Source organism: Actinokineospora sp. NBRC 105648 (assembly GCF_030269645.1).
Classification (GTDB): Bacteria; Actinomycetota; Actinomycetes; order Mycobacteriales; family Pseudonocardiaceae; genus Actinokineospora.
This window is the reverse complement of sequence record NZ_BSTR01000003.1, coordinates 115,061-172,731: the sequence shown is the minus strand read 5'-3', so window position 1 is coordinate 172,731 and position 57,671 is coordinate 115,061. Positions and strand designations below refer to the sequence as shown.

Genomic DNA, 57,671 nt, shown 5'->3' with positions numbered 1-57,671 from the left:
CGCATCGACATCGTCGAGCACCCGCTTCCATCAGGCCACTGCGGAGTCGCCTTCCGATCGTCGAGCCGCGAGGTCGGGTGGGCAATCCCCGAGTCGGGTGCGCGCGTGACACGTTCGGGACGACTCGACTGGGCGTCGTCAATGCCCGTTGAGCCGGTCTCCGGCGGTCGGAGTTCGTGGCGGCGCGGGCGTCACGTCGAGCCGCAGCAGGTCTGGGCGGGCGTAGTGGCCGCTGACGTCGAGGTCGAGGTACGCGCCGTCCAACAGGTCCAGGTCGAGGTCCGTGGTCACGACCTCCGCGCGGTCGAAGACCGGGCCCGCCAGCAGCTCCCCGAACGGGTCGACCACGCAGCTCCCGCCGCGGATCACCGTTGGGCCCGGGACCGGGAAGTCAGGCGGGTAGTCCGCGGCGACGGCGTACTGGTTGGCCGAGAGCACGAAACACCGCCCCTCGACCGCGATGTGCCGCATGGTCGAGGTCCACACGTCCCGCGCGTCGACCGTCGGCGCGCAGTAGAGCTCCACTCCCCGCGCGTAGAGCGCGGCGCGGTAGAGCGGCATGTAGTTCTCCCAGCAGATCGCCAGACCGATCCGCCCGATGTCGGTCGGCACGACGGCGATGTCCGAGGCGTCGCCCTGCCCCCAGATGAGGCGCTCGGCGGCCGTGGGGACGAGCTTGCGGTGGTGCGCCAGCAGGGTCCCGTCCGGTCCGAACAGCAGCGCGGCGCAGTAGAGCGTGTGCCCGGACCGCTCGATCACGCCGACGACCACGTACCGGCCGGCTGCCGCGACCGCGGACCGCAGCCGCTCGAACGACTCGCCCGGCACCTCGATGGCGTTGCGCCGGTAGCGGGCGAACAGCGCGCGCCCCTCAGCCGACCGGTCCCCCACTGGCGCGCCGAAGGTCGCGCCCTTCGGGTACCCGCCGACGAACGCCTCGGGGAACACCACGAGATCGCTTCCCGAGGTCCGCTCGAGCAGGGACTCGAACAGCGCCAACCCCGCGTCCAGGTCGAACAGCGGTGGCGCGGCCTGCACCATCGCCACGTGAAGCATCCGCGTCGCCTATCGGGCGGGCAGGTTCTCGGTGCCGTCCCAGACCGCGCGCGAGCCCGCGTCGCCGACCCGGTAGACGTGGATGCCCGAGGCGACGCCCGCGCCGATGGTCAGCACCGCCAGCACGATCAGCGCCGAGTTCGTCCAGGTCGCGGTCGACCGGGCCGCCGCGGTGTGCACGAGCATCAGCGCCAGCACCACGACGAACAGCGGCAGCACGAACCAGATCAGCCGGTCCCCCAGCTCCTGGTGCGTCTCGATCAGCGGGTTCTGCGGCAGCCTGCGCTCGAGGTTCTCACCGCTCTCGGTCGCGATCGGCGTCAGCGCGGCGCCGACGCCCGCGGCCACCACGACCAGCCAGCCGAAGCGCCTGCGCGCCGCGGGCCACACCGCGATCAGGATGGCCCCCAGCACGGCGAGCGGGATCAGCACCACCACGGCGTGGACGACCAGGGCATGCAAGGGGAGTCCGTTGACGAACTCGGGCATGGGCACCTCCGTTTTCGCGCACAGCAAACCGCGATTGCCCCTACGCGGCCAGTCGACGCGCGGTTCAGCCGCGAAGTGCCGAGTTGATCAACCCGACCAGCCGAGGCAGCACCTGTGCGGCGCCCTCGAGCGGCAGCATGTGCCCGAGTCCGGGCAGCACGACCGCGGTCCCGTCGTCCGCCGAGCGGGCCAGCGCCTCGGCGTGCGCGGCGGGGACGAGCCGGTCGCGGTCGCCGACCACGGCTACCAGCGGCGTGCCCGCGGCGATGGTGAGCGCCGCCGCGCGGTCGTAGCGGTCGAGGCCGGGTCGGAACAGCGCCACGGTGTCCGGCCAGTGCGCGGCGATCATGTCCGCGACCAGCCGGACGTCGTCGGGTTCGGGGTCCTCGCCGAGCAGCAGCCAGCGCAGGCCGGTGGTCTTGGCCTTGTCCAGGCGCTCGGTGACGCGGTTGACGATCCGGCCGCCGAGGACGGCCTTGAGGTCTTGGACGAACCTGCCCACCGTGCTCGGCCAGGCGGTGGAGGTCTCGGCCAGCCAGCCCGCCGCGGTGCCGAGGAACGCGAGCCCGCCGACGCGTTCGGCGAAGAGGTCCTTGTGCCGCGCGGTCAGCGCCATCAGGGTCAGACCGCCCATGCCGTGCCCGACCAAGACCACCCGTCCGTGGGGCAACACCTGGGTGACGAGCTCGGCCAGGTCGTCACCCAGCCGCTCGACAGTGGCGGTGGCCCGGGTGGCGGGTGTGGACGCCCCGTGGCCGCGGTGGTCGTAGGCCAGGACCTGGATCGGGTGGTCGGTCGCTTCGGGGAGCAGGGCGCTGACCTTGTGCCAGACCCGGTGGTCCTGCGCGTAGCTGTGCGACAGGACCACCGTCACCTCGGCGTCGGGGTCTCCGCCCCTGGTCAGGGACAGCTCAGCCCCGTCGGCGAGGACGAGGCGTTCGGTCACCCGGCGATACTAGGGTCAGCTGTTGCGAAGGAACCGGTCGAGAACGCGGGTGCCGAACTTGAGCGCGTCGACCGGCACCCGCTCGTCGACACCGTGGAACAGCGCGGTGAAGTCGAGGTCGGCGGGCAGCCGCAGCGGCGCGAAGCCGAAGCAGCGGATGCCCAGCGTGTGGAAGGCCTTGGCGTCGGTGCCGCCGGAGAGCATGTAGGGCATGGTCTTGGCGCCCGGGTCCTCGGCGGTGATCGAGGCGGTCATGGCGTCGACCAGCGCGCCGTCGAAGGTGGTCTCCACCGGGGGCAGGGTGGAGATCCACTCCCGCTCGACGTCGGGGCCGAGCAGCTCGTCGAGCTCGCGCTCGAAGGCGGCCTGGCGGCCGGGCAGCACCCGGCAGTCGACGACGGCCTCGGCCACCGAGGGGATGACGTTGGCCTTGTACCCGGCGGTGAGCATGGTGGGGTTGGCGGTGTCGCGGATGGTCGCCCCGACCACCCGGGCGACGGCGCCGAGCTTGGCGACCGAGCCGTCGAGGTCCTCCTCGTCGAACTCCATCCCGGTCAGCTCGGTGATGGCGGCGAGGAATTCGCGCACGGAGTCGGTCAGGACCAGCGGGAACTTGTGCGTGCCGAGCTTGGCGACGGCCTGGGTGAGCTTGGTGACCGCGTTGTCCTCGTGCACCATCGAGCCGTGCCCGGCGCGCCCGCGCACCCGCAGCCGCATCCAGGCGATGCCCTTCTCGGCGGTCTCGATCATGTAGGCCCGCACCCCGTCCTTGACGGTGATCGAGAACCCGCCGACCTCGCTGATGGCCTCGGTCGCGCCCTCGAAGAGCTCGGGCCGGTTCTCCACCAGCCACTGCGAGCCGTAGGTCCCCGCGGCCTCCTCATCGGCCAGGAACGCGAAGATCAGGTCCCGCGGCGGCACGATCCCGTCCCGCTTGAACCGGCGGGCCGTCGCCAGGGTCATCCCGAGCATGTCCTTCATGTCGACCGCGCCGCGACCCCAGACGTAGTCGTCCTGCACGGCCCCGGAGAAGGGGTGCACCGACCACTCGGAGGGGTCGGCGGGAACCACGTCGAGGTGCCCGTGCACCAACAGCGCCCCCCGACTCGAGTCGGCCCCCTCGAGCCGGACGATGACGTTGCCCCGGCCCTTGGCCCCGGACTCGACATAGGTGATGTCATAGCCGACATCGGTCAGTTTCTCGGCCACGTACTCGGCGGCGACCCGCTCACCGACGACGGTCGCGGGGTCCCCGGTGTTGGTCGTGTCGATCCGGATCAGCTCACTGGTCAGCGAGACCGACTCCTCCTCGGCCAGACTGGTGTCGTGGGGCTGGTCTGCACTCTGCTGCTGCGTCACCCCGCCTTCCTACCACCCCCCTCGCCAGGCGAGCGCCCCGGTTTGGGACAGGCAGGCGCGGTCGGATAAGGTATGCCCACACCACGCGGGGCTCCCGCGAGTCCGGGTGGCGGAATGGCAGACGCGCTAGCTTGAGGTGCTAGTGCCCTTAACGGGCGTGGGGGTTCAAGTCCCCCCTCGGACACACGCACTAGCTACACGGGGGCAGGCCGTCACATCGATGGCCTGCTCTTCTGGTTTGTAGACCATGCTCAGGTCCAGTTCCCGGTACAGGCGGTTCAACCCTTCCGGCTTGGCGTCCTTGAGGGTGGCGCCGATGTCGCCGAGTGAGTCGATCATCGCGTAGATCTCCGCAGGGTCCAGCGCGCCACTTGCCGGGGCGTTGTCGATCTCGGCCTGCGCCGCCGCCCTCTCCGCTTGCGCCTGGTTGATCGCCTCGACCATCGCCGTCGGGTCCACTCCCGCCGCGATCGCGGCCTGGAACCGCCGCAAGCGACCCTCCGCGTCCGCCTTCCGAGCCTTCGCGTCCTCACGGCTCGCTCGGCCCGTCACGTCCGGTTGTGCGCCCAGCAGGGTCGCCACGGTGTGGTCGACGTTGTCCGGGTGGAACAGACCACCGATCCAGTCGTTGACCACATCCACCACCGCGTCCTCACGCAGGTTGACCGTCTTCGGATGTCCGGCCAACGCCGCCGAACCCGGCGCCATCGTGCGGGCGGTGCACCGGTAGTAGGCGCCCCTGCGGATCGTGGCGCCCTGCATCTTCCGGTGGCACACCCCGCACCGCACGATGCCCCGCAAGAGGTAGGTACGCGCCGCGGCGTTCGGGCCGCGTTCGGCCTTGCGGGCGGTGTCCAACCCGCCGGCCGACTTCGCCCGGCGCCTCAACTGGACCTCGGTGAACCTCTCCACCGACACGATCTCCGGGTGCGCCTGCTCCCGCGACCGCACGATCCGGTCCGGGCTGGCACGGCGGAACCGGGTCACGTGCCCCGCGGCCACATCGTCGGGGTCCATCAGCATCTCGTGTTTGGCCCACCGACCGAACACCGCGTAACCGGTGTAGCGCGGATTATCCAGAATCGCGCGCACAGTGCTGCCTTGCCAACCATCCGCGAGCCTGTGCCGATTCTGCTCCGGCCTATTCGCCGACGGACACGCCACACCTTCCCGATTCAACAAGGTCGCGATAGCCCGATCGCCATTGCCATCCAGGTACTCCGCGAAAATCCGGCGCACCACCTCGGCGCGTGGCTCATCCACGGTCAACACCCGCAGCCGGAACCCCTCCGCGGCCTTACGCGGGTTCGGGTGCGGCCCGGCGTCGACCACCAGGTAGCCATACGGAGCCCGCCCGCCCTGGTGACGCCCCTCGTTGACCACCTGAGCGTCCATCGCAGCCCGCACCCTGGCCTGGACATGCTGCCGCTCGGACTCGCTCATGCCCCCAAGCACGCTCATCAGCATCTTGTGCGAGGGATTGCGCGGGTCGAACTTCCCGCCGAGTTCCGGAACCCACAGGTCAACCCCATACGCCGCGAACCGGGGTGCGATCAGGGAGAACTGATTCCCGAACCAACACCGAGTGCCCTCACCCACCACCACACCCGTCCACGTCCGCCCCGGGTCCTTGAGCGCCGCCAGCAACCGCGCCCCAGCCTCCCGCCGCTCCCACGGCACCGACCGCGACTGCCCGATGTCGAAGAACTCGGCCACGATCCGCCCACCCAGCGGCCCCACGAACTTCGCCGCGTTGCCCTGCTGCCACCCCAACGACGTCTCCGGGTCCTGGTTGTCCTCGGTCGAGCACCGCCCGTAGAAGGCCAACGCCCCGACGCGCTCGTCCACGACGTGCGCCACGATCTCGATCCCCATGAGGTCATCGAGCGTCGCCCACGGGTTCAAGCTGATTTCACGAGTCACGGTCAACCTCTTCGTCCAGCAGTTCGACAGTGGTCAGCTCGACCAGTATGGCAAGAAGAGTTCGACTCGCGCGCTGATTGAGCACGGGAATTTCGGTGGGGAGTCGCACGGTGGTCTCCTCGGCCCTGCTCACGACTCGCTCGGTCCGGCGTCGACAGGAGCGCTGAAATCACCACGAGATGCCTGCTCGACCGCCGCGCGGATGTCGCTGGTGAGGTAGCCGCGTACCCGTCTGACCTCGCCGTCCTCCATAGGTGTCCGGTTGCGCAGCGGCTTGCACCCCAGCCCGACCATCTGCCGGGCGAACGCTGTCGGCTCGACCTCCAGCGCCTCCACCAACTCCGCGGTCGGCACGAACTCGCGCGCCTCCAGGTCATCACCCAGGTAAGCCACCACCGCCGCCAACGGCTCCGGCAACCCACCCGGCCACCACACCGGCCCACCAGCACCCGTACCGGCCCCGATCGCCTTCGCCGCCGCCGTGTGATCGAGGACCAGGGCCGTGTCCTGCCCAGCGGCCTGACCGGTCAGCGTCCCTTCGGCTTCCCGCAGCTCCCGGCCGCGAGCGCAGATGGTGCGCCAATCCTCATTCGGCATGTAGAACGTCCGCACCGTCACCGCCAGCACATCCGCCCCGGCCTGGGTCTCCCCGTCCGGCCGCAGGATGCCCACACCCTTGTGCGACGCCAACAGCCGACTGCTGTCATACCCACGGGTGTTCATCTGCTCCCCGAGCACGATGTTCGAGTCCCGCCAGTCCATCACCCGCAACGCGAACCGCGACCCCAACACCGCCCGCAACCCCGACGGAATCGTCTTCGAGTCCGGCCGCTGCGTCGCCAACACCAGCACGATCCCCGCCGCAGGACCCTTCTTCGCCAACCACGTCAGCAACTCCCCGACGTACTCACCGGCCGCCAGCCGCCGATCGTGCACCCGAACCGGCGTCCGGTCCTCCAACGGCACCTGCACCTCATCCACGAACAACGCCGTGATCGGCATGTCCCGCGACATCGCCGGAGTCACCTTCGACTCCGGACACACCACGTCGTCCAACGCACGCATCCGCCGGAACCGGCCCTGCACCTCGGACACCAGCTCGATCAACCAGCCCACCAGCGCCAACACGTGCTCCGGGTCATCCCCCGACATGAACCGGTGCGCCACCTGCCCAGCGGCGTCCCAGTCCTTCCCGGCCTTGAAATCCGCCACATACAGACGCGTGAACGGGTCCAGGATCAACCCCGCCGCAGCCAACCGAGCCGCGAACGTCTTGCCTTGCCTGGGAATCGCACCCACCAGAACGGACGTCCACACCAGCGGCAAGTCCACCCGCCGATCCCGCGCGTCCCGCCCGAACGGCACCGGCCGCCACGCGTCCCACCGCTCCACATCCAACAACGGCGTCCGCACCGGTGGTGTCGCGTACGGATCGGCATCGGCAACCCACATCGCCACCCGACCAGCGTGCCCACCGTTGCCGCGCACCCGCTCCACGCTGAGCTGTACCTCATCCACAGCCAGCGCCGACGCCAACGCCTCCCGGTTCTTGATCACATCGGTCGCCTTGCGCGTCGCCGGCAGGTCCACCGTGACCGCCCACCCAGCACCGGCCCGCGTCGCCCGCTCCACCAACCGCAGCGACTCGTCCTTGCCGATCAGCTTCGCGTCACGGAACGCATCGATGAGCACCTGCGGGTCCATCGTCCAGGTCAACGCCCGCGGCCCCGCCAACACCGCCCGCCGCCCCGGACTCCCCTCACGCCGCCGTCCCAGCACAGCCAAGACCACGGCCACCAGCCCCAGCACGACCCACAGCACCCCGTACAGCAGGTCCAGCACGGCCACGACCACCGCAGCGACCACCAGGACAGCCGCGGTCACCTTCCACCGGAACAGCGTCAACGCTCGGATCGTCTCGAACTTGTCCGCCAACTTCTCCGACTGCTCCGCGGCATCCCGGTAGTCCCGCACCGTCACCCACCGACGCCACCACCGCGCCACCATCACCAGCCCGCGCACCACAGCACCCAGCACCGCCCACGGCGCCCGCACCACGACCGCCACCAGATCCCGCCAGCTCTTCAGCCACACCGGCACCCACGGCGACCGCATCCACCACGACACCCTCGGCCGCACCGGCGCAGACTCCACCAGCTCCGCGTCCAGCGCGGCCCTCACCAGCTCCCCGCTCATCGCCGCCGCCGCGAGTTGTCCACCGTCGTCACCGTCAACGCCCGAGTGAGCGCATAGGCCGCGAACAGCGCTGGCAACCCGAGCACCGCCAGCAACAACCACGGGCCACCCTGATGCGTGATGACGACCCACTGAACGGCCACGATCAGCCCCGCGTTGAACAGCACCCGCCCCACCAGCGACACCAACCGCGCACCACCGCGCGCGGCCTCAGCCGCCGCCTTCGCCCGTCGAGCCCCAGCCCGCCAGACCAGGAACAACACCACCAGCCCGCCACCACCAGCGAGCACCTGCGTCACCGTCAGATTGATCATGCGAGTGGCCCCCGCTCGACCCGCTCACCACGACGCAACCAGAACGGGTACAGCGCGCGCCGGTCCTCATCCCCCAGCCCGCCCCACACGCCCACCGTGTCCGCCCCCGCGGTCCGCAACTCCAGCTCCAGGCACTCGTCCCGAACCGAGCACCCCGAGCACAGCTCCGCAGCCACCTCCCGATCGGTCCCCGACCAGTCCGGCGGGTCCGTCGTCCACTCGCCTTCCCGCCGCACGACCTCGTCCAACACCTCAGTCGGCACCCAGCGCAGCCGATCCAGCCGCCACGCGATCCCGATCAACCGCAGCTCAGTGCTCACGTCGCACCCCCGCGGCGTCGAGCCACCGCGATATCTCGCAACCGGGCACCACCAGGCGCCCATGCCGCCGCGCCGTCCGCAGCGACCCCCGCCGGATCGCCCGACGCACCCGCCACAGCGGAGCACCGAGAATCCAAGCCGTCTCGTGAATGGTGTGAAAGGCCGATCGCCCGGCCGTGGACATAGCGGTGCTCATGGTGGAAGTCCTCAGTACTGAGACGGGATGATTTCGTCCCGAGAAGTGGTCTGATCTGCCGGGGCGAATGCCCACACGGCAGCGGGTCAAGAACGGAACCGCTAATCTCAGCCCCGAAGGCGGAGCACGGAGGAATACGTGTCGGAAGACTGGTCGGCAGTCGCGAGCGTCATCAACGACCGCGTGACAGCGCTCGGCTGGCGCCAACGCGAACTTGCCGAACGCTCCCACGTCTCGCAGGCCATCGTCCGCGAACTGCAACACCACACCGTCGAACGCCGCCGCAGCGCCCGCACCCTCGAAGCCCTCTCGACCACACTCGGCCTGCACCCCGAACACCTCAGCGCCGTGCTCGAAGGCCGAATCCCGCCGCGCACTGATGAACGCGTCGACACCGAGAACCGTGTCCTGTCGCGTTTGGACTCGCTCGAACGGCGACTCACCGAGGTCACCGAACAGCTCAACACCATGCAACGCGACCTGAGCGACGTCGCCCGGCACGTCCGGCGCAAGCGGTGAGATCCAGGTGATTTCCATACCCATAATTCAAGGGCGATTCACCACGAATCCCCATGCACAAGCACCGCAGAACCACCGCACAAACGCCGCACAAACGGGAATCCGATGACCCGGGCTAGCGCCTGGACCGGCCGCACGGCGTGCGCTCTGCAGGACGCGCTACGCCTCAGTCAGGAAGCATTCGCCGCACACCTTGGCATATCCGCCCGCACCGTCGCCGCCTGGCACCAGAAACCCACGGCAAAACCGCAATCGGAAATGCAACAGCTCCTCGACACAGCGCTCGACCGGGCCACACCCGCCGCCAAAGCCCGCTTCACAGCCCTGACCACGACGGCCCCCAGCCCCACCCACGACCGACTCGCAGGCGACCCCAACATCGGCGCCGCCCTCGACTGGCTCGACCGCCACGCCGGATGGCAAGCCGGAACAGCCCGCCACCGCGTAGCCGCCCGCACCACCGAGCTGACCACCCACGACATCCAAGACCGCGGCCACCGCCGCGCCCAAGTCACCCAAGCCGACGTCGCCGCAGCCCTCACCGAGTACTACGGCGACCACGGCCTCTACCGCGCCCGATTCGGCGACCAGCACTTCGCCACCAGCATCCACACCCGCCCGACCTGGCTCGACCTCGCGTGCCCACTGCTCCCCCGCCACGACCGCCTACGCGCCACCACCAGCATCCCCGACGTGCCGCTCGGCCTGGACGAACAAGCCGCCACCGCCGCAGTGAACCGACTCGCCGAAACCCTCACCCTCGGCGTCCGCCTGGTCGACAGCCCGCTGTATCGGTTGACCAGTATCGACATCGGCCCGCAGACCATCGGCGGCACCGCGGGCATCGCCCCGTTCGTCGAGTACGCGCTCACGATGGATCTACTCGAAGGCGAACTGATCGACGCCCTCACCACCGGAACACGGTCCCAGCCTCTGCGCGACCGCTACCTACCGGACACATCCACGCTGCTCAACGTCGCCAACCGACTCTGCGCAGGTGGAGCCCTGGCCCTGACCGCCATCGCCCGACCCGCCGACCCCTTCCGCGGCGAAGCCGACTACCTGCTGCTCGTCCAAGAGCGCTCCGGCCACGTCGTCAACGCCGCCCGCCGCCTCGCGGTGATCCCGAAGGGCTTCCACCAGCCCATCACCGACGTCCGCGCCGACGCCCAGGTAGGCGCCACCCTGCGGCGCGAGATGGAAGAGGAACTGTTCGGCCGCGCCGACATCGACAGCACCATCGGCGACCAACGCAGCGCCGACCCCATGCACCCCACCCGCCTCTCCGAGCCCCTGCGCTGGCTCACCGCAGCACCCGGCCGTCTGCGCATGGAATGCACCGCCTTCGGCCTCAACCTGGTCAGCGGAAACTACGAATACGCCAGCCTCATCGTCATCGAAGACGAACAATTCTGGGACCAGTTCGGCGGAATGGTCGAAGCCAACTGGGAATCGTCAGCACTGCGCCGCTACTCCACCCAAGACCCAGACCTCGTAGGCGAACTATTGGGTGATGTAGCGTGGAGCAACGAAGGACTCTTCGCCATGCTGCAAGGACTCCGACGCCTCACCGAAACCGGAGGCGAACGAGTGAACATGCCACCAATCGAATGGGAGATCGGCAAGTGAGCCACGGTTGGTCCAGCGGAAACGCCGCAGACGACACCACCGAGACCCGCGGCTGGCTGGTCGGCCACTTCATCGACCCGTCCCAGGGCATCCGCGCCTCGAAGGATGTCGAGGTCAAGTGGGGCACCCACCCCGAAGGCGACAAACGCCCCGAGTGGACCTCCGACGACCAGCGAACCACCCTGGTCATCCTGGTCGAAGGCCACTTCCGCGTGGACCTCACCGAAGGCACCAAGACCATGACCCGTCCCGGCGACTACATCATGTGGGGTGCGGGCATCGACCACTCATGGGAAGCCCTGGCACCGTCCATCGTCATGACCGTCCGCTGGCCATCCGCGACCAACTAGTCCACCCGCCACTCAACCGCAGGCAAACCCACACGCTCCCCACCGACCTCACGCAGCCGCCTGACCCCCTGCAGGAACGCGAACAACCCTTCGTTGCTCCACGACTCGTCCCTTGCCAAATGCTCCACAGAATCGGCATCCAACGACGAATAGAGCCGCAACCCCGCAGACTCCCAATTCGCCTCGATCTGCCCACCGAACCGCGTCCAGAACTCGTCATCCTCGATGACGACCAGGCAAGCGAACTCGTAGTTGCCGCTCACCAGATTCAGCCCGAACCCGGTGCACTCCATCCGCAACCGCCCGGGCACCTCGGTCAACCACCGCATCGGCTCAGACAACCGCGACCGATGCATCGGCGCCGCAGCCCGCTGCGCACCCCCAGTGCTGTCCAACTCCCCGCGGCCGAACAACTCCTCTTCCATCTCCCGCAGCAACGTCGCCCCGATCCGCGCATCAGCACGCACATCGTTCAACGGCGCATGAAACCCCTTCGGAATCACCGCCAACCGCCCGACCGCGTTCACCACCTCAGCCGACCGCTCCTGCACCAGCAGCGCATAGTCCGGCTCCCCCGTGTACGGATCACCTGGTCGAGCCACCGCACACAGTGCAAGCACGCCACCCGCACACAAGCGTCCCTCCAGCCCGAACACCGACGCCAGATCAGGCAGCAACCCGTCCCGCAACGGCAGCTCGTCCCGCTCCTCCGCGAGCGCGTCAACCAACTCCCGCTCCAACAGATCCACCGTCAACGCGTAGTCCAGGAACGACGCGACCTCGACCCGCCCCCGGATCACGGCAGGTCCCGGCTCGACACCGACCAGCCGATACATCGGCGCGTCAGCCAGCCGCGCACCTCCAGCAACAGCCTCAGCCAGCCGCCGAACAGCCACGTCGGCCGCGCGCTCATCTAGCACCACAGGGTCCGGTGACGCGGCCAGCGACAACGCCATGTCGTCCCCTCCGGCTCCCAGCGGACACGCAAGATCCAGCCACTCCGCCCGAGTCACCACGCTGGTCGCCAACTCAGTCCCACCCACGCCGACCACGTACCGACCCCCGTCGCCGTAGTAACGACTCAACGCATCTGCGACCGCCCCACGCCCAACCGACTCGCCCCGCCGCGGCAGACCCGCCAGCGCAGCCCCGACCCGACGACGACCAGTGCCATCCACCCACCCGGCACGATCATCAAGCCACCGAAAAGCACCGTCCAAATCGGCCCGATCAATCGCCACCGGCTCATCAGAACCGTCCACAAGGACGTTCAACTCAGCCGTCGTCTGCTGCAGCAAGTGCGCCAATTTCGGCCGAACATACGGCTGCGGAGTGTGCTGCCCAGTCTCCCACGCGATCACCGTCTTACGATCGACCCGCAACGCCTCAGCAAGCTGCTCCTGCGTCAGCCCTGCCGCTTTACGCGCGGCAGCCAGCTCCACCCGCCGACGAACAGCACCCATACAGGCCACCTCCAGCAATCCCGCTGCCACCACCGTAACAGCCGAAATCGACCAAACGTAGCCCAACCAGCCACAACCCGACCCGCACCCGACACGTTCCGGACCTGAACTCCATGGTCACCACCTCATCGAGTCGATTGACTGCACTGGCACCCGGAAGCGACCACGGAAATGCCCCTTCCACCCCCGCCCCAGGTGCCCCACTCAATTTGACTACGGGAGACACCACCGTGACCCCACCCGCTCGCCCGACCCCGGACAACACGCCCATCGCACCTCCCGGCGGCGACGCCCACATGCTGTCCCGCACGCCCCAGACCACGGCGCCCGCGGACCCCAGCACCCCGTGGCCGTCATTCGTCCCCTCACTCGTCGACGACCTCCGCGACCTGATCCGCTACGCCAACGAGGTACTGGACTCCATCACCGAAGGCACCTTCGACAAGGGCCTAGAGATCGACAACCTCGACTCCACCGCCTACGGCGTCATCGAAGCCTGCCGCTGGCTCCAGGTCCACCAGAAGACCCCACCAACCGCCTAACCCTCTCGGCCTGTGCAGTCAGCCTCTGCACCCGCCGCCGCCGGCCTCCCGCACCACGGCCCGCGCCGAGTGCCGACTCCCGGGAGCCTCGGCGCCGCTTGGACACGTCCGATCCCTTCCGACTCCCTGACCTTGAACAGAGCCCCATTGGGACAGCGGGACAGGACTGCCAGCCACCTGTCCCAACCCCATCTCCCCTGGTGGAAGCACCATTTCACCCGTCCCATCAATCAGCGATCAACGGACGGCCACCGGCTTCCCTAGGAGGTGACGCCCGGTATCCCGTCCCGCTAGATGAAGACCACCGCGAGCGTCATCACAGCCGACTCCGCCACCTAGCGCCTCATCGAGCCTGCCGCTGGCCCCAGATCCACCAAGCCAAGCCGACCACGAGCGCGTCCGCTCCCGGTCGGCCACCTCGCAGCACCCGGCGCCCCACCCCCATGCCCCGGCCACCGGCGCCGGGTGCTGCCCCACACCCCAGGTGAACCACCGTGACCACGAGCTGCACCAAGACCATCAACACCCCGCCGCCCCCGGAAACCGCCTTCGTCCACGGCAACCTCATCGACGTCGCCGTCTACGCCCGCACCCTCTCCGACCACCTCGGCACCGGAACCGCCACCACTACCGACATCCACAACCTCGAACACGCCTACACCCTCGCCATCAACGCCTCCCGATGGCTCATCACCACTCCGCAAACCCCCTAACCCGCACCCACGAAAGCCACGCCCATGGCCACCACCACCGCCCCCGCCACCCACCCCGACGACGACGACTGGAACGAGGAAAGCCAACTCTGCGCCAACCTCTCCACCGCCAACACCCACATCACCCGCTACATCCTCCGCCACCTCGACGCCGACGCCGGACGCACAACCCCCACCCCACCCCACGACGAACACCACCTCGGCCGAACCCTCATCAACCTCGGCAACCGCCTCGCAACCCGCGCCCTCAACCGCAGAGTCAACACCGTCTGGAACACTTTCTATGTCATCAATCCGCCATCAGATGGCCAGTAGTCGTGGACAAATTGGTCAAATCAGTCTGCGTAGTTGTTGCACAAAGCGACCATGCTTGGAAACGCAATCTCTGCCAGCGGCTAACGGCCCATTGGTCAGCAACTTGTCAGAAGTATGTCGAGAGCGCAGGTTGCCAACAAGGTGAGATCATCCGCTTCTATTGTCATCTCCACCACCACTGTTGAACAGCATCTCGACCGAAGCTAAGGTGCTCATCAAGACTTCCATGGCTGTGCTCGTCGTCTACGATCCACGAATCATCGGACCATCCAAGCGAGCCGATGACCGTTTCCAAAATTCCTTGGAGTGACCTAACCATCTCGTGCTGCAATACATGCGGCTGAACACATCCGTCGCGGAAGACTCCATACATGCCAGGAGGTAGAGAAACTTCTGCGGATGTGCTTTCTCTGAGGTCAACGACACTGTAGGAGGCTTCTGGGTTACCATTGCCACTCACTACAAATTGGGCAATTCCCCCAGTCAGAGGTTTGCGATGCTGGACCTTCTCTCTCAAGTCATTCACGAAATTTGGCCAGACGGGATCCACTGCGCTAGCCGCGGCCTGCATGATCGCAGCATCTCCAGTGACCAAACTGCCGAGTTTTTTAGGTTCGTTCTTGACGAGCTGTTTCCAGGCAATCGACATTTTCCCTCCGGGTACATTTGTGGAATCCAGATCTTTTGCAACCCATGCGATCGCATCCAGCGCTCCCGAGTATGCAACTATGCTGTTATTTAGGTGGCTCAACTGCCGAATCAGTTGTCCATTTCCTCCGCCATTCATTCCTTCGCTGATATATGCTCTCCCAAGTTCATCGGCAGCGATTAGAAGGTCTGTAAATCTTGTCAGAATGGCTTGAAGATGGCTAGCGGGCAGCTCATACCTTCCCTTAAAGTCGGGATTCATGACGTGTCGTAACACTTTAGAAGTTTTGCCCAGCAAGTTACTGGCAAGGCTTGAGTAGAAGACGGTCTCGTCAGATCTCCGACAATAGTCAGGATGCTTCTGGGTCACGTACCTATTACGTCCTCGGAGCAGTGCGTAACATATCGTGACCGCCTCCTCTGGATCGAGAAGACCGCACGTCGACAGGAATCCAACCCCCCTTTTCCTTGCTTGAAGCAGCTCTGTCGATCTCGTAACAACAATTCTAGCACCGATATTTGATGCGGCATTCACTAGCGTAACGGTTTCGGCTAGAGCATTCCTCTCCGCGCTTCCCATAGCTGCGCCCAGTCGATCTACATAGCGCTGAACATTCCTTCTCATGACACCCGTTTGCAGCGTGCCGTCAGGTTTTGCGAAGGTGACACCAAGATATTCCGGCCCGCCATCTACGATCGAAGCGATTCCGACCTCTTTCCAATTCTCGACAAAGGAGGACGGCATCATATAGACTGAGAAATCATCCGTCTTCGACAAAGCAGCGAGCTGAGTTGCCGCAACGCTTGGTATTGCACTGTCTGACAGGACGTCTCCTGTGACTATTACCTTGATGTTTTCGAGCTGCATCATTGCACGTCGTTCAGGTTGCAAGTCAACCCGACTTAGAGATCGTCGATTGTACACAACTTCTGGTGTCGAAATGACGGGAAGCCTAGCCGAAACCCCCTTATCTGCGTCGGGACGAACGTACACGTACTGAGAATACGTCCGGCCCGAGATTGCAATATCGACAGGGTCGAAAGCGCTCCCTCTGGATAGATTCTCGTCATAAGAGTTCACTGCGCCCTCAATCTTCCCACTATCTTCACTGTTGAGATGATCACTAGATATCTTGATAGTCAAAATCAATAGCCCGCGTCATGCTGGAAATTCTCTGGTTTCCCGCTCACCGACGACACGGACGAGCCATTCGTGTCCAGCCACAAAGAGTTCAACATCAACACGAGTCATATCGGTACATATGATCAAAAACAATCCGTCGTACGCTAGTCTGACACCTGCCATTCCTTCGGCTTCTTTTCGGCCAACTGCAAGTACGCTCAACCCCTTATCTTGCAAGAATTTTTGACAGGGTTTGTGGTCCTCTGCGCAAGGAACCTCAAGCAAGTAGTCACGCATGTTGCCATGCTATCGAGAGTTTCGGTTGAACGCGACTTGGGATTCTCGATCGAGGCCATCGATGGCGAGACTGAACGTGCGGTCTATCGATTTGTTGGTCCCCGGCTGCTGCTGTGAGGTCTTTTCTATGGGCAGCGGATGGCCGAGGATCGCCCAGCACCGTATTTCCGTAGGAGACAGGAGCCTGACCTGATAGTGGCCGTGCAGGCGGTCGACGACATGGGCGAATCCGGGTCCTCGGCGCCAGCCCAGGAGATCTCCTCCCGATCAGCCAACGTCAACATCCCGCGCACGACAGGGAATCCTTCCCCACCGCACACCACGATCACATGCTACGACCGCGCCTGAACCTGCCATGTCCTGGATTCAGTTCAATACAAGTAGCCAGACCCGAGCCTCCTCAGCGGGAGATATTGGTGCGTCTAATTACAAACCGCGAATGAACCACAGAATGAAAGGAATAATCACCAAAATTGGTACCGCTAGCGTGAAGACTGGAAAGAAGGTGACAGAGGTGTCAAACCGGACCTTCCGACGATGTTTGAAGGAGAGGCTATCTTGCGTGTTTCTAAAGTGATCGGACTCTGAGTGGTTTTCAGAGGAATCTACAGCATTCAGATAGCGCCGATGAATATCATGATATTTCGACCAGGAATCTGTACCCTGACCAGTGAAAAAGCTCTCCAACTCTGCAGAGATCTGCTGTATCATTTTATAGTTGGCTTCCATTGCTCGTCCGCGAGCACCGTAATTCATATTTGAGACGACCAGGGAAGTAACTAGTGATAGAATCGCAAGTGCAACCATTAGCGCATCTCCACCTCTTCCGTACATATTCTTCTCGATTAGGATACCCACAGATGCGACGGTTGTTGATGTAGCGAACGCTATCAAAGAGCAGTTCCAGGCGTTATTTCGAAGCACCAGTCGACGGTGCGCCATCAGTCGAGCCTTGTAAGTCCTATAGGAGCGATCTTCAAGCTTTTTCACAAATTCCACGAGACGTGGGCTAGGAGCCAAGTCGTCTACGATTCGTGACGACGATGAAGTCGCCTTGCCAAAAGTGAATATTCTCATCAATCCTCCGTATCAGCAGTGCATTGCATTTGGACAAATCTCGACTATGCTAGCCCAAGCTTACCGAGTTGGATCCGCATCCAGCGAGATCGCTATTTTAGGCACCACCTTGGATGGAGTCGGGTGCGCGCACGAACGCCCGACATGGCATCATGTGGTACATGGTCAGACGCGCATGGGTTGAAAACCTGAACTTGGATGTAGCCGCAGGCAACCTCCATACCGAGATGTTGCGCGACTGGCATCACGACCCGTGGGGCTGGCCAGAAATCGAATTTTTGGCCAGGGTCGAGCCGGAAATTATCCACCAGCATTGCCTAAGCGCAGGCTCGCAACAAGCTTTTCCTATCGAAGTGCCTAAAGAGAATTGGTCCACGCGACCAGCTGTTGTGCTTGACATTGCCGACAGAGTTCTATACCAGGCTTTGGTGGACTCGATTAGTGTTGATATTGTTGGCACGTTGTCGCCAAATACTTTCGGTTGGCGGTTACCAGCGATTTCTCCAGCACCCGGTGAGTACTCTAATCAAGATCTTCAATGGCATACCTACACAGGGCATTTGAATCGCCTGGCCACCTTCTCCTCGACAGCGCTTAGAACGGATATTACCTCCTTCTTTGCGAGCGTCCCGATTAATGCTGTACATGAGGATATTCAAGACAGAGCGACTCCTGGTGCACACCTCGACCGTCTACATAGTCTGATTGATGGATTTCAGACCATTCCAGGGCGACTAGGCTTGCCGCAAAGGTCCACAGCATCAGCTGTCATTGCCAACATGTTCCTGAATCCGATTGATGATGTTTTGACTAGCCATGCATCATCGGCACCAAATGTTTTCAAGAGCAAGTTGCAGTACCACAGTTTTGCGCGGTGGATGGATGATATCTGGTTGTTTACTCAGAACCCAGCATCCGCCCGCGCAGCGCAAAAAGATCTTCAATCAGTCGCGCGGAATTTGGGTCTCAATTTGAATATCGCTAAGACCGAAGTGCTTGAAGGGGACGATGTAGCCAAACAAGCCCTTGAAATTGAACACAGTGCTATTGATGACGCGATCACGGAAAACTCCAATTTTGTCCCATTAGAGGAACTTATTGACGGTCTCCTTGAAGATCGAGAAAAGGCAAGCAGGTCATCGATCAACTTCGCATCAGTGAGGATGCGTAAGTATGACCATTTCTATCGGTTGGACGACCTCCTTGAACTCGCGCCCAGGATGCCGCATGTCGCCGATGCATGGGCAAAGCTCCTAAAAAAGGCAAAGCAGCCAGAGCTAATGCAGGAGTGGTTTGTCGAGTACGCTGGCAGCGAATGGGCAATGTTTCCATGGTCTCTTTCACATTTTGCGAGACTCTTCCCATCAGGGTTCCAGCCTAATCGACAACTGATTGAGTATTTTACCGAAACGGTGGTCAATGCCGGAGCGTCATTGCCAATACTAGCGGTTGCAGTACAACGGTTGTGCGCGTGGAATCCCACCGCAGGCCGTGCTGCGTGCCATGCAGCCTATCAACAAGCGACAGATCCTCATGTGAAGAGGATTCTGGCCCTTGGGTCACTCCAAGTAGGCCAGGGTAGGAATATGATTCGCAGGTGGGTTTCGGCAGACAAAGAAAACTATCCTACGTTGCGAATGCTAGAACACCGCAACTTCACCCCTCCGGTTGTCAGTAAATTCTTCTCAGGTTAGTTGATAGCGGCGATGACTTACGCAGCGCTATCTGGTCGCACGCATACCTGAAGCGCTATTCTGGTGTCTTTTGTGATAGATGCAAGCGTGTAGATAGAGCGCATCTCCCCCCTCGGACACGTTCACTACCCCTACCAGGCCGGATGGTCACATCGACCGTCCGGCCTTCGGCGTCGTAGACCATCTGCAGGTCGACCGCTTCGTAGAGGTCGCGGAGTTTGACCGGGTCAGCGTGCTTGATCGAGCGGCCCAGGTCGGCCAGGTGATCGATCATCGCGTCGATCTCCGCGCGGGTCGCGGCCCGCGCTGTCGGGGTCGCGTCGATCTGGACCTGTGCGGCGTCCCGTTCCTCCTGCGCGCGGTTGAGCGCGTCGACCAGAGCTGTCGGGTTGGCCCCTGCCTCGATCGCGGCCTGCAACCGCCGCAGCCGGGTCTTCGCGTCGGCCAACTTCCTACGCACCGACTCCATTGCATCGGAGTCCTGTTCGGACGGCACGACACCCAACAGCCTGCGCACCGTGTCCTCACGCTGCGGCGGGGCGAACAAGTGCCCCAGCCACTCGTTCAGCCCGTCCACCACGGGCAACTCCGGCAGATACACGTTCTTCGGGTGCGTGGCCAGGACAGGCGACCCCGGCACGATGCTGCGCGCGGCGCACCGGTAATAGATCCGAGTGGAGCGCGGCGTGCCCTCCATCCTGCGCTCGCAATACCCACACCGGACCCGACCCCGAAGCGCGTACACGTGCTTCGTCTCCCGAGGGCCACGTTCGAGCTTGCGCCGCGCTTCCAATCCCCCGGCGGCTTTCGCCCTGCGCAACAGTTGCACCTCGGTGAACAGCTCCACCGAGACAATCTCCGGATGCGCGGGCATTCGTGACCGCACGATCCTCTCCGCGGGTGCCCGTCGGAACCGGGTGATGTTTCCAGCGCTGACGTCGTCGGGGTCGATCAGCATCTCCTGTTTGGTCCAGCGCCCGAACACCGCGTACCCGGTGTACTTCGGGTTCTCCAGAATCGTGCGAACCGTGCTCCCCTGCCACCCGTCCGCGAGCCGATGCCGGTTCTGCTCCGGCCGCCGCGCCGAAGGACACAAGACTCCCTCGCGGTTGAGCGCGTTCGCGATCGCCCGATCACCCTTGCCGTCCAAGTACTCGGCGAAGATCCGCCGCACCACCTCCGCGCACGGCTCATCCACGGTCAACACCCGCAGCCGGAACCCCTCCACGGCCTTGCGCGGGTTCGGATGCGGCCCGCCATCGACGGTCACGTACCCGTACGGCGCCCGACCGCCCTGGTGGCGGCCCTCGTTGACCACCTGCGCGTCCATCGCCGCCCGCACCCGCGCCTGGACATGCTGCCGCTCGGACTCGCTCATCCCACCGAGCATGCTCATCAGCATCTTGTGCGAGGGATTGCGCGGGTCGTACTTGCCGCACAGTTCAGGCACCCACAAGTCCACCCCGTACGCGGCGACGTGTGGCCCGCGCCCTTGGCGGCCATCACCTGCCGGACCCGGTCGAAGGTGTCGCCGTCGATCAGCGCGTCGTGGACGACGTCGTCGGACCAGACCCACTGGTCCGGCTGGTTGTGGCGCATCCTGCTCATGTGCCCCAACGCGACGTCCTCGACATCGAGCAGGATCTCGTCCTTGCGTTGCTTGTTCCACACCTGCCGGCCGGTGTAGCGGGGTGTAGCACGGCCGGGGTGTTCGCGGCGGTGGCCGCCGACGATTCCGACGCCCTCGCGCAACGACTGACTATCGGGACGGATGCGCGACGGTTGGAGGTGGCCCGGTTTCACGAATGAATAAAAGGGATATTCATTCTCTGTTTTTGATTGCAGGTCGCCAGCGACCGTGGTATTCTCTGAGTTGTCGCACAACCGGGCGTGCGACGGACAGCGACCGTCGACTATGGACTGTTTGTTATGTGGTTTCGCGTCTATACTCCAGCGTTTTGTCGATGGTTGTTCCTGTGAATCGACTGTGAAGGGGGAACTCTGTGCTCAAGTTCGCGCGAGTGACAGCCGCCGCTGCTGTAATCGCTGGGGGATTGTTGGCCGGGTCCGGTACGTCGAGCGCCATCGAGGCGGTGACACCGGCGGCGGGGGCACCCGCGGCCGTCACGGACGACCCCTGCGGCTACTGGCAGGAGGGGAACTGGCTCAGCGGCTACACCTACTGGTACCGACACTGCGGCTCCACCTACGTGCGGGTCCACATCGACTACAACAACAACACCAGTGACAGTTCTTGCTTCTCCCCCTGGGAGAAGCGCCAACTCTCCTGGCGGACGACCAACGCCTACTACACGGGCCTCTGCTAAACGCTTAGCCGACATCGAGGGCGGTCACACCCGAGTGGTGTGGCCGCCCTGACGGTGTGTCGACTCGTCGCTCGTGATGGAAGAGCGGCTCCGCTGCGACCGCAACGGAGCTGCCGGGGGCGGATCTGCTCACAGCGGAGCGACGAGTGGATCGCGGCGAGGTCGCGGCACCGTGGGGGCGTGGCAAACGCCGAGAAGGAAGCCGCTGTTCGACCAGCGGCTGCGAGAGCGGTTCTACGACTGGCGGGTGCTGGTGCTGGACGGGCGCAGCGACCCCTCGGTGTGCCAGCAGCAGCTATCGGGGTTAGGCCCGGGTGGCACAGCAGGCGTGGTCACTGCACAACTAGTCGATCCAGGGTGTTGGTCGGTGTTCTACGTTGTTTGGGCAGACCAGAATATTCAGCGCGCCTTCTCGGCCGAATTGCCAGCCGACGCCGGTCTCGTCGGTTTCACACGAGCAGCCGTCGGTTTCTTCTCGGGTGTGCAGGGACAGCATCAGGACCGAGTCCATTTCGCAGTCTGGACAGGGAAAGGTCATCGGGCCGGTCTGGTACCAGGGAATCCAGCCACCGATCTTGGAGCCATCGGCCAGCTCCGGCCAGTCGTCATCGGGCTCGAACCCCAACTCCTTGGCGTCGTAGGGGTGGGGATATTCCGTGACCTGACACGGCCGAAGCGCACAGGGGTGGTCAGGTACGGCCTCCTCGTGCACCAGCACGGGTTTGGGCTGATCGAGGTCAGGGTCGTTCAGCCCCAACGAATCGCGCCAGAACAGGCGGAGCGCTATTGGCTCGTAGCCGTGGTGATGGTCGTCATCGTAGACGGCTGGGCACCAGAACACCTGCAGCAGGTCGCCCCCTGCCGGAAATGGCAGCATCGGGAAATCCTGGCGATAGAATTGCGCGACCCCAAGTAGTGCCTGTCCGAGCGAGCCGTCTGGCAGCGGATCCACGCAGTGCGGCCACGGCTCGTCGGCAGGCGAGCGCATTGGGCCGCCGATGTGGCTGTCCGCCGAGGTAGGCGCCCCAGCCCGCGGGTGCAACCGGGTAGCGGTGCGGGCGTGGACCTCGGTACCGGGAACAGAGGGTGTGGGCACGGCGGCATCGTAGTGCCCACAGGTGCCCGCGCTTCGCGTCGTCGACCCACTCAGACGTTGGCGGACATAGAAGACCACGGATCAACCGTGCACGGGCACTTGATGCCCACGCCTGGTCGATGTGAGGGGCGCGGCGACGGAAGTTGGCAGCGCGCTGGCCTACTGCTGACTAGCGCTGCCGCTTCGGGAAGGCTCAAGACAGCCACAGGCGTGTGGGCTAGTGCGCAAGTCGCTCGTCGGACACACGCACTAGCCACACGGGGGCAGGCCGTTACGTCGATGGCCTGCTCTTCTGGGGTATAGACCATCCTCCGGTCCAGGTCGCGGTACAACCGGTTCAGCCCTTCCGGCTTGGCGTCCTTGAGGGTGGCGCTGACTGAGTCGATCATCTCCACAGGTCCAACGCGGCACTTGCCGGGGTGTCGTCGATCTCGGCTTGCGCCGCCGTCCTCTCGGCTGGACCGAATCCTTAAAGTCACCAGCACGGATCGAGACGTCCGTTCGCGTAAGTTGGGACGCCGTCAGCGCGCGATCGAGATGGCGAAGGGCGCGAACCCGTTGGCGCGGATCACGTGCGGTACGAACAGGATCGCGGCCTCGGTGGCTCGCGCGGTCTCGATCCCACCGAGGTCGATGATCCACTCCTGAAGCCAGCCCAGGTCCGCGAGCAATCCCGCTGTGACCTGTTTGGCTTGCGGGTCCTGGCCAGACAGGAAGACCGTGGGCGCCTGGGCAAGTGTGGCGGGCGCGGTCATCACCGGGTACAGCATCGTGTTGAGCGTCTTGACGACGTGAGTGTCGGGGAGCGCTTCCTGGAGGTGCTCCGCGAGGCTTGAGCCGGGGTAGATCAGGTCGGCGGGCAGTCCGTCGGCTCCGTCGGTGGTGGCGTTGGAGACGTCCACGAGGATCTTGCCGTGCAACTGTTCGCAGCGCAGTGAGCCGTTCGAGCGAGCTCGCGCCAGGGGTGGCGTTGATGACGATCTGCGCCCTGCCCGCGGCGTCGACGGCAGAGCCAGGGGAACGGTCCGCCGCGGTCACCTCGTGGCCTGTCTTGGTGAGAGCGCTGGCCAGGTTGCCGCCGACGCGGCCGTTTCCAAGAACGGCGATCGTGGTCATGGTGTTGTCGTCCTTGTTGTGCTCGTGGATGGTCAGCGGGTAAGCGTGGCGACGGCTTCGGCGTGCACACTGGGTGCGGCGGCCAGGAAGCTCTCGCTCGCGGGGGTCCAAGGGCGGCCTGCGGTGTCGGAGACCCGTCCGCCGGCCTCGGCGACCAGCAGCGCCCCGGGGAGCAGATCCGCTCGGGCGCCTGCGAACTGCCAGAAGGCCTCGATCCGGCCTGCGGCCACGTTCACCAGGTGCAGGGTCGCGGGCACGGAGGTACGCACCACGAGCGCGTCGTGCAGCATGGCGGTGATCGAGGTACCGATTCGCCGCACGACCCTCTCGTCCTCGTCCGGCCTGGCCTGGCTCGTGGCGACCAGGCCGAGACCCAGGCTCGCGGTGCCTGACACCCGCAGCGGTTGACCGTCGAGGTGGGCTCCGGCGCCGGCGAGGGCGGTGTAGGTCTCGCCGGTCAACGGCACATGGACCGCGGTCAGCACCGGCTGGTTCTCGCGGACGAGGGTGGCGGTGACGGCCCAGTCCGGCAGGCCGTGCAAGTGGTTGATGTTGCCCTCAGCCGGATCCACGACCCACCACTCGCCCGACGGCAGGGCGCCGCCCGCGAGTTCGTCGTCCACCCAGCGGGCGTCCGGACGCAGGCTCTCCAGGTGGGGTCGCAGGACGGTGAGGGCCGCGTCGTCGTTGGCGGCGAGCGCGTGCGTCAACTGCTCGCGGGTCTGGTAATGCGCGACCTCGCCGAAGCGCTCGACCAGCACCGATCCGGCAGCGCGGACGGCGATCGCCGTCTGTGCGAGCAAATCAGCGTCGGAGGTAGCGACATCGTCCGTGCGAGTCGTTCCTTGCATGGTGATACTCCCGTCTGGGCAGGGGAATCGGGCGACGTCGTGGGTTCCACGCTGCGCCCGCATCTCGACGGTATGCCCACCCATCGTTAACTACAACTGCATGTCAGGCACCGGTAGAGTTACTGGCATGCAATTGGATCTGAACCTGCTCTCCGCGCTCGACGCCCTCCTCGAGGAGGGCAGCGTGGCCGGAGCGGCCGAACACCTGCACGTCACCGCCCCCGCGATGAGCCGCAGCCTCGGCAGGATCCGGCGCACGACAGGCGATCAGATCTTGGTGCGCACCGGGCGCACGATGACCCCGACGCCGTACGCGATCGCCGTGAGGGAGCAGGTGCACGAACTGCTCCACCAGGTCAAGTGCGTGCTGGCGCCGAGCCGTGAGCTCGACCTCATGACCCTCGACCGCACCTTCGCGCTTCTCTGGCACGATTCACTCGTCGCCCTCGCGGGCCCCGCGCTGGTGGCCGCCGTGCGCGAGCAGGCACCGGGTGTGCAGTTGCGCTTCATCGCGGAGTCGAGCGTCGACACCCCGCAGTTGCGCCGGGGCGAGGTCGACCTCGAGGCGAACGCGGGTCACCAGGACGCACCCGACATCCGCGCCGAGAAGGTGGCCGAGACCAAGCACGTGATCGTTGTGCGGCAAGGGCACCCGCTCACCCGCGTCGAGGCCATCACCACCGCGCAGTACGCCGCCGCCGAACACATCACCGTCTCGCGGCGCGGACGACTCGCCAACGTCATCGACGACGCTCTCGCGCAGCTCGGCCTCGCCCGGCGCGTGGTCGCGGCCGTTCCCACCGAAGCAGCCGCGTTCACGATCGCGCGCAGCGCGGACTTCCTTGTCACAGCACCGGAATCCACTGCGCGTTCAGCGGCCGCGGACCTCGGTCTGGCCCTGCTCCCGCTTCCCCTCGAACTGCCGCAGGCTCGGGTGTACCTGTCGTGGCACCGACGTTACGACACCGACCGCGCGCACGTCTGGCTGCGCGACCTCGCGCGGAACGCATTGGCCAATCCGACCCCCAGGGAACGGGACAGCACACTGACCTGACCGCGCCCCTTGCAGCGTCCTTCACAGCGTCCAGTCAGCGGTTTCGGAGATCTGAATTGTCTGATTCTGGCCAGGCGTGGCGCCTCGCCGCTTTATTTCATCTGGCGTTGACCATCGAAAATCCGGCGAGTCGCCATTCTTGGTTTCACGCAGCACAGTCAATTGTGCGTCCGTTGGCTTGAGCTCGTATACGTCGGCCACCAACAATTCGAGCGACTGGGCGTGGTCACTGTAGCGGAGTGGCCGCACTTCTCGACGCACGAAATTGTGGTACAAGTAGGGAAACTCGCGGCTTGGCAGGACCTCCGTCGCAATGAGTTCTTCGTAGAACTCGCGCCACGGTGATGTCTCTCGATCCTTTCCGCTTTCAAACCATCGAAAGAAAGCATACAAGTGCCGCCCGGGCACCCGCAGCCGGATATCTTTTCCGCTCACCGTGTCGATTGGGATCAGGTCATCACTTTGCACCCCCCAATCTCGAAATCGGCCGCTCGCCGAGGCGTTCGCCTTGTACACTCCGCCTACTGGCTGAAACTGGTCGAGTCGACGACCGCGAACAAGGAGGAACTTTCCTTCGTCCTCAATGCGGAAGAGGTATGAGAAGGATACTCGGATCAGTGCATTTCTGTGCCGGATAGACACGTAGAGGAGGCGCAGGTTTGTGAGGTTGTTCCACACTGTGTCCACGAATGGAACGGCGAACCCAGTGGCGATCCCGCCTATCAAGCCGACCAGGATCGCATTTCTGACGAAGGGGACAGCAATGAGTGCGGCCAGTATGAGAACCAGGTAGAAAACCAGCCTCTGCATGGAAGCTCCTCCCCCAGATCATCCGCGCATGGTAGTCGACTTCGCTGCACGAAGATCATAGCCATCGACCGGCGACGGGAAGCCGGCGTTGGTGATCACCCGAATGGGGGCCGATCACGGGGTCCGCTGACATGTTGCACGGATGGTCAGGTCCAGTTCCCGGTACAGCTGGCTGAGCCCTGCTGGGCTTGGCGTCCTAGAGCGTGGCGCCGGGTGAGTCGATCATCGCGACCACTGCATCGGGCAGCACTGGTTATCTGTTCACGGCTGGAATCTCTTGCGTTGGTCCAGACCACTGTCGATCCTGTGGGTATGCGGTCCTCGTGGGGGAAAGTCCTGGGTAGGCAGGCGACTCGCGGCCTCGTGTTGGGTGTTGCCCTGGCGTTGTGCGCGGTGTCGCCCGCTGCGGCGCGGGTGGCGGGCTCCGGTACCGGGGCGTGGAACCAGAACCCGGTTTCGCTGGACACGACGCTCTCCGGGACGACCTATCTGCTGCGCGACCCGCGCTGGCCGGGCCTGGACTGCGTGGACGCGGTCAGTGGCAGGGTGTTCGCTGGTCCCGACGACGTGTGGGGTAGTGGCGACCCGACCGACCGCGAGACCGGCTGCGTCGATGCCCTCTACGCGGCGCAGACCTTCCAGCGCATGAGCGTTGGGTGGTTGGGCCGCAACGGTGCCGACGGAAGCGGCAGACCGGGTCTTGGCCTGCGCGTCGGTGAGCCTCGGCCGGGTATCACGACCGTTTCCGGTCGCATCTCGGTCGGTTACAACAACGCCGGGGCGTGGGTGGGCTCGCTCGACCTGGTCGGGCGCGAGTACGGCAAACTCATCGACCAGACCACCCCCGGTGGCCGATCGGGCAACGGCACCGGGGAGTTCATCGCCGACGCGTTCGGCGCGGCCAACGAGTGGCACGCCGCCCAGACCGCGGGCGATGTCCCGGACCTGCTCATCGGTGAGCGGCCGTATTCCACCGTGCGCGACATGTCCAACCCCGCCGCGTCGTACGGCAGGAACTGCTACACCAACGACATCCCCACCGCTGAGCCGTACGCGGCGGCAGGCGTGGGCGACCACTGGTTCGCGCTGCTCGCCGCGGGGTCCAGCCCGACCAACGGGCTGCCGCCCAGCCCGACCTGCGACGGTACCGCGGTCACCGGGATCGGCGTGCCGAAGGCAATCAAGATCCTGTACAGCGGCATGCAGCGGAAGGTTTCCGGCATGACCTACCAGAAGTACCGCGTCGCCACGCTCCAGGCCGCGCTCGCACTGACTCCGGGAAACTGCACGGACTACAAGGCGGTCAAGGCTGCCTGGAATGCTGTGAACGTCACCGCCCAGCCCGGCGAACCGACTGCCGCCTGCGGCTGAGCTCAGGCCGGCTGCGGCTGAGCTCAGGCCGGCTGGGCAAGGTCGCCGCGATCGAGACCACCCTGGCCGCAGCGACCCGTGCCGTGCTCGCAACCATCCCACCTCGGTACGCCCGACCTCTGAGCCTCGATCGGGCTGAACTACTAGGGAGTCCTTCGGCGGCTACCGCTGTCGCTGTGAGATCGCCTAGTCGAGTCGACCCGTCCGGATGAACGGCTATCGTGCGGCCGTGACCGGTTCTGGACAGCGCCCGCTGCTCTTCCTCGATGTCGACGGGCCACTCATTCCCTTCGGCGCGGCACCGCAGCAGTATCCGACCTACCAGACGGATCTCGAACCACCGGAGGCCGGTTCGAACCCGCTTCTGCCTCGGATCAATCCCAAGCACGGACCTCGGTTGGCGGCGCTCCCGTGCGATCTGGTCTGGGCCACGACATGGACGGCCGACGCGAACGAGTGCATCGCACCCCGGATCGGGCTGCCGCCGTTGGCGGTGGTGGCCTGGCCGGAGCCGTCCGACCTCGATCAGCAGGACGAGCGCGCCGGGCTGCACTGGAAGACCCGCGCCCTCGTCGACTGGGCGGCAGGTCGCTCGTTCGCCTGGGTCGACGACGAGATCACCGACGCAGACCGAGCCTGGGTCTCCGCGCACCACCGAGGCCATGCCCTGCTGCACCGTGTCGATCCCCGCCAGGGACTCACAGACACCGACTACACCACTCTCACCGACTGGCTGCAGAGGACTCCGCCGTCGCACGGTCCGATCTGAAAGCGCTGCACGAGTCAGGATGGTGCGGCAGGCCGAATCAAACAGGGGTCGGAGGGCGACGAGTCATGCGTTGTGTGGAGGTGGGACATCCGGTGCCGGACGGTTGCTTGTTTCCATTGTTGTACATTCGCCCGTCCGCGATATCGCGGATCACTACAGCCGGCTTCTCCCTAAAGCTCGAGTAGCGCTCGGCGTTCGTCAACGTGTAGACGTAGCACCCGTGCAGTGTACCGATCGAGAGATCGTAGGTTGTATCGCACGCCGTACGTGTGTCGAACTCGACTGCGACCGCCAAAGAATTGGCGTTGCTAGCGGGGGTTGGTGGGTGCCGTCCGGAGCGGCGGAGTTGGTACCTACCAGGCTTCTCGCAGGTAGCGAGGGCGTCGGACGGAACGGCGTGTCTCACACAAAGGGTGCGATTCGGACATTAGCCGCTATTGGGCTGCGTTTTAATGGCTGGTGTATTCCCACCTGTGTGGTATGTGGCCAGCAGGGTCACCATTTGGCCTATTGCTGATGTCCGCTGGGCGCTCTTAGTGTTGATCCGATCGTGAATTCTCGACTTTTGGAGCCCGTTCGCGGGTTCACACTGGGGTGGAAGGTCGTCGACGTGGTCAGCAGTGGTTTGGGTGTGCCTGGACGTGGTGCGCGGTGGGGGTTTGCTCGGTGGGGAGTCGCCGCCGGGACGGTGTTGGCGCTCGTCGCGGGGTCGGTCAGTCCGGTTGCGGCTGCCCCGGTGACGGAGCCGGGGCGGGGGGCCGAGGCTGTCGCCGCGGACTTTGGTGTTGATGCGGTGCGGTCGGCTGATCTTGCCCTGGAGGGCTGGGGCGACCAGGCCGGGTATCACCTCGACGTTGGGCGGGAGAGCAGCGGGTTCGCCTGGCAGGAGGTGGCGCTGCTGCGCCCGGGTGGTCGGGACGAGTCGTCGTGGACTGGGTATCAGTGTCTGTCCGGTGATGGGAAGTTCGCCGCGGTGGCGGTGTTGCCCGCGTCGGCTGTCAACCAGCAGTCGGCTCGTGATCATGGGGCGTTCGCCTACTCGGTGGACCTTGGTTCCGGTGTGGTTCGGCCGCTGGCGAGTGGGGTCGGACTGAAGTACTTCTCCCCCGGCTGTGGGCTGGGCACTCGGGCGGTGTTCACGCTCGATGTGGGCCCCGACGACGCCGATACCCAGCTCCTCGGGGTCGACCTCGCGACGGGTGCCGTTGACGCGGCGATCACGGTTCATGACCAGGTCACCTCGGCCGTGCCCGCGGCGGGAGGGATCGTCGGGGTGCGCGGCAACCGGCTGGTGTCGGTGTCGGCCGACGGTAGGACTGATGCTCTGGCCACCGTGACCGGCGACGCTTACGAACTGCGTGCCACGGCTGACGGCGTCGGGTTCCTGCAGACGCAGCCGGGCGCTCGCACGGCCGACGCGGTCCACTACCGCGCGGGTCGGACGACGAAGCTCGGTTCGGGTGAGCGGACCAGGCTGCACCTGTTCCAGGGTCGGGCGGGTCACCCCGTGCTGACGGGTACCAATTCCCTCGAGGCCCCCGCCGTGACCGCCGCCGGGGTCGTGGCGGTGACCGACCAGGCGCTGGCGTTCGGGGCGAGCACCGCGTCCCTCGACGGCGACGCGCTCGCGGGTCCGGACCGCGACGGTGGCCGGTCCGAGCCCGCCGTGCTGGCCACCAAGACCAACCGGTTGCTGGGCAGGCCGCGCGCGCAGAGCACCAAGCGCGCCGCGACCGCTACGGCTGCCTTCGTAGCCACCGCAGCTGCCACTGCGGGCGTGCGGCCAGGGAAGCCGGAACCGCGGGGTGACGCCGCACCCAGCACGAGCGACAAGGCGCCCAGCAGCACCACGGCGCAGACCCCGGTGTGCGCGGTGTCCCGGACGAGCGCGTCCCGCCAGGTGATGCAGCCCAACCCGGCACAGGTGAACTGGGCGATCCAGATGGCCGAGCAGGGTCTGCTGACCGGCTCCGCCTACACCCGGCCCGCGGGCTTCGCCAACCTCGGCCTCGCCGCGTTCGCGCCGAACAGCGACTTCCCGCTGATCCCGTTGTCGCACCCGGCGGGCGACTCGTGGAACACGGTCCCGCGGTCGGTGTACGAGGCGATCGTGGCGCAGGAGTCGAACTGGTCGCAGGCGTCCTGGCACTCCCCCGCGGGCACCGCGGGCGGCCCGCTGGTCTCGGACTACTACGGCGCGCACGGCGACATCCGCTCGATCGACTACGCCCACTCCGACTGCGGCTACGGCCTCGGCCAGGTGACCACCGGCATGCACGTCGGCGACCACGTGTACTCGGTCAACGGGCAGACCAAGATCGCCGTGGACTACCAGGAGAACATCGCCGCGGGCCTGCAGATCCTGGAGAGCACCTGGAACCAGCTCTACGCCGCCGGGGTGACCGCGAACGGCGGCAACCCGCGCTACCTGGAGAACTGGTACTTCGCCGCCTGGGCCTACAACTCCGGCATCCAGCCCAACGCCGCCAACGGCAACACCACCGGCTGCACGCCCGGCCCCACCTGCGTCGGGCCGCACGGCACCTGGGGGCTGGGTTGGACCAACAACCCGGCCAACCTGGACTACCCGCCCAGCCGCGCCCCGTACCTGAAGAACACCTACGCCGACGCCGCGCACCCGGCGAGCTGGCCCTACCAGGAGCGGGTGCTGGGCTGGATGGCCAGCCCGCTGCTGCGCTACGGCTCGCGCGCCTACGCCACGCCGGACTACCACGGTGGCCAGACCTGGGTGCAGCCCGCGCCGTTCACCTCGTTCTGCACGACGGACAACCAGTGCGACCCCAACGCCACCAACCCGACCGTGCCGGGTGCCAGCCACTGCATGCTCAACGACTTCCAGTGCTGGTGGCACCTCCCGGTGACCTGGATCCCGACCTGCGCGACCACCTGCGCGACGAGCTCCTACGCGGTCACCACCGGCTCGACCGAACCGGCCAACCCCAGCCAGAACCCGCCGACCTGCACCCTGGACACCAGCAAGGTCCCGGCGAACTCGATCATCGTCGACGACGAGCCCGCCCGGCTGAACCTGCAGGGCTGCGGGGCGGCGAACTGGACCAGCAACGGCACGTTCAGCTACGCCTACGGCACCAGCCCGGCCGGTGACCCCGTCGGCGCCATCGACACCCACCAGCTCGGCACCGGCCTGGGCGGGCACGTGCTGTTCACCCACACCGAGGACGGCACCGAACCGGCGCTGATCAACACCGGCACCTGGACGCCGAACCTGCCCAGCCTGCAGTACTACAAGGTGAAGCTGCACATCCCCGGGCTGGGCGCGCAGGCGACCAACGTGGTCTACACGATCAACCCCGGCGGCGGGGTCAGCCCGTGGCGGATCCGGGTCAACCAGGCCTGGAACTCCGAGCAGTGGGTCACCATCGGCACCTTCGCCATGACCAACGGCGGCAACGTCGTGCTGACCAACAACGGCAGCTCGGTCGACAACGGCGGCTTCGGCAACTCCGACTTCGACGTCGCCTTCGACGCCATCGCCTTCGTGCCGCAGGGCGGCACCCCCGGCCAGCCCATCGGCGGACCACCCGGCATCCAGGACGCGCCCAAGGGCAGCAACCCCGCGTTCGTCAACTGCGGCTGCGTCAAGCGCACCGCGGGCGACCCGGTCGACACCGTCACCGGCTACTTCGGTGACACCTTCACCGACCTGTCCACCCCCGGGCGGGGCGTGCCGCTGAACTTCGTCCGCAGCTACGCCGAGGGGATCGCCGATCCCGTCGGCCCCAACGGTTCCCTGGCCGCGGACGGTCCGTTCGGCTGGGGATGGACGCACTCCTACAACCTCTCCACCAAGACCGACCCCGGGACCGGCAACGTCACCGTGCGCCAGGAGGACGGCTCCACTGTCGCGTTCGTCAACAACTCGGGCACCTACACGACCGCGGCGCCCCGGTTCGACGCCACCCTGGTCAAGAACGGCGCGAACTACACCTACACCCGCCGGGGTCGGACGATCCTGACCTTCGATGTGGCGACCGGGCGGTTGACCGCCGAGTCGGACCTGGCGGGCAGCAAGGCGACCCCGCCGTACAAGACGTCGCTGGCCTACGACGGCGCGGGCCACCTCACGACGATCACCGACCCGGCGGGCCGGGCCTACACGCTGACCTGGACCGGCGGCCACATCACCGCGCTGGCCGACCAGACCGGCCGGGTGGTCACCTACGGCTACGACGCCGAGAACAACCTGACCGAGGTCTACGGGGTCGGCACCACGCGCACGCCGGTGCTCAAGGACGACGACCACGCCCGCTACACCTACGTGCCGGGCAAGCACCTGATGGCCTCGATGCGCACCCCGGCGAACTTCGCGGGCCCGGCGTCGGCGGTCACGTCGATGACCTACGACACCGCCGAGCGGGTCACCGCCCAGACCGACGCCAACGGGCACACCACCGGGTTCGCCTACGGCCCCGGCGGCGGCCTGGTCGCCGGGCAGACCCTGGTGACCGACCCGGCCGGGCACAAGGACCTGCACACCTACCAGAACGGCCTGCTCGTCTCGGAGACCAAGGGCTACGGCACGCCCGCGGCGGGCACCGCCTCCTACACCTACGACCCGGTCACCCTGGGGGTGACCACGCAGACCGACGCCGATGGCCACGTGCAGACCTTCACCTACGACGACCACGGCAACCGCACGTCGGCCTCGAACGCCCTGGGGTTCACCACGAACTACGTCTACGACGACGCGGGCAACCTGATCGAGGGCATCGATCCGAACGGCGTCGCCACGGTCAACGGCTACGACCAGGCGGGCCACGTTCCGGCCGCCTCGGCGGGGCAGTTCGCGCTGACCTCGACGACGGTGACCAAGGCCAACAACGTGGTGGAGTCCTCGACCGGCAACTTCGGCTCGGCGCCGACCAGGACGGTCAACTACTACTACGACGACGCCGCGCACCCCGCCGACCGCAACCGCGTGGTAAACGCGCTGGGCAAGACGACCACCACGGTGTTCGACGCCTTCGGCGACGTCACCTCCGTCACCGACCCGCTGGGCGACAAGACCCAGTACGGCTACGACACCGGCCGCGGCTGGGTGACGTCCACAGTGGACGCCAACAACCGCACGACCACCTCGACCCACGACGCGCACGGGCGCACCACGGGCACGACCGACGCGCTCAACCATACCAACACCACGGGCTACGACGCCGACGGCGGGCAGATCTCGGCCACCGACGCCAACAACCGCACCATCACCGTGGCCCACGACCCGGTCGGGCAGGTGGTGACGGTCACCCAGGCGGACTCGACCACGCAGGTCACGCACTACAACGCCGACGGCACCATCACCGACACCGTCGACGGCCTGGGCGCGGTCACCCACTACGGCTACGACGCCCAGGGCAGGCGGTCGAGCCGGACCGACCCGGACGGCAAGGTCAGCTCGATCACCTACGACCCGGCGGGGCGGGTGCTCACCAGCACCGACGCGGCCAACCGGGTCATCACCTACGCCTACGACGCGGCCGGTGAGATCACGTCGCAGTCCTATTCGGATGGTGTGACGCCGACCTCGGTGTTCGGCTACGACCCGGCCGGGCACCGGGTGAAGATGACCGACGGCACCGGAACCAGCACGTGGACCTACGACACCTTCGGCGAGCCCACCGCGGCGAAGCAGGGCTCCGGCGCGGTCGTCAGCTACACCTACGACGGCAACGGGAACCAGACCTCGCTGACCTACCCGGGTCAAACCGTCGCGGTCACCCGGACCTTCGACGACGCGGGCAAGCTCAAGACCGTCACCGACCCGGCGAACAAGACCACGACGTTCGGGTACACCAAGACCAACCACGTGCTGACCACCGCCTACCCCAACGGGACGACGGTGACCAACGCGTTCGACAACACCGACGCCATGACCGCCACGACCGCGGTCACCGGGGCCACCACGGTGCTCTCGGCCACCTACGGCCGGGACCCGGTCGGCCAGGTGTCCACCCAGACCGTTGGTGGCGCACCGGCGCAGGCTTCGACCTACACACCGCGCGAACAGCTCGCCACCGCCGGGTCCACCGCGTTCACCTACGACGCGGCGGACAACCCGACCAAGATCGGCGCCGCGACGCAGGCCTTCGACCCGGCGGGTCGGCTCTGCTGGCGGCTACCCACCGGGACCGTGGCGAGCCCGACCTGCGGCACCGTGCCGCCGGGGGCGGCGGCCTACGTCTTCGACGCCGTCGGCAACCGGACCAAGGCCGGGACCACCACCACCTACGGGTACGACCAGGCCAAGCGGCTCACCTCGTACGCCGGTGCGGGCGGGAGCGCCACCTACGCCTACAACGGCGACGGCCTGCGGATGTCCAAGACCGTGGGCGCCACGACCACGAACTTCGTCTGGGGCACCGGGACCACCCCCGAGCTGCTCAGCGACGGGACCACGAACTACCTCTACGGCCCGGACGGGACGCCGATCGAGCAGATCGGGCCCGGCGGCAGCGCCTGGTTCGTGCACGACCAGCTCGGCTCGACGATCGGCCTGCTCGGCGCGACCGGCACCGTGGGGGCCACCTACACCTACACCGCCTACGGCGTGGCCACCGCGACCGGCACGCTGAGCACGCCGCTGCGCTTCGCGGGTGAGTACACCGACGCCGAGTCGGGGCTGGTCTACCTGCGGGCGCGGTACTACGAGCCCACGACCGCCCAGTTTCTCACCGTCGACCCCCTGGTCGACCGCACGCGGGCGCCCTACAGCTACGCGGGCGACAACCCGCTCAACCACACCGACCCGAGCGGGATGTCCTTCTGGAGCGATCTCGGCGCGGGGCTGATGGTCGTGGGCGCGGTCTTGGCCGTCGGCGCGTGCTTCGCCTCCGTCGCGTGCGGCGCCATCGCGTTGACCACGGCGGGGACCATCGCGGTGACCAGTGCCGTGGTCGGGGTCGCCGCGGTCGGCGCCGTGGGCGGTCTCGCCGTCGCGGGCGGGATGATGGTGGCCGTCGAGGGTCTCGGCAGCCTGGAGGACATGGGCTGGGAGTACGACGGCGAGGACGACGAGGAGGACGGGTACAACTCGCCGGAGAGCCAGCAGGAGCAGGCCCGGCAGATGGACCGGGCGCGCGGCGAGGTGGAGCGGCGGTTGGGCCGGGCGCTCAGCGGCGCCGAGCGGCGGCTGTGGCACGATGCCATCACCAAGCAGGGCCTGGGGTACGCGGGCATCCTCGCTGAGGGAATGCACCTGTTCTGCGGAGGCGGCTGATGGGTTCGACCCTGCTCGACGCGGTGCGCGGGCTCGTCGGTGCCCGGGTGACCGACGTCGGCCGGACGGCGGACATGGTCGAGGTCGGCTTCGACGTGGCCGGGGCTGAGCACCGCCTGCACGTCCAGTGCGCCTTCCGGTTGGTGCGGGGTGCCCAGATCCTGCTGGGCACCACCGACCTGGGCTACGCCGAGAACCGGTCGGACACCCGGGCGGCGGCCTTCGAGAACCGCACCACAATGTTCGACCGCAACGCGCGGCGGCTGACCGACCGCTTCGCGGTGACCGGGTACGAGGTGGTGCTGGCGGAGGTCTCGGAGATCGGCGCGGTCGTGATCGAGGCGTCCGACGCCATGCGCTTCGAGGTGGTGCCGACCGGCGCCGGACCCGCGGAGTGCTGGCGGCTGTTCGAACGGGGCTCGGACGTGCACCACGTGTACCCCGAGTCGGCGGACCACGACGAACCCCCGGACTGTTCCGACGACGGCCCCTGGCCGAGTCTCGACTGAAGTGGTGGGAATGCCTGCTGACACCAACCCGGCTGCCGGTCTCGACGCGCTGACCGGCAGCCGGGTGACCGGTGTGGACCGCTCGGACAACCTGGTCGAGATCCGGTTCGCCCGCGGCGACGACAGGTTCGTCCTGCGCGCCTACTGCCCGCTCCGGGTCGTGGTGGGCGGGCGGATCGTGGTCGGCACTGCCGACTGCCAATGCCCAGCCGACCGCGAGGTGGACCCCGTCGCCGCGTATGCCAGTCGTACGACGGTGTTCGACCGCAACGCCCGCAGGCTGAGCGCGTTGCTGGCCGAGCGGGAGATCACCGTCGCCTCCGCGCTCGTGGCGGACGCCACCGGCATGGTGGTGATCCGGTCGGCGGGGAACCTGCGGATCGACCTGGTCCCGGCGTGCTCGGGCCCGGTCAACGCCTGGCGACTGTCTACTGTGAACGCTGCCGTGGACTCCACTGTGGACGCTGCTGTGGACTCCACAGTGCTCGCCGAGTACCCGCCCGCCCGTCGAAAGGCCTAGCTCGACCCAGGTAGATGGGGCGCCCGCGCTGGACGCAGAACCTGTCGCTGCCCCCTAGGCCACAGTGGACACTGTGCACGACAGGAAGTGAACCACGGCAGACTCGCACGGTAGTGCTCTGTCGAGATACCGCCGCACGAGCGAGGTTTTCCTGTGTTTTAGCGGGAATTGGCTTGGCTGAGCCGAACGGGGCTTGATGTGGGCAGACCTTTGACAGGATCCGATGACACCGGTCAAGATCGAGAGCGAGGTTGACGGTGACACTGGGGGTGTCAGCAACAGCAACGCTCTGCTGGACGTCAGGTTCCAGGCTGCCGCGATCGACCTCACGACCGGAAAGGTGACCTTCGTGGTCAAGCGCCTTACGACCCTTCTCGCCACCGCCCTGTCACTCGGACTCCTGATCTTCGCCGCCCCGTCGGCGAGTTCGGCCCCGCTCGGGAAGCCCGTCCCGTCGGTGGGCACGACCCCGCTCAAGGAGTCGACGACCGCGAGCGCGACCCTGTACAACAGACTCGCGGTCAAGTGTGCCGACCTCGGCTCCAACGCGCCGGGCACCAGCGTCATCATCGTCCCCTGCACGGGGGTCAGCAGTCAGCAGTGGACCGTCGTCGGCGGCACCCAGTTCAAGAACGCGAACGGCCTGTGCATGGACATCGGTTCCACGGCCAACAACACGCACGTCATCATGGTCACCTGCAGCTCGGTGACCAGTCAGGATTGGGCCTGGGTCGGGTCGTCGGACCACATCGTCAACCTCAACAGCGGCACCTGCATGGACATCGGCGCCACCACCAGCGGCACGCCGGTCGTGATCTACACCTGCAACCTCAGCAACCCCAGCCAGGGTTGGCTGCTCTGACCGAGGGAATGTCCTCTTAGGACCGGTGTCGCCGACGTGCTCGTCGGCGACACCGGCTTCCCCCCGCGGCGACCGGACACGGCCGGGAGCGAGTGCGGAGAGCACCGTGGGCCCGGACGTGCTCACCGCTCAGTCGGGCGGGCGGAGTCCGGCACGGCGCTACCCGCCCGGGTAGCGGTTCGCGCGTGATCGGGCCAGGCTGGACCTCGGAGGGCGCCGTCTGCCGGGGAGGTCCGCGATGTGTCGGTTGTTCGGTTTGTCGGCCGCGCCGCGGCGGGTGCGGGCGGCGTTCTGGTTGTTGGAGGCGCCGGACAGCCTGTCCGAGCAGAGCAGGCGGGAGCCGGACGGGACCGGGTTGGGCACCTTCACCGCCGATGGCGTGCCGCTGGTCGAGAAGCAGCCCCTCGCCGCCTACCAGGACGAGGAGTTCGCCCGTGAGGCCAAGGAGCGCGAGTCGACCACGTTCGTCGCGCACATCCGATACGCCTCCACCGGTGCGGTGGACCTGCGCAACACCCACCCGTTCGAGCAGCGGGGGCGCCTGTTCGCGCACAACGGCGTGATCGGCGGCCTGCCCGCGCTGGAGGCCGAGCTCGGCGACCACCGCGACCTGGTGCTCGGTGACACCGACTCGGAGCGCTTCTTCGCGCTGATTACCAAGCACGCCGACGGCAACGGCGGCGACCTCGGTGCTGCGATCACCGCCGCCGCGCGGTGGGTGGCCGACAGCCTGCCGGTGTTCGCGATCAACCTGGTCCTCACCACGCCCGGGGAGCTCTGGGCGCTGCGCTACCCCGACACCCACGATCTGTTCGTGCTCGAGCGCGCGCCCGGCGGTCCGCACAGCGGCAGGCACCTGGAGCAGGCGAGCACCGCGGGTCGGGTGCGCGTCCGATCCGGTGCGCTGGCCGAGCACCCGGCCGTCGTCGTGGCCAGCGAGCGGATGGACGAGGACCCGGGCTGGTCCCCGCTCCGCCCGGGCGAGCTGCTGCACGTGGACGACCGGCTCACCACCACCCGGCGCCTGGTGCTCGACGAACCGCCCCGGCACCCGCTGACCCTCGGCCAACTCGGCGGCGCCGCCGCTTCCCAGGCCGGGCGCTGACCCACGACGAAAGGCCGCCATGCCCCTGGTGCACCCCTCGGACCCCGACCGCCGCGGCCGCCCGGACGTCTCGGTGAACCCGCTGTTCACCAGGGAGCCCACCCGGATCCCGCGCGACCGCCTCCCGGCGGACGAGCTGGACCCCGACACGGCCTACCAGGTGGTGCACGACGAGCTGATGCTCGACGGCAACGCGCGGCTGAACCTGGCCACCTTCGTCACCACCTGGATGGAGCCCGCCGCCACGCGCCTGATGAGCGAGGCGTTCGACAAGAACATGATCGACAAGGACGAGTACCCGCGCACCGCCGAGCTCGAGCAGCGGTGCGTGCGGATGCTCGCCGACCTGTGGCACGCCGCCGACCCGGACACCACCACCGGCTGCTCGACCACCGGGTCCAGCGAGGCTTGCATGCTCGCCGGGCTGGCCCTCAAGCGCCGCTGGCAGCACCGCCGCCGGGCCGCCGGGCTGCCCACCGACCGGCCCAACCTGGTGATGGGCGTGGACGTGCAGGTGTGCTGGGAGAAGTTCGCCAACTACTGGGAGGTGGAGGCCCGGCTGGTCCCGATGTCCGGCGACCAGTTCCACCTCACCGCCGAGCAGGCGGCGGCACACTGCGACGAGAACACCATCGGCGTGGTCGCGATCCTGGGCTCCACGTTCGACGGCGGCTACGAGCCGGTGGCCGAGATCTGCGCCGCCCTCGACCGGCTCGCCGACGAGCGCGGCTGGGACATCCCGGTCCACGTCGACGGCGCCTCGGGCGCGATGGTCGCGCCGTTCTGCGACCCGGACCTGGTGTGGGACTTCCAGCTCCCCCGGGTCGCCTCGATCAACACCTCCGGCCACAAGTACGGCCTGGTCTACCCGGGCGTGGGCTGGGTGGTGTGGCGCGACGCGGACGCGCTGCCCGCCGACCTGGTGTTCAAGGTCAACTACCTGGGCGGCGAGATGCCCACGTTCGCGCTCAACTTCTCCCGGCCGGGCGCCCAGGTGATCGCCCAGTACTACAACTTCCTGCGGCTGGGCGTGGACGGCTACCGCCGCGTCCAGCTGTACTGCCGGGAGGTCGCCACGGCCCTCGCGGCCCGGATCGCCGGGCTCGGCCCCTTCCGGCTCCTCACCGACGGGAGCGAACTCCCGGTGTTCGCCTTCACCCTGACCCAGGCGGAGCACAACTACACGGTATTCGATGTCTCCGCCGCCCTACGCGAACGCGGCTGGCTGGTGCCCGCGTACACCTTCCCGGCCGACCGCCAGGACTTGGCCGTCCTGCGCGTGGTGGTGCGCAACGGGTTCACCCACGACCTGGCCGACCTGCTGGTCGAGGCCCTGACCCAAGCCCTGACCCAACTGGACGCCCAGCCCGGCCCCCAACGCGGCCCAGAGACGGCAGCGTTCTCCCACGGCGCCGCCGCCAAACCACTTGAGCCGAGGGAATAGAGCCCCGGATCAGGCCACGCTACGCGCTCAAACCCACACACACGCAAACCCACCCACACCTACACGCACGCACAACACTCATTGGCTAAAAACCCCAAGCGGGCGAACCAATCGAACTCCGTCCCCAGCCGCCCCGCCAAGTGCTGGATTGGGTGAAACTGCTTTGTTTGGGGAGAAAAGAGGCGCTAGCCTGACCCAGGCGGTGGGTATCCCTTTCCCACCCGCTCTACCCACGGCGCCTCTTTTCTTAGGGGCCCCAAACAAAGCAGTTTCACCCAATCCAGCCCGGACCAAGCCGACCTGTCCTTTGTAGGACATTCGGTGACCTGTATGTCCACGGTGGAAGAAAGATGGCTTCGGCGACCGACTGTCGTGCCGGACCGTGTCCTGCATTTGTCCACTAGCACCGGCGATTCGCCAGCCCAGGCGCCCCCGCGGCGGTCTCGCTGTTGGTATCTTGACCTTGTGACTGACCACGGCTGGTTGGACAAGGAAACCGTGGTGGACCTGCGGGCCGAGTTGGACGCCTTGCCGCAGTGGCGGCTCGGTGTGGAGCGGTGGGTCGAGGTCGAGCTGATCCTGGACCGCCTCGCGAGCGCGCTGACCAGGGCCGATAGGGAGGCCGTGCGGGAGGCGGCGAACCTGTTGGCGTTGACGGGCCCGGTGCGGGTGACCCGGATCGGTGCCGGACACCTGCCGCCCCCGGACGAGGTCATGGAACGGCGAGCCGTGCTCGAGCACGTCCTGGTCGAGCCGGACCCCGTGGCGACACCCGACGATGACCGCTAGGGCGCCGCGCGACCAGGAACTTCTCTACCACGCCTTCCTGCCGCTGGACGGTCCGAACGCCGCGGCGGCTTGGGCGGGGTTGGACGTGGTGTGGCGGCGGTGTCGGGTGTTGTTGGGTACCGACCGGCCGATCCTGGCCACCGGCCTCCCCGCGGAGTTGCCCGGTGGCTCGGCGGGTCTGTCCGGGGCGGTGGCGTTCGCCGCGGCCGAGGACCACACCGCTGACTTCCAGGTGATCGCGCGGCAGGTGGGCGAGGTGGTGGTGTTCTCGCTGGTGTTCGCCGCACCGCAGGACACCGTGGCTCGGCGGGTCCGGATCGGGTCGGCCGCGCCGCCCGGGTGGATCGAGTTCGATCGCTGGCTCGACCAGGTCGTCGACGGCGCCACCGGCGCGTTCCTCGGCAGCGCGAGGATCTACCAGGCCACCGGTGGTGATGCCCGGTCCTTTCTTCCCGGTGGCTTCGGCGCGACCGTCCGCTGGGACGAGCCGACCACGCTCGGGGACGTGGGCACCCTGTGGGAGTCCCCGCGGGGCGTCGAGGCGGATCGCGGGCTCGTCGTCCTCGGCGTGGCCGGGCGCGATGCCGAGGTGAGCGCGCTGACCTGGAGCGACGGCGGCGTGAGCCTGCCGCGGCTGGCCCAGTACCTCACCCACGCGGCGTGCCTGCGCTACCAGGCGCGGATCTGGGACCACGCGCGACCGGGTTTGGCCGCGCTTCGCCGCTCGGCCGAGGAGTTGGCCGCTCGGTGGACGGCCGTGCCGGACCCGCCTGACCTGATCGACCGGCTGGCCGCCGTCGAGGCCGCGACCCTGCTCGCCCGTTCCCGGTCGCGCACCATGCGCCACACCTGCGTGATCCTCGCCGCGAACATGACCGCCACCGGGATCGCCCTGCCCGGCGACAAGAACCGAGACCGGGCACTCGTGCGCCACCTCGACGACGCGATCACCTACCTGACGACCTCCGCCGAACTCGCGCGGGGCATCCTCACCCTGCCGCGCGCCACTGCCCCCGCACCGGTCACCGCGCCCACCGATGTACTCGGCGAGCCACCGCCTGCCGCGCCTGTGCCGCGACGACCGCACGGCAAGGTGATCCGGATGGGCTTCGCCGTCGACATCGTCGGCTATAGCGCCCGCGACACGCCCGGCAAGGACAGCCTGCAGTCCCGCTTGGCCGTGCTCGTGGCCGCTGCCCTGACCGATCTCGACGTCGAACGCGCGCAAACCGACCACCAGGGCAGCGGCGACGGCGAGATCGTCTTCCTGCCCGCCACCGTCGACGTCCAGTCCGCCCTGCCCACCCTGCTCGCCTCCGTCGGTCGCCACCTGGCACTGGACAACGCCGCGCACACCGACCGGATGCGGCTCCGGCTGGCCGTCGACGTCGGCCCGGCGGGCATCGTCGCGATCGGGTTCAGCGGCGACACTGTCGTGCGGATGTGCCGGTTGCTCGAGAGCGATCCACTGCGCGCCGCCATCGCCACGACGCCCGGCGACCTGGCCGTCATGATCTCCGAGCCGCTGCACACCTACGTCGTCGCCGAGGGCGCGACCGGCCTCGCCGCGGCGGACTTCCACCGCCGTCCGATCACCGTCAAGTCCTTCAACGGCCACGGGTGGCTCTGGTGCCCGCCGGTGGAGCGACGTGCCTGACCCGCGCTCCCGCGCCCTCGTCGGGCTGTGGTTCCACCTCGAGCTGGCGTGGCGGACTGGGCACTGGGACGCCCTGTGCGGCCCTGAGGTGGACGCGTTCGCGGCCGACTTGGTCCGCTCGTGCCCGGACTTCGACCGGGATCCGCACGCGCTGGCCACCCTCGGCACGTTGCACTGGCTCCGAAAGCGCGGCCCGAACCACCGCGCGGAGGCCCGCCGGGCGATGCAGCTCTTTCGACCGATCTACCGCGACCACCCAGATCTCGTACCGGAAGAGGTCCTCCTGCGGTTCGCCCACGAGGCGCAGTACCTCGCGCTCGACCGGGCTTCGGTGGTGATCGAGCGGTACGAGAACACCGGTGACGCGGCCGAGTTGAGCGCAGCTGTCGAGTCGCTGCGCCCGGCGGTGGTTGGGATCCCGTCGGATCACCCGGAGTACGCGCAGTTCTTGGCGGTGTTGGGTGCGGCCCTCTACAGCCTCGGAACACACGCCGCAGATGCCGCGCGCTTGGCGGAGGCGGTGGCGGTGCTGCGATCCGCGCTCGGCGCCAGCCGGGACGACACCATGCGGAACGCCATGCGCCGCGCACTGGGAACCGCACTCGCCGGGTGGAGCGATCTCGGTGCACCTGTGCAGGTAGCCGCCGAGGCGGTCGCGGTTCTGCGGGTCGTGGTCGAGTCCGCCGATCCGGGCTCGGCGTCGGCGGACGCGCTGCTCCTGGGCGAGGCCCTGCAGGCCATGGACCGCCACCACGGCGACTTCCGGGCGCTCACCGAAGCCAAGGCGCTCGTGGAGGCCGTGGTCCGACGAACGCGGGCGGACCACCCGGACTGGTACAGCGCGTCGACTACGCTGAGCTCGATCCTCATGGCCTGGTCCATCCGCACCGGCGACTCGGCGGTACTGGTCGACGCGGTTGCGGGCCTGCGGCGCGCCGCTGGTCTGGCACCACCTCGGGAACGCGCCGGCCTCCTGGGCAACCTCGGCGCCGTTCTGCACACGGCCTATGAACGCAACGGGGACCCGGCGGTGCTGGGTGAGGCTGTCGCGGTCCTTGAGGCCGCGCTGGGCACAACGCCGCCTGATCACCCCGATTGGCGGATGTACGCGCACGGTCTCGCGGGCGCGTTACTGGCCCAGACGGATGCCGCTGGGATCGCCCCGGCCGCCGAGCGGGCCTGCGCTGTCCTGCGAGACGTCGTCGCGCGTTGTCCTCCTGGCGATCCCAAACTCGCGGGACACCTGTCGCAGCTCGGTATCGCGCTGCAGTGCGACTACGACCGCACCCGAGAACTCCCGACCTTGCGCGAAGCGGTGCGGGTGGGTCGCTCGGCGATCGCCGCGACATCGTCCACCCATCCCGACCAAGTGCACTTCCTGACCAATCTGGGAATCGGCCTGTACCTGCGCTACGACCGCGAGCGGGACCCGGCGGTCTTCGCGGAGGGGATGCGAACCCTGCTCCAGGCCGCTGACTCGGCCTGGGCCGCGCCGGTGCGCCGCGCGATGGCCCTCGCGATGGCCGCCACCCTGGCGAACACGGCCGGGGAGATCGACTGGGCGCTGGACGTGGTCGAGCGCGTTGTCGGTCTGATCCCCCGGATCAGCTCCCGGGCGCTCCCCCGTTCCGACCGCGGTCACCTGATTTCTCAGCTCCGCGGCCTGCCCGCGACTGCCGCGGACGTCGCCGTGCGGGCGGGCAAGCCGAATCGTGCGGTGGAGCTGCTGGAGCTGACCCGGGGCGTGCTCATCGCGGACACCCTCGACGCCCACGGTGATCTACGGGTGCTGCGGTCGCACGCGCCCGCGCTCGCGGCCGAGCTGGACGAGATGCGGACCGAGATGGAAGTGTCCGGGCTCTTGTTCACCCCCGCCGCTTCCGCTGACTCGCCCGCTCGACTGACGGAGATGGATCGTCGTTGGGCAGGGTTGGTCGAGCGGGTACGGGCACTTCCCGGCCTGGTGGGTTTCCAGCGTCCTCCCTCAATCGACCGTTTGCGGCGGCAGGGGGCCGAGGGCGCGGTGGTCCAGGTCATCAGCCGGGACGACCGCGGGTTCGCGTTGGTGACGGTCGACGATCCGGTCAGCCCGGTCCTCGTCGTCGACCTGCCCGCGTTCGACCACGACACCGCACTGGCGCAGGCGCGCAGGTTGCACGCCGCGATCTGGACCACCGCCGACCGGGACGGGCTTGTCCGGGCGAAGGTGGCGGCGCAGGCCGAGATAGTGGCGGTGCTGGCCTGGTTGTGGGACGCGGTGACCAGTCCCGTCCTCAACGCGCTCGGTCACCACCGCCCTCCTGAAGAAGGAGCCTGGCCCCGCCTGTGGTGGTGCCCCGTGGGCATCACCAACTTCTTCCCGTTGCACGCCGCGGGCAGGCACGGCGCCCATGACGACGAGACGGTAATGGACCGCGTCGTGTCCAGTTACACCCCGACGTTGCGTGCTCTGGAGCACGCGCGGACCGCCAGGACCGATGAGGAGACTGACGAGGGCTCGGTGGTGGTCGTCGCGGTGTCCAAGTCCGCCGCCGGTTCAGCCGAGTTGCCGGGGGCTCTCGCGGAGGCCGAGATCGTCCGCGCGCGGATCCCGTCGTCGGTCCTGCTGGCGGACGGGGACGCGTCGCGCGCCGCTGTGGTCGAGGCGTTGACCACCAGCAGGGTCGTGCACCTCGCGTGCCACGTGCGCGGCCAGTGGCTCGACCCGGACACCACCGCGTTGGCCTTGGCCGACGCGCCGCTGACGGTGGCGGAGATCGCCGGACTCCGATTGCCACAGGCCGACCTCGCCTACCTGTCCGCTTGCGCCACCGGGTTCACCTCGCTGTTCCACGCCGACGAGACCACCCACGTCACCGCCGCGTTCCACCTGGCAGGGTTCCGGTCGGTGGTCGGAACGGTCTGGCCGGTGGCCGACCAGGTGTCCACGGCGGTCGCGAGGGAGTTCTACGCCCGGTTGACCACTGCCGGCTCCGTGTCGACGGCGGCCGCCGCGGTCGCGTTGCACGAGACAGTTCGGCGGCGGCGTGATCGGGATCCGTTGATGCCCAACAAATGGGCGGCGCACACGCACACCGGGATCTGAGGAGGGGGCGGTATGACGCGGGCGGAGCGGGCGCGGGAGGCGGTCGTGCGGCGGCTGGCGCGCCCAGCGGCGGCCGCCGGCTTCGTCGCCGCGATCGGGGGTGAACCGGCGGACTGGGTGGCGTTGGCCGCGGCGACCCTGGGTAGTTCGGTGTCCGATGTGGACGAGGACGCGCTGGTGGCGGTGTCGGCGCTGACGCGGTTCGCGCTGGGTGAGATCTCGCCCGGGCACCCACTCCGGTTCGACTGCGCCAGGTACTTCGGTGCCGCCACCACCGGACTGGCCGAGGACCACGACCAGTCGGCGTACGGCGACCTGGAGACCGTGCTCCGGCCCGAGGTGACCAACGCCGCGTGGACGAGTGATCAGCGGGACTTCCTGCGGGGTCTCCTCGACGCGAGCGTCGGCCGGCGTGCGGGCAGCGAAGCGGAGGCGCTGGTGCGGCGTGGCGCCCGCGCCGCCGACCCGGACATACCCGACCGGGCGGTCGCCCTGCTGCGCAAGGAAGTTCTCGCCGCCGGATCCGACGAAAGCCGGTGCGACAAGCTGGAGCTGCTGGGACATGCGTTGGTCCACTTGTACCAGGCGGTGGGCGACGTGGCGGACCTGCGCGCGGCGATTCGCGCCCTCGACCGGGCGTTCAAGATCCGGCCAACGGTCAAGCTGGCCGGGAGCCTCTCCGGTGCCTGGGAGTTCTTGCACCGCAACACCGGGGACCAGCAGGCGCACGACAACGCGGTGCGCTTCGGCAGGCACGCGGGCGAGCACGCGCACCAGACCGACGGTGATCACGAGGAGTCCGCGCGGCTCAACAACCTCGGCAGCACCCTCATCGCCCGGCACGGCAGCACCGGCGACGGCCGGTCCCTGCGCGAGGCGATCACCGCGCTTGAGCGGGCGATCGACCTGCTGCACGACGGGTGCCCCCGCCGGTTCTCCCCCATGCACAACCTGGGTGAGGCGCTGCACGGGCTGTTCCAGCACACCGGTGACGCGGCCGCGCTCGATCGGTCCATCGCGCTCGGACGCGAGGTCCAAGCAGGTTCGGAACCGTCCGCTCTCGCGACCGGGATGCTCATGAGGCTCGCCGCGCGGCTCTACTCCCGACACCGGCTCAGCGGCCGTGTTGACGACATCACCGAAGCCGCCCACCTCGCCCGGAAGGTCGTGGCGACGATGCCGGCGGCCTACCCGGACGCTCCCGGGCTCCTGGCCAACGCGCTGGGGGTGCTCGGCCACCACAGCGTGCTGGTCGACGACCTGGACGCGTGCCGGGCGGCGGTGGCCGCGGCCCGAGCGCGGCTGCGGGAGATCCCCGCGGACCGCACCGGTCGGTGCCTGTTGGTCGCGGCCCTGGGTGCGCTGCTGCACTCGTTGTTCCTACGCACGCGCGAGCCGGAGGTCGCTCGCGAGACGCTGCTGATCCTGCGTGGGTCTGGTGCGGATCACCGCGTGCCGGTGGGCACCCGCATCGAACACCTGCGGGGTGCGGCGAACACCGCCGCTGCCTGCGGTGACTGGGAGGTGGCGGTCGAGATCCACGCCGCGGCCATCGAACTGTTCCCCCTCATGGCGTCCCGCGGGCTGGTCCGCGCCGACCAGGAGCGCAGGCTCGTCGGGCTGACCGACCAGCTGGGCGACGCGGCGGCCGCCGCCGTGCTCGCCGGTTCCGCGAACCGCGCGGCCACGCTGGTCGACCACGGCCGGGGAATACTCTTCGCCCAGGTGTTGGAGAACCGCGACGACTTCAGCGAGTTGGCCGGGCGGCACCCGGAGGTCGCCAGGGAGTTGGACGCACTCCGCTGGACCCTGGCCGAGTGGACGGCGACCGCGTCCGCGGACACCGACCGGCACCACCGCTCTGCGGTGCGCTGGGGCGAGTTGGTCGACGAAGTACGCCGCCTTCCCGGATTCGACGGCTTCCTCAGGCCGCCCGCCGACCTGTCGGTGGCCGCGGCCGACGGCCCGCTGGTGCTCTTCGCGCTGGGTGAGCAACGGATCGACGCCTTGGTCGTCACCCGCGACGGGGTGCGAGCGGTGCCACTGACCGGTGTGACCCGCGACGAGGTGGGTGAACGGGCCCGGGTGTTCCTCGACGCGGTCGACGGTGACGACAACGCGACCGCCGGCCGCACCCTGGAGTGGTTGTGGGACAAGGTCACCGAGCCCGTCCTCGCGGCCCTCGGGCACCATGGACCACCCGTCGCGGGACGACCCTGGCCCAGAGTGTGGTGGTGTCCGTCCGGGCCGCTGACCTTCCTGCCACTGCACGCCGCCGGGTACCACGCCGATGTCGGCCGTGCGGTGGTCGACCGGGTCACGTCGTCGTACACGACCACCGCCCGCGCGTTGCTGCACGCCCGCCGCGACCGCGAGGCACCCACCGCCGATGGCCGGACGTTGCTGGTCGCGGTGCCGGACGCGCCTGGCTTCGCGCCACTGCCCGGTGTACGAGCCGAACGGCAAGTGCTCGGTACCGTCCTGTCCCGTCCGCCGATGGAGTTGGTGGGCCCGCACTGCCGCCGCGACCGGGTGCTCGCCGAACTCGGCAACTACGCCCGCGCGCATTTCGCCTGCCACGGGGTGACCGACGCCGACTCACCGTCGCGGGGCCACCTGGTGCTCGCCGACCACGACGAGGCGCCGCTGACCGTCCTCGACATCACCCGTCTGGAGCTCGACGCCGACCTCGCCTTCCTGTCCGCGTGCTCCACCGCGGGCACCACCCCCACCTTGGCCGACGAGGCGATCCACCTGGCCTCGGCGTTCCAACTGGCCGGCTACCGGCACGTCGTGGCGGCGCTGTGGCCCATCCGGGACGGCATGGCCGTGAAGTTCGCCCGGGACTTCTACACGGCCATGGGACCCGACACCGACTCGGCGGCCGAGGCGGTGCACCGGGCCACGCTGGCACTGCGCGGGCGGTTCCCGGGCCACCCGTTGGCCTGGTCCGCACACATCCACATCGGCCGCTGACTGTCTCCGCCCAGCGACGGAGCACGAGCCGGTGGGGCTCGGTCGCTACTGGGGGAAGTGGGTGAGCAGGTGGTCGCGGAGGGCTCGGACGTGCAGCGGCACGTGTCGGGTGGAGGGGTACACCAGGTTCAGCGGGATGCCGGTGGCGTGGTAGTCGGGGAGTACGGCCACGAGTCGGCCGTTCGCCACTGAGCGGGCGCCGACCAGGGCCGGGATGAGGGCGATGCCCGCGCCGGCGATCGCGGCGCGTCGGACGAACGAGAGGTCATTGGCGGCGATTGGGCCGCTGACCTCGACGTTGATGTCGCCGTCGCGGTGGCGCAGGTTCAAGCGGGTGGTGCCGTCCTTGACGCGGAAGAGGACGCAGGCGTGCCCCGCGAGATCCTCGGCGCGGTGTGGCACCCCCGCCCTCGCGAGGTAGGTCTCGGCGGCGTAGAGGCGGAACGCGGTGTCCTGGAGCTTGGTCGCCGCGAGCGAGGGGTCTGGTCGGCCGCCGTGCAGGCCGAGGTCGTAGCCGCCGTGGACGAGGCTCGGTGTCTCGGCGACGAAGTCGACCTCGACCCGGACGTGCGGGTGGCGGGCGACGAACCCCGCGATGAGCCCGGGCAGGATCTCCGCGCCGACGTCGGGTGGGGCGGTCATCCGGATGGTGCCGCGGGGTTCCTCCCGCGCGTCGAGCGCGGCGGCGGCGGCCTCGCTCATCTCCGCGAGCGCGTTGGACACCCGCGCGTAGTAGGCGCGGCCCGCCTCGGTCAGGGTCACCGACCGGGTGGTGCGGTGCAGCAGACGGGTGCCGAGCGCGCTCTCCAGGCGTGCCACGCGTCTGGACACCGAGGACTTCGGGGCGCGCAGCGCTGTGGCGGCGGCGCTGAAGCCGCCCGCGTCGACCACGCGCGCGAACACGGCGACGTCACCCAAGTCGATCTCGCCCACTGAGGCGCCTCCATAATTGTTCCGGCAGTGGAACAGTCTGTTCAATAATTGACGACTACTCGAATCTTGGCAACAGTCATACGCTCAAACGGAACCCAAGACCAAGCTGACCAGGAGGTTCCGTGAGCCCGAAACCCGCACGGCCCAAGGTGTTGAAGACCGTCGTGGCCAACGTGCCGCCCGCCTACATCGCGCCGGCCGTGACGAGTTACGCGAGCGCTCGTGTTCTGGGGAACGAGCAACTGGCGGGCACCGCGTTCACGACCGTGGCCATCCCCTCGGCCTTGGCGGCGCTCCTGGTGTCCCTCGTCGCACTCGCCGTGCCGGTCGCGGCCGTCCGCAGGCGGTGGGTCAGGGTGACGAAGGCCCTCGTCGTGGGAGCCGTGGGCGCTGCCGCTCTCGCCGCCGGGGTTTGTGCGGTACTGGTCGCGAACGGCACCTTCGACGTCACGACCCTCATCGGCGCGCCGATCTCGGCCGCGATCGGCGGTGCCATCACTGCCGCCCGGGTGACCGCGTCCCGCACGACGCGAGCGGCCGCCGACACCCGCCCCGCCGCCCGGGACCTCGCGCACTCGGCGAGCGCGCGATGATCCTCGTCATCGGCGGAACCGGGACCACCGGCAAGGCTCTGCTGCATCGGCTCGTCGCACTGGGGGTGCCCGCCAGGGCACTCGTCCGCCCCGGATCACCGAACAGGGCGCCGGTCGACGGCATCGACTACGTGCTCGGTGACGCCGCCGACCCGACTTCGCTCCGCGGCGCCATGACCGGCGTGGAGCAACTGTTCCTGGCCATGGGAAACGGGCCCCGCCAACAGGACATCGAACTGGGCATCACCGCGGCTGCCGCAGCGGCGGGGGTCGAGCACATCGTCAAGGTCTCGGCGCCGGTCGTGGGACCAGACGTGCCCGTCGCCATCTCGCGCACCCACTTCGCGGTCGAGCAGGCGATCGAGGCCAGTGGCGTGCCGCACACGTTCCTGCGCCCGTACGCGTTCATGCAGAACCTCCTCAACCACGCCGCCACCATCCGCGCCACCGGCGTGTTCTTCGGGGCGACCGGCGACAGCCCCGTCAACATGGTCGACGCCCGCGACATCGCCGACGTCGCGGCCGTCGCCCTCACCCAGCCGGAACACCGGGGAACCCCGCTTGTCCTAACTGGACCCGAAGCCGTCAGCTACCCCGAGGTCGCCACGCGCCTTTCCCAGGCCGGGCGCCCGGTGCGTTACATCGACCAGAGCCCCGACAAACTGCGCGGCGGACTCCGCCGAGCCGACCTCCCCGACTGGCTCGTCGAGCACATCCTCGAAATCCAAGCGCTGACGGTCGCGTGCCCTGAGACCCCCAACAGCACCGTGCCGGACGTGACCGGTCACCCGCACCGGCGCCTGGACGACTTCCTCCGCGAGCACGCCACCGCGTTCACACCCCCTCGGTGGACAGCTCCCGCCCCCGTCGGCTGGCTCATGACGGCAGTGCTCGGCAGCAGGCGCTGATCGGCGATCTCCCTGGTGGTCATGGGAATCACGAGCGGAACGGCTCGCCTGCGGGCGAGCAGCGCCGGGCTCGTCGGGAGATCACCGGGATCTCCCGACGAGCCGGGTCACCGCGGGCATGCGGGTACGCGGCGCCGGGCTCAGCCCCAGGTCTTGCCGCGGGTTCCTTGACCGTGCGGTTGAGCCGGTTGAAGGAGTTCGGGTCGACGCCGCCCGCGGCGATCGCCCTGTGCAGGTGCTGGATCGCACTACGACGCCGAGGACGTTGTCCAGGACACCTGGCTGCGGCTGTCCCGCCAGGACACCGCCATCATCGACAACCTCGCGGGTTGGTTGACCACTGTGGTCAGCCGCATCAGCCTCGATGTGCTGCGGTCGCGGCAGACCAGCCCCGAGGTCTCCTACGACGACCGGCCGCCCGGGTACGTCGTGACCCTCGACGACGCGCCCGCCGGGAGGCGCGGGCCAGCTCGCGGCCGACCAGCGCCGGGCGTGGACAGCGCGAGGTGGTCCATGAGTTCCTCGCGGCGGCCCGCGACCCGCCGAGCTCGCGCTGATGGACCTGCCCGCCCCACACTGACTTTCTCCCCGGTCGAGCCCGGGGTGATCGACGAGGTGGCTCATCCCTTCCTGGGCAGGTACCCGTACAGGAACGTGTGCACCCCGGCCCGGGCGATGCGGTCGATCTCCGATTCCAGCGCGTTCGCGCTGAACTCCGCCCGGCTGACCGTCGTGTCGGTCACGAGCGCCATGAAACTGCTGCGCGGCGACTTCCGGGTCCCCCGCCGCGAGCAGTCCACGAGTGGCCAGCTCCGCCATCCGGGTGGCCAACGCGCGTCGGGCGCGCAGCGGGCCCGCCTCTTGCCAGCTGCGGACCATCTCCGGTGGGAAGCGCTCGGCCTCGACGCGCAGCCGCCGGACGATGCGGAAGTGGTCGGCGAAGTCCGGGCTGGGCCGCACCCACTCCTTGGCCAGCGCGATCAGCGAGGCCTCCAGGTCCGTGACGTGGTCGAGGTGGCGTTCGATCAGCGCCTCGCGGGTGGCGGCCACCCGGGTGGAGCTCTCCATCAGCACCGTGACGAACAGTTCCTTCTTGTTCTCGAAGTGGTTGTAGATGGTCCGGGTGGACACCCCCGCCTCGGCGGCGATCATCTCGATACTCGCGCCGAGGTAGCCCACGCGGCCGAACACGCTCAGCGCCCCGGTCACGATGGACCGGCGCTTCTGCGTCGTGTCGCGACGCAACGGCTCCCGCACGATCGTGTCCGGCGCGGGCGGGTCCTGCTCCCCCGCCTGCCCCCGCACCCGCCGGGTCACCGCCACGATCCGCGCCACCAGCTCGGCCACCTGGACCGGCCTGGTCACGTAGTCGTCGAGACCGGCCTGGAACCCGAGCACCCGGTCGAGCTCGGAGTCCCGCCCCGACAGGGCGATGACCGGCACCCCGCTGCGCGCCCGCAACCGCCTGCACACCTCCAGGCCGTCCAGGTCCGGCAGGTCGAGGTCCAGCAGCACGAGATCGGCCAGCAGCGGACCGCCGAGCAGCTGGCCACCGGTGCGCACGAGGTCCACGCCGTAGCCGCGCCCCCGCAGCTCTTCGGCCAGGGCACCGGCGACCGCGGGATCGGCTTCCACCAACAGCAGGCGCACGGTAATTCCCCTCAGATCGCCGGAATCGCCAAAATGCTACCGGGATCGACCCCGCGGCGGCGCCCCGCGCGCATTGTCCCAGGGAATGGACTGCGCCGCGTTCGCGGGTAAGGTGCAACGGCGACCAATTCGTCCTTTTTGGACTACCAATCGCCGTTCCGGACGGGGGCCGCGAGAGGGATATGACCAGCGGTATTGCGGTGGTTGAAATGCCGCGTGACAGGAGTGCTGACAGCGGGGTCGGCAGCAAAGTTCCCTGGAAATTGGGGTTTCCAGGCTGTCGCGAGCGATTCCGAAGAGGACGGTGCGGATCACAGCCGCTTCCGGCCTGGGGTTGGTACCGTTGCAGGTGTAGATCATCACAGCGACCCTTGATTGCGAGGTCGTTGACACCCCCGGTTCCGGATCCTCACCGGCGGCGGCACCCCGAGCGCGCTCGTGACGCAGACACGGGACAGGTCCACCGCACCGCGGCGGTGAACGACGAGTTCCCGATAATCGTCACGCTGGCGGGCGGTTGATGCCTTTGGGTGGAAACGTCCGATTCCGTTGACACGGTGCCAGATCTCGCGACAAGCTCAGCGGCGATGGTGGATCGCGCCACATCGGTCTGAAGTCAATTGGGGATGCAATTGTCGACAGCGAAGAGGGGATTTCCGAAAATGCTTTCGCGAATGCTCGCGGTGTGCACGATCGCGTGCGCCGCCATTGTCGGCACTGCGGGCGCGAGCGCTGCCGAGGCGCCGAAGGCGGATGTGCTCGGTACCCAAGCCACGGCGGTGGTGATCGTGAGCGTCGGTTCCCGGGACAGGTGCCTGGACCTCACCTCTTACAACAGCGGCACCCGGGCGACGCTGTACGGCTGCCACAGCGGTCCCAGCCAGATCTGGGTGCTGGAGAACAACGGGACCATCAGCAGTTACGGCTCAGGACGCCGGATGTGCCTGGACGTGACCACCTACAACGACAACGCCCCGGTGCACCTCTACGGGTGCCACGGCGGTCCCAGCCAGCGGTGGATCCTCAGCTCCAACTACACCGTCCGCAACGAGGGTGGCAACAAGTGCCTGGATTTGCAGTCCTACAACGACTACAGCCCGGCGGTGATCTACCCCTGCCACGGCGGCCCGAGCCAGCAATGGGCATCGCGGTGACCTGTGCGGGTTGGGCACACCGACCTGGCGTTGTCGGCGTCTGGAACTGACCCGGGTATTCGTCAATGGAGCGGGATGTCCTATCGGTTAGCCTCTGCGGGAATGGCCAAATCATCTGAACCCGCCTGGATCTCCGGGCGCGACCGCGTCGGGGCGTGGTCGCGCCCGGCGTCCTGTCAGGTCCAGGGCAGGTTCGCGTGGCGTTCCAGGAATCTGGCGACGTCGTCGGGGTCTTCCAGGGGCAGTGGGTAGAGCGTGAGCCGGGTGACGCCCAGTTCGGCGTAGCGGTGGGCGGCTTCGGTGGTGACCTCGACCGGGTCGACCTGCATGAAGTTGATCTCCAGCCGGCCGAGGTGGGCGGGGCGCTCGACCTGTTGTGCCGCCCGGGCCAGCCCGCGCAGGTGCCCGGCGAGGTCGTCGGGGGTCGAGCCGGTCCCGAACCAGCCGTGGGCCCTGGCGACCGCTCGGCGGAACGCCGCGGGGCTGTGGCCGCCGATCACGACGCGGGGACCGCCCGGCGTCGTGGGTCGGGGGTGGGCGTCGAGGCCGCGGAAGGACACGTGCCTGCCCTCGAAGGCCACCGGTGCCGGGTCGTTCCACAGCGCGCGCATGGCGTCGAGGTACTCGTCGGTGCGAGTGCCGCGCTCCGCGAGCGGGACGCCGAAGGCGGCGAGCTCGGGCTCGAGGTAGCCGCCCGCCACGCCGAGCAGCAGTCTGCCGCCGGAGAGCACGTCCAGGCTCGCCGCCTGCTTGGCCAGCACCAGCGGGTTGCGCTGCGGCAGGATCACGATCCCGGTGCCCAGCTCGATCCGCTCGGTCACCGCGGCCACGTAGGCCAGGTGGACCAGCGGGTCGAGGATCGGGTCCTCCGGCGCCATCGCCGCCTCGGGTACCCGCGGGCTGGGCAGGACCACGTGCTCGCCGCACCACCACGACCGGTAGCCGAGGTCCTCGGCCAGCCGGGCCAGTCGCCTGGTCTCGACCGGCCCGAGGGTGGCCTTCGCACTCAACCCGTACACGCCTGGCTCCACGAGCGACACCTCCGGTTGATCTCCGAGTTCGTGACCGATTCTCGGTCCGTCCGCCCCGCCGGTCCAAGAGGTCCTGTCATAGCCTGCGGCTATGGACGTGCACGTGCGGGACCTCAGGTACTTCGTGGCCGTCGCCGAGGAGCTGAGCTTCACCAGGGCGGCGAACCGGTTGTTCATCGCCCAACCCACGCTGAGCAAGCAGATCCGGCACCTCGAGCTGTCCCTGCGCACCGCGCTGTTCGAGCGGGACCGGCGTTCGGTCGCGCTGACCGCCGCGGGCCGCGCCCTGCTCCCGCACGCCCACCAGGTCATCGAGCGGTGGGAGACCGCGCGGCACGCGGTGGCCGAGGCCGTCGCCGAGCGGGACATGGTCCTCACCGTCGGGTTCCAGAACCGCATCGGGCGCGGCCTGATCCCGGCGGTCACGGCCAAGATGGGCACGCTGCTCCCCCGGTGGCGACTGCGGTTCCGGCAGGTCTCCTGGGGCGACCCGTCGGCGGGCCTGGCCGCGGGCGAGGTCGACCTGGCCGTGACCTGGCTCCCCGTTCCCGACACCGGCGAGTTCACCTGGAAGGTGGTCAGCACCGAGGACCGCTGGGTGGCGCTGCCGGTCGGGCACCCGCTGGCCGGGCGCACCACCATCCGGTTCGCCGACCTGGTCGACGAGCCGTTCATCGCCCACCCCCGGTCCGCGGGCGCGCTGCGAGACTTCTGGCTGGCCGCCGACCAGCGGCCCGCGCCCGCGCGAGTCGTGGCCGAGGCTGCGAACCCGGACGAGAGCTTCGAACTCGTCGCCGCGGGGGTGGGTGTCGTCCTGCTGCCCGCCGAGAACGCCGAGATCTCCGCGCGGGCCGACGTGGTCTACCGCCCGGTGCCCGACCTGTCGCCCGGCAGGCTCGCCGTGGTGTGGCGGACCGAGGACCGCCGGGAGGCCGTGCAGGTGTTCGTCGACTCTTGCGTCCGTTGCCTGTGCCACTTGTCCGACAACGATTCCGCTGCGGCTGAATGTCCTGCCTGACCCTTGTCTGCCGCAAGCGACCACCCACGGTGGTCCACTGTGGACATATACAGTGGACCACCGTGGTGGACTGGTCGCGCGTCAGCCCGGTTCGACGGCCAGCCACAGCTCGCAGGTCGCGGTGCTGAAGTCGGCCGCGTGGTCGAGGATCGTCACGATCGCGGGCCCTGGCCGCAGGCGCCACGGGTTGGCGGGGAACCAGTCGGTCGCGGTGGCCGCCCAGGTGTCCTGGAGGGTCTGCGGGTGGGGTCCGGTGCTGCGGAAGACGGCCCACCGGCCTGCCGGGACCTCGATGATGTCGAGGTCGTCGGGGACCGGGCTGTCCGCGGCGACGGCGACGCCGTGCAGGTAGGTCAGTTCGCTGCCCTCGGTGCTGTCGGGGTCGAGGTCGTCGCAGACCTGCAGCAGACCCGGCGGGTCGGTGTCGGCGAGGGCCTTGAGCCGGGCGTGCTCCTGCTGCGGCAGCGCGGTGATGTGGCGCTGGATGTGCGGGTTGACGCCCTGGTGGATGAGCGGGACCCGGGCCGCGTGTCCGATGAGGCGGAACGCGGGGCGGTCGATGACACGGGTGTCCATGGGGGTGCTCCCTTCGACGGTCAGGCGGAACCTGAGCTGGGGTTGTGCGCGAAGGGGACCGCCGTCGCGGCGGACGTCGCCGGGACCGGCGCCGTGCACGGCCCGGAAGGCGCGACCGAACGCCTCGGTCGAGCCGTAGCCGTGCCGCACGGCGATGGTCAACAGGTCGTCCTCGCCGCGGACGACATCGGCGGCGGCGACGGTCATCCGGCGGCGTCGGACGTACTCCGACAACGGCATGCCCGCCAGCGACGAGAACATCCGGCGCAGGTGGTACTCCGTCGTGCCGTGCGCCCTGGCCAGTCCGTCGACGTCGAGCACCTCGGTGAGGTGCTCCTCGACGAGGTCCACGACGCCGTTGAGTGCCGAGATCACAGCGGCCCCCCTTCGAGGTCGACACTGGTGGACGGTCCACTGGCGGCGCCCGACTTCCCCGGTCCGATCCGATCAGGTGTCCGGATCGCCCCGAGCGGGGAACGCACGCTCGAGCGGCGATTTCCGCGGCGGAAGCCCACGACCGATACCCAGTGCAGATTGTGCCGCACGTCGCGTGGGGGCTGCCTGTCCAGAGTGGAGGGGACGAACTCCCCCTCCCCTTCAACTTATAGCGGACTGGGGGACTTGCGGCAAGGCCCGGGTCGTACCCCACAATTGCCCGCCGTAAGCCATGACCTGGGGAAATGGGGATTCAGAAGTGCGTGTGCTGTTGACGACGTGGGGATCGCGCGGGGATGTCGAACCGCTGGTGGGCCTCGCGGTCGCGTTGCGGGACCTCGGCGCCGAGGCGCTGGTGTGCGCCCCGCCGGACGAGGACTTCGTGGAGTTGCTGGCGCGGGTCGGTGTGCCGATGGTGCCGTTGGGACCGTCGGTGCGGTCGGTGGTCGCGGGTACGCGGCCACCGACGGCGCAGGACGCCTTCCGGCTCGCTCCGGAGCTGGTCGCCGCGCGGTTCGAGACGCTGGGCGCGGCGGCCGAGGGGTGTGACGCGCTGGTGGCGACCGGCCTGATGCCCGCGGGTGCGCCGGACGTGGCCGAGAAACTGGGCA

The 57,671-nt window shown here is 67.9% G+C and carries 48 protein-coding genes, 1 tRNA gene and 2 pseudogenes (2 of these 51 running past the window's edge); 27 read left to right on the top strand and 24 right to left on the bottom strand.

Going from position 1 to position 57,671, the window contains the following annotated elements; genetic code table 11:
- The 5 genes from QSK30_RS03905 to QSK30_RS03885 all read right to left on the bottom strand — a co-directional run.
- A protein-coding gene (locus QSK30_RS03905; protein WP_285499588.1) for an RICIN domain-containing protein crosses the window boundary here: on the bottom strand, window positions 1–5 show its beginning. Its footprint begins 1,054 nt before the window's first position; the window shows 5 of its 1,059 coding nt (coding positions 1–5); the start codon lies at window positions 3–5; its stop codon lies off the left edge, out of view.
- Between the two features lie 133 nt (window positions 6–138).
- On the bottom strand, window positions 139–1,041 hold the full coding sequence (locus QSK30_RS03900; RefSeq protein ID WP_285499903.1) for a carbon-nitrogen hydrolase family protein: 903 nt from the start codon (window positions 1,039–1,041) through the stop codon (window positions 139–141).
- Between the two features lie 24 nt (window positions 1,042–1,065).
- Window positions 1,066–1,545: a DUF2231 domain-containing protein gene (locus QSK30_RS03895; protein WP_285499587.1), complete on the bottom strand. Its 480-nt coding sequence runs from the start codon at window positions 1,543–1,545 to the stop codon at window positions 1,066–1,068.
- Window positions 1,546–1,609: 64 nt separating this feature from the next.
- On the bottom strand, window positions 1,610–2,491 hold the full coding sequence (locus QSK30_RS03890) for an alpha/beta fold hydrolase (protein ID WP_285499586.1): 882 nt from the start codon (window positions 2,489–2,491) through the stop codon (window positions 1,610–1,612).
- A gap of 15 nt (window positions 2,492–2,506) precedes the next feature.
- Window positions 2,507–3,850 (bottom strand): M20/M25/M40 family metallo-hydrolase, encoded by a 1,344-nt coding sequence (locus QSK30_RS03885; RefSeq protein ID WP_285499584.1) that lies wholly within the window; start codon window positions 3,848–3,850, stop codon window positions 2,507–2,509.
- 100 nt (window positions 3,851–3,950) lie between these two features.
- Here QSK30_RS03885 and QSK30_RS03880 point away from each other — a divergent pair.
- Window positions 3,951–4,034, top strand: a tRNA-Leu gene (locus QSK30_RS03880).
- Here the strand turns inward: QSK30_RS03880 and QSK30_RS03875 are convergent.
- The 4 genes from QSK30_RS03875 to QSK30_RS03860 form a co-directional block, all read right to left on the bottom strand.
- Window positions 4,016–5,725 carry a recombinase family protein gene (locus tag QSK30_RS03875; protein WP_285499582.1) on the bottom strand — a complete coding sequence of 570 codons (1,710 nt, stop codon included), beginning with the start codon at window positions 5,723–5,725 and terminating at the stop codon, window positions 4,016–4,018. The genes QSK30_RS03880 and QSK30_RS03875 overlap by 19 nt on opposite strands.
- A gap of 177 nt (window positions 5,726–5,902) precedes the next feature.
- Complete coding sequence (locus QSK30_RS03870) at window positions 5,903–7,969, bottom strand: FtsK/SpoIIIE domain-containing protein (RefSeq protein ID WP_285499581.1); 2,067 nt, start codon at window positions 7,967–7,969, stop codon at window positions 5,903–5,905.
- Window positions 7,966–8,283 carry a hypothetical protein gene (locus tag QSK30_RS03865; protein ID WP_285499579.1) on the bottom strand — a complete coding sequence of 106 codons (318 nt, stop codon included), beginning with the start codon at window positions 8,281–8,283 and terminating at the stop codon, window positions 7,966–7,968. The genes QSK30_RS03870 and QSK30_RS03865 overlap by 4 nt, the downstream gene beginning before the upstream one ends.
- A complete protein-coding gene (locus QSK30_RS03860) occupies window positions 8,280–8,603 on the bottom strand; it encodes a WhiB family transcriptional regulator (RefSeq protein ID WP_285499577.1) in 324 nt (107 codons plus the stop codon). The genes QSK30_RS03865 and QSK30_RS03860 overlap by 4 nt, the downstream gene beginning before the upstream one ends.
- Before the next feature lie 334 nt (window positions 8,604–8,937).
- On the opposite strand from QSK30_RS03860, the gene QSK30_RS03855 reads away from it, so the two are divergent.
- The 3 genes from QSK30_RS03855 to QSK30_RS03845 all read left to right on the top strand — a co-directional run bounded on the left by QSK30_RS03855 (window position 8,938) and on the right by QSK30_RS03845 (window position 11,297).
- On the top strand, window positions 8,938–9,318 hold the full coding sequence (locus tag QSK30_RS03855) for a helix-turn-helix domain-containing protein (protein ID WP_285499575.1): 381 nt from the start codon (window positions 8,938–8,940) through the stop codon (window positions 9,316–9,318).
- 105 nt (window positions 9,319–9,423) lie between these two features.
- Complete coding sequence (locus QSK30_RS03850) at window positions 9,424–10,947, top strand: helix-turn-helix domain-containing protein (protein ID WP_285499573.1); 1,524 nt, start codon at window positions 9,424–9,426, stop codon at window positions 10,945–10,947.
- A complete protein-coding gene (locus QSK30_RS03845) occupies window positions 10,944–11,297 on the top strand; it encodes a signal peptidase I (protein ID WP_285499571.1) in 354 nt (117 codons plus the stop codon). The genes QSK30_RS03850 and QSK30_RS03845 overlap by 4 nt, the downstream gene beginning before the upstream one ends.
- Here the strand turns inward: QSK30_RS03845 and QSK30_RS03840 are convergent.
- Window positions 11,294–12,760 (bottom strand): helix-turn-helix transcriptional regulator, encoded by a 1,467-nt coding sequence (locus QSK30_RS03840; protein ID WP_285499569.1) that lies wholly within the window; start codon window positions 12,758–12,760, stop codon window positions 11,294–11,296. The two genes, QSK30_RS03845 and QSK30_RS03840, sit on opposite strands and share 4 nt — an antisense overlap.
- A 230-nt stretch (window positions 12,761–12,990) precedes the next feature.
- Here QSK30_RS03840 and QSK30_RS03835 point away from each other — a divergent pair, with 230 nt between their 5' ends.
- The 3 genes from QSK30_RS03835 to QSK30_RS03825 all read left to right on the top strand — a co-directional run bounded on the left by QSK30_RS03835 (window position 12,991) and on the right by QSK30_RS03825 (window position 14,330).
- Window positions 12,991–13,302, top strand: coding sequence for a hypothetical protein (locus QSK30_RS03835; protein ID WP_285499568.1), 312 nt, complete (start codon window positions 12,991–12,993; stop codon window positions 13,300–13,302).
- Between the two features lie 494 nt (window positions 13,303–13,796).
- Complete coding sequence (locus QSK30_RS03830) at window positions 13,797–14,015, top strand: hypothetical protein (RefSeq protein ID WP_285499567.1); 219 nt, start codon at window positions 13,797–13,799, stop codon at window positions 14,013–14,015.
- Between the two features lie 24 nt (window positions 14,016–14,039).
- Complete coding sequence (locus tag QSK30_RS03825; RefSeq protein WP_285499566.1) at window positions 14,040–14,330, top strand: hypothetical protein; 291 nt, start codon at window positions 14,040–14,042, stop codon at window positions 14,328–14,330.
- Between the two features lie 163 nt (window positions 14,331–14,493).
- On the opposite strand, the gene QSK30_RS03820 is transcribed toward QSK30_RS03825, so the two are convergent.
- The 3 genes from QSK30_RS03820 to QSK30_RS03810 all read right to left on the bottom strand — a co-directional run bounded on the left by QSK30_RS03820 (window position 14,494) and on the right by QSK30_RS03810 (window position 17,397).
- A complete protein-coding gene (locus QSK30_RS03820) occupies window positions 14,494–15,849 on the bottom strand; it encodes a hypothetical protein (RefSeq protein WP_285499565.1) in 1,356 nt (451 codons plus the stop codon).
- A 288-nt stretch (window positions 15,850–16,137) separates the two neighbouring features.
- Window positions 16,138–16,398, bottom strand: coding sequence for a hypothetical protein (locus QSK30_RS03815; protein WP_285499563.1), 261 nt, complete (start codon window positions 16,396–16,398; stop codon window positions 16,138–16,140).
- A 426-nt stretch (window positions 16,399–16,824) separates the two neighbouring features.
- Complete coding sequence (locus tag QSK30_RS03810) at window positions 16,825–17,397, bottom strand: SLATT domain-containing protein (protein WP_285499561.1); 573 nt, start codon at window positions 17,395–17,397, stop codon at window positions 16,825–16,827.
- 239 nt (window positions 17,398–17,636) lie between these two features.
- On the opposite strand from QSK30_RS03810, the gene QSK30_RS03805 reads away from it, so the two are divergent.
- The gene (locus tag QSK30_RS03805; RefSeq protein ID WP_285499560.1) at window positions 17,637–19,169 is read left to right on the top strand and encodes an RNA-directed DNA polymerase; all 1,533 of its coding nucleotides are present in this window, start codon (window positions 17,637–17,639) and stop codon (window positions 19,167–19,169) included.
- 55 nt (window positions 19,170–19,224) lie between these two features.
- Here the strand turns inward: QSK30_RS03805 and QSK30_RS03800 are convergent, their stop codons facing one another.
- The gene (locus tag QSK30_RS03800) at window positions 19,225–20,619 is read right to left on the bottom strand and encodes a recombinase family protein (RefSeq protein ID WP_285499559.1); all 1,395 of its coding nucleotides are present in this window, start codon (window positions 20,617–20,619) and stop codon (window positions 19,225–19,227) included.
- Complete coding sequence (locus QSK30_RS03795; RefSeq protein WP_285499557.1) at window positions 20,565–20,921, bottom strand: recombinase family protein; 357 nt, start codon at window positions 20,919–20,921, stop codon at window positions 20,565–20,567. The genes QSK30_RS03800 and QSK30_RS03795 overlap by 55 nt, the downstream gene beginning before the upstream one ends.
- 305 nt (window positions 20,922–21,226) lie before the next feature.
- On the opposite strand from QSK30_RS03795, the gene QSK30_RS03790 reads away from it, so the two are divergent.
- Complete coding sequence (locus tag QSK30_RS03790; RefSeq protein WP_285499556.1) at window positions 21,227–21,496, top strand: DUF6355 family natural product biosynthesis protein; 270 nt, start codon at window positions 21,227–21,229, stop codon at window positions 21,494–21,496.
- Window positions 21,497–21,839: 343 nt separating this feature from the next.
- Here the strand turns inward: QSK30_RS03790 and QSK30_RS03785 are convergent, their stop codons facing one another.
- From QSK30_RS03785 to QSK30_RS03775, 4 genes and pseudogenes are all read right to left on the bottom strand, one after another.
- Window positions 21,840–22,670, bottom strand: a complete 831-nt coding sequence (locus QSK30_RS03785) for a hypothetical protein (RefSeq protein ID WP_285499555.1) — start codon at window positions 22,668–22,670, stop codon at window positions 21,840–21,842.
- Window positions 22,671–23,113: 443 nt separating this feature from the next.
- A complete protein-coding gene (locus QSK30_RS03780; protein WP_285499553.1) occupies window positions 23,114–23,512 on the bottom strand; it encodes an NADPH-dependent F420 reductase in 399 nt (132 codons plus the stop codon).
- A 109-nt stretch (window positions 23,513–23,621) separates the two neighbouring features.
- Window positions 23,622–23,708 (bottom strand): annotated as a pseudogene (locus QSK30_RS36760) (hypothetical protein); the annotation flags it as partial.
- Between the two features lie 32 nt (window positions 23,709–23,740).
- Window positions 23,741–24,559: an inositol monophosphatase family protein gene (locus tag QSK30_RS03775; protein ID WP_285499552.1), complete on the bottom strand. Its 819-nt coding sequence runs from the start codon at window positions 24,557–24,559 to the stop codon at window positions 23,741–23,743.
- A gap of 127 nt (window positions 24,560–24,686) precedes the next feature.
- Between QSK30_RS03775 and QSK30_RS03770 the strand changes: the two genes are divergently transcribed.
- On the top strand, window positions 24,687–25,613 hold the full coding sequence (locus QSK30_RS03770) for a LysR family transcriptional regulator (RefSeq protein WP_285499551.1): 927 nt from the start codon (window positions 24,687–24,689) through the stop codon (window positions 25,611–25,613).
- A 21-nt stretch (window positions 25,614–25,634) separates the two neighbouring features.
- On the opposite strand, the gene QSK30_RS03765 is transcribed toward QSK30_RS03770, so the two are convergent.
- Complete coding sequence (locus QSK30_RS03765; protein WP_285499549.1) at window positions 25,635–26,423, bottom strand: SMODS-associated NUDIX domain-containing protein; 789 nt, start codon at window positions 26,421–26,423, stop codon at window positions 25,635–25,637.
- Window positions 26,424–26,735: 312 nt separating this feature from the next.
- Between QSK30_RS03765 and QSK30_RS03760 the strand changes: the two genes are divergently transcribed.
- The 12 genes from QSK30_RS03760 to QSK30_RS03705 all read left to right on the top strand — a co-directional run bounded on the left by QSK30_RS03760 (window position 26,736) and on the right by QSK30_RS03705 (window position 48,762).
- Window positions 26,736–27,794, top strand: coding sequence for a M4 family metallopeptidase (locus QSK30_RS03760; RefSeq protein ID WP_285499548.1), 1,059 nt, complete (start codon window positions 26,736–26,738; stop codon window positions 27,792–27,794).
- Window positions 27,795–28,023: 229 nt separating this feature from the next.
- A complete protein-coding gene (locus QSK30_RS03755) occupies window positions 28,024–28,563 on the top strand; it encodes an HAD domain-containing protein (RefSeq protein ID WP_285499546.1) in 540 nt (179 codons plus the stop codon).
- Window positions 28,564–29,356: 793 nt separating this feature from the next.
- Window positions 29,357–35,815 (top strand): RHS repeat-associated core domain-containing protein, encoded by a 6,459-nt coding sequence (locus QSK30_RS03750; protein ID WP_285499544.1) that lies wholly within the window; start codon window positions 29,357–29,359, stop codon window positions 35,813–35,815.
- Window positions 35,815–36,324 carry a hypothetical protein gene (locus tag QSK30_RS03745; protein WP_285499542.1) on the top strand — a complete coding sequence of 170 codons (510 nt, stop codon included), beginning with the start codon at window positions 35,815–35,817 and terminating at the stop codon, window positions 36,322–36,324. The genes QSK30_RS03750 and QSK30_RS03745 overlap by 1 nt, the downstream gene beginning before the upstream one ends.
- A 10-nt stretch (window positions 36,325–36,334) precedes the next feature.
- Window positions 36,335–36,844 carry a hypothetical protein gene (locus tag QSK30_RS03740; protein WP_285499540.1) on the top strand — a complete coding sequence of 170 codons (510 nt, stop codon included), beginning with the start codon at window positions 36,335–36,337 and terminating at the stop codon, window positions 36,842–36,844.
- Window positions 36,845–37,067: 223 nt separating this feature from the next.
- Window positions 37,068–37,706 (top strand): RICIN domain-containing protein, encoded by a 639-nt coding sequence (locus tag QSK30_RS03735; RefSeq protein ID WP_285499538.1) that lies wholly within the window; start codon window positions 37,068–37,070, stop codon window positions 37,704–37,706.
- A 238-nt stretch (window positions 37,707–37,944) separates the two neighbouring features.
- Window positions 37,945–38,811 (top strand): class II glutamine amidotransferase, encoded by an 867-nt coding sequence (locus QSK30_RS03730; protein ID WP_285499536.1) that lies wholly within the window; start codon window positions 37,945–37,947, stop codon window positions 38,809–38,811.
- A 19-nt stretch (window positions 38,812–38,830) separates the two neighbouring features.
- On the top strand, window positions 38,831–40,255 hold the full coding sequence (gene gad / locus QSK30_RS03725) for a glutamate decarboxylase (protein WP_285499534.1): 1,425 nt from the start codon (window positions 38,831–38,833) through the stop codon (window positions 40,253–40,255).
- A 465-nt stretch (window positions 40,256–40,720) separates the two neighbouring features.
- Complete coding sequence (locus QSK30_RS03720) at window positions 40,721–41,044, top strand: CATRA system-associated protein (RefSeq protein WP_285499532.1); 324 nt, start codon at window positions 40,721–40,723, stop codon at window positions 41,042–41,044.
- Entirely contained in the window at window positions 41,034–42,701 is a 1,668-nt protein-coding gene (locus QSK30_RS03715; protein WP_285499531.1) for a CATRA conflict system CASPASE/TPR repeat-associated protein, read from the top strand. The genes QSK30_RS03720 and QSK30_RS03715 overlap by 11 nt, the downstream gene beginning before the upstream one ends.
- Window positions 42,694–45,786 (top strand): CHAT domain-containing protein, encoded by a 3,093-nt coding sequence (locus QSK30_RS03710; RefSeq protein WP_285499529.1) that lies wholly within the window; start codon window positions 42,694–42,696, stop codon window positions 45,784–45,786. The genes QSK30_RS03715 and QSK30_RS03710 overlap by 8 nt, the downstream gene beginning before the upstream one ends.
- Before the next feature lie 12 nt (window positions 45,787–45,798).
- The gene (locus QSK30_RS03705; protein WP_285499527.1) at window positions 45,799–48,762 is read left to right on the top strand and encodes a CHAT domain-containing protein; all 2,964 of its coding nucleotides are present in this window, start codon (window positions 45,799–45,801) and stop codon (window positions 48,760–48,762) included.
- A gap of 45 nt (window positions 48,763–48,807) precedes the next feature.
- On the opposite strand, the gene QSK30_RS03700 is transcribed toward QSK30_RS03705, so the two are convergent.
- On the bottom strand, window positions 48,808–49,695 hold the full coding sequence (locus QSK30_RS03700) for a LysR family transcriptional regulator (RefSeq protein ID WP_285499525.1): 888 nt from the start codon (window positions 49,693–49,695) through the stop codon (window positions 48,808–48,810).
- Between the two features lie 122 nt (window positions 49,696–49,817).
- On the opposite strand from QSK30_RS03700, the gene QSK30_RS03695 reads away from it, so the two are divergent.
- Together QSK30_RS03695 and QSK30_RS03690 are read left to right on the top strand one after the other, a co-directional pair.
- Window positions 49,818–50,288: a hypothetical protein gene (locus QSK30_RS03695; RefSeq protein ID WP_285499523.1), complete on the top strand. Its 471-nt coding sequence runs from the start codon at window positions 49,818–49,820 to the stop codon at window positions 50,286–50,288.
- Window positions 50,285–51,196, top strand: coding sequence for an SDR family oxidoreductase (locus tag QSK30_RS03690; RefSeq protein WP_285499521.1), 912 nt, complete (start codon window positions 50,285–50,287; stop codon window positions 51,194–51,196). Before QSK30_RS03695 ends, QSK30_RS03690 begins: the two co-directional genes overlap by 4 nt.
- A gap of 807 nt (window positions 51,197–52,003) precedes the next feature.
- Here QSK30_RS03690 and QSK30_RS03680 read toward each other — a convergent pair.
- Window positions 52,004–52,831 (bottom strand): annotated as a pseudogene (locus QSK30_RS03680) (response regulator); the annotation flags it as partial.
- A 677-nt stretch (window positions 52,832–53,508) separates the two neighbouring features.
- On the opposite strand from QSK30_RS03680, the gene QSK30_RS03675 reads away from it, so the two are divergent.
- Window positions 53,509–54,000 carry an RICIN domain-containing protein gene (locus QSK30_RS03675; RefSeq protein WP_285499519.1) on the top strand — a complete coding sequence of 164 codons (492 nt, stop codon included), beginning with the start codon at window positions 53,509–53,511 and terminating at the stop codon, window positions 53,998–54,000.
- 176 nt (window positions 54,001–54,176) lie between these two features.
- On the opposite strand, the gene QSK30_RS03670 is transcribed toward QSK30_RS03675, so the two are convergent.
- Window positions 54,177–55,019 carry a TIGR03619 family F420-dependent LLM class oxidoreductase gene (locus tag QSK30_RS03670; RefSeq protein ID WP_285499517.1) on the bottom strand — a complete coding sequence of 281 codons (843 nt, stop codon included), beginning with the start codon at window positions 55,017–55,019 and terminating at the stop codon, window positions 54,177–54,179.
- 103 nt (window positions 55,020–55,122) lie between these two features.
- Between QSK30_RS03670 and QSK30_RS03665 the strand changes: the two genes are divergently transcribed.
- Window positions 55,123–56,049: a LysR family transcriptional regulator gene (locus QSK30_RS03665; protein ID WP_285499515.1), complete on the top strand. Its 927-nt coding sequence runs from the start codon at window positions 55,123–55,125 to the stop codon at window positions 56,047–56,049.
- Between the two features lie 81 nt (window positions 56,050–56,130).
- Here the strand turns inward: QSK30_RS03665 and QSK30_RS03660 are convergent, their stop codons facing one another.
- Window positions 56,131–57,000 carry an AraC family transcriptional regulator gene (locus QSK30_RS03660; protein ID WP_285499514.1) on the bottom strand — a complete coding sequence of 290 codons (870 nt, stop codon included), beginning with the start codon at window positions 56,998–57,000 and terminating at the stop codon, window positions 56,131–56,133.
- 319 nt (window positions 57,001–57,319) lie between these two features.
- Between QSK30_RS03660 and QSK30_RS03655 the strand changes: the two genes are divergently transcribed.
- A protein-coding gene (locus QSK30_RS03655) for a glycosyltransferase (RefSeq protein WP_285499513.1) crosses the window boundary here: on the top strand, window positions 57,320–57,671 show its beginning. The gene runs 884 nt beyond the window's last position; the window shows 352 of its 1,236 coding nt (coding positions 1–352); it begins with the start codon at window positions 57,320–57,322; its stop codon lies off the right edge, out of view.

Excerpts from the sequence above, each read along its gene's own strand:
- QSK30_RS03900 (WP_285499903.1), bottom strand. The coding sequence starts at position 1,041 with ATGGTGCAGGCCGCGCCACCGCTGTTCGACCTGGACGCGGGGTTGGCG.
- QSK30_RS03895 (WP_285499587.1), bottom strand. The coding sequence starts at position 1,545 with ATGCCCGAGTTCGTCAACGGACTCCCCTTGCATGCCCTGGTCGTCCAC.
- QSK30_RS03875 (WP_285499582.1), bottom strand. The coding sequence starts at position 5,725 with ATGGGGATCGAGATCGTGGCGCACGTCGTGGACGAGCGCGTCGGGGCG.
- QSK30_RS03870 (WP_285499581.1), bottom strand. The coding sequence starts at position 7,969 with ATGAGCGGGGAGCTGGTGAGGGCCGCGCTGGACGCGGAGCTGGTGGAG.
- QSK30_RS03865 (WP_285499579.1), bottom strand. The coding sequence starts at position 8,283 with ATGATCAATCTGACGGTGACGCAGGTGCTCGCTGGTGGTGGCGGGCTG.
- QSK30_RS03850 (WP_285499573.1), top strand. The coding sequence starts at position 9,424 with ATGACCCGGGCTAGCGCCTGGACCGGCCGCACGGCGTGCGCTCTGCAG.
- QSK30_RS03840 (WP_285499569.1), bottom strand. The coding sequence starts at position 12,760 with ATGGGTGCTGTTCGTCGGCGGGTGGAGCTGGCTGCCGCGCGTAAAGCG.
- QSK30_RS03825 (WP_285499566.1), top strand. The coding sequence starts at position 14,040 with ATGGCCACCACCACCGCCCCCGCCACCCACCCCGACGACGACGACTGG.
- QSK30_RS03820 (WP_285499565.1), bottom strand. The coding sequence starts at position 15,849 with ATGATGCAGCTCGAAAACATCAAGGTAATAGTCACAGGAGACGTCCTG.
- QSK30_RS03815 (WP_285499563.1), bottom strand. The coding sequence starts at position 16,398 with ATGCGTGACTACTTGCTTGAGGTTCCTTGCGCAGAGGACCACAAACCC.
- QSK30_RS03805 (WP_285499560.1), top strand. The coding sequence starts at position 17,637 with ATGGTCAGACGCGCATGGGTTGAAAACCTGAACTTGGATGTAGCCGCA.
- QSK30_RS03775 (WP_285499552.1), bottom strand. The coding sequence starts at position 24,559 with ATGCAAGGAACGACTCGCACGGACGATGTCGCTACCTCCGACGCTGAT.
- QSK30_RS03770 (WP_285499551.1), top strand. The coding sequence starts at position 24,687 with ATGCAATTGGATCTGAACCTGCTCTCCGCGCTCGACGCCCTCCTCGAG.
- QSK30_RS03765 (WP_285499549.1), bottom strand. The coding sequence starts at position 26,423 with ATGCAGAGGCTGGTTTTCTACCTGGTTCTCATACTGGCCGCACTCATT.
- QSK30_RS03760 (WP_285499548.1), top strand. The coding sequence starts at position 26,736 with ATGCGGTCCTCGTGGGGGAAAGTCCTGGGTAGGCAGGCGACTCGCGGC.
- QSK30_RS03745 (WP_285499542.1), top strand. The coding sequence starts at position 35,815 with ATGGGTTCGACCCTGCTCGACGCGGTGCGCGGGCTCGTCGGTGCCCGG.
- QSK30_RS03740 (WP_285499540.1), top strand. The coding sequence starts at position 36,335 with ATGCCTGCTGACACCAACCCGGCTGCCGGTCTCGACGCGCTGACCGGC.
- QSK30_RS03735 (WP_285499538.1), top strand. The coding sequence starts at position 37,068 with ATGACACCGGTCAAGATCGAGAGCGAGGTTGACGGTGACACTGGGGGT.
- QSK30_RS03730 (WP_285499536.1), top strand. The coding sequence starts at position 37,945 with ATGTGTCGGTTGTTCGGTTTGTCGGCCGCGCCGCGGCGGGTGCGGGCG.
- gad (WP_285499534.1), top strand. The coding sequence starts at position 38,831 with ATGCCCCTGGTGCACCCCTCGGACCCCGACCGCCGCGGCCGCCCGGAC.
- QSK30_RS03715 (WP_285499531.1), top strand. The coding sequence starts at position 41,034 with ATGACCGCTAGGGCGCCGCGCGACCAGGAACTTCTCTACCACGCCTTC.
- QSK30_RS03705 (WP_285499527.1), top strand. The coding sequence starts at position 45,799 with ATGACGCGGGCGGAGCGGGCGCGGGAGGCGGTCGTGCGGCGGCTGGCG.
- QSK30_RS03690 (WP_285499521.1), top strand. The coding sequence starts at position 50,285 with ATGATCCTCGTCATCGGCGGAACCGGGACCACCGGCAAGGCTCTGCTG.
- QSK30_RS03675 (WP_285499519.1), top strand. The coding sequence starts at position 53,509 with ATGCTTTCGCGAATGCTCGCGGTGTGCACGATCGCGTGCGCCGCCATT.
- QSK30_RS03665 (WP_285499515.1), top strand. The coding sequence starts at position 55,123 with ATGGACGTGCACGTGCGGGACCTCAGGTACTTCGTGGCCGTCGCCGAG.